The following is a 57671-nucleotide window of genomic DNA, read 5'->3' as shown; positions in this document are numbered from 1 at the left end:
CGTGCCGCGGACGGTCAGCTCCAGACCCGTATTCCTCGTCACGGCTCCGTTCAGGTTGAACAGCACGAAGCCCGTGCCGTAGCTGCCTCGAATGTTGTCCACGATCTGGTCCTTCGTCTGCTTGCGGTACCAGGTCGCGTCGATGCCCAGCCGGTCGTCCATGAACGCCAGCTCGGTGCCGAACTCGTACGACCTGGCGAACTCCGGCCGCAGGTTCCGGTTCGGGCCCCAGAAGCCGTAGCCGTACCCGCCGAACGCGGTCGTCTTGTACTCGAGCGACGGGCGGTAGGCGTACGGCCGCGCGTCCTTGCCGACCTCGGCGTAGGCCGCCCGGAGCTTGCCGGTCATAAAGCGGCCGATCTGGGGAATCGCGTCCGAGAAGATGAAGCTCGAGGACACGCCCGGATAGAAGAACGAGTTCCGCTCCCGCGGGATCGTAGACGTCCAGTCGTTGCGCCCGTCGAAGTTGATGTAGAGATACCGGTTGAAGTCCAGCGTGACCCGGCCGAACAGTCCGACCAGCCGGCGCTGCGAGATTCTGGTGGCGCTCGACCGGAGGTTCGTGTTGTTGACCGAGACGAAGTTCGGCTCCAGGAAGTCCAGCCCGACCGCGGCGTCGGTTTCCGTCTTGTAGTCGTTGATCTGGTTGCCCAGTAAGCCCGTGATCGAGAGGAAGCTGGTTATCTCGCGGCTGTGGATGTTCAGCAGCGTCTGCATGTTGTTGCTGCGGGTGACGTCGTTCGCCACGTCAATGATGCCGTTGTTCGCGTAGCCCCACGTGCTCTCGGGGTGGCGCAGGATCTCGGCCTCGTTGATGTACATGTCCGTGCCGATGTTCGTCTTGAGATTACCCCAGGAGAACGGCGCGATCGTGAGTCCGAGGTTCGCGATGATGCGGTTGTTCTTCGATCTGTTGAAGTTCTTGGAAACGTTGAAGTATGGGTTGTCCACCTCGGCGCCCTGCGATAGCGTCGTCAGCCGCCGCCGGTTCCCGGCGGGCGTGAGGTAATCCGAGGCGTTGTCGGTCTGCGGCCAGACCAGCAGACCGATCAGCGGACCGCCGGCTCCCTTGAACGACTGGTTGTTGTCGGCGTAGGTGTACGCCATCGTCAGGTCCGCGTTCAGCCAGTTGGTCACCTGTGCCTGCGATGCGCCGGTCAGGTTGATCCGGTCGAGCTTGTCGCCGGGTACCACGCCCTTGTCGTTGCTGGCCGACGTGAACAGCCGGTAGTTGATCTTGTTGTCCGCGGCCGCGCCGCTGAACGTCACGTTGTGCTTCTGCGACGTGGCGGTCTGGAAGAAGCCGTCGATGTTGTCGTAGAACTGCGTTCCGGCCGGATACGGCGCGCCCCAGTAGAGGAACGTCGTGCTCCCCAGCGACTCCTGCGGTCCGTACACCCGCTGGATCTCGGGGGCCGACCGGACCGTCGCGGTCCGGAAGCTGTTGCTGTAGTCCAGCCCGCCCCTGCCCGCCTTGCCGCGCTTGGTCGTGATGACGATGGCGCCGTTGGCCGCGTCGATGCCGTACAGCACGGCCGCTTCCGGTCCCTTCAGAACCACGAGGCTCTCGATATCCTCCGAGTTCAAGTCGGCGGCGCGGTTGGTGAAGTCGACTCCCCGGTTCTCGAACGAGTACGACGACCCTCCGAAGGAAGAAGCGAAGGCCGACGTATGAAGCGTCTTGTTATCCATCGGCAGGCCGTCGATGATGAACAGCGGCTGGTTGCTGCTGCTGATCGAGCTGACGCCGCGAATGGTGATGGACGAGGACGCGCCGGGAACTCCGGAGGTGTTCACCACCTCGACGCCGGCGACGCGGCCCTGGAGAGCGTTGACGAAGTTGTCCCGCTGCGTCTCCGCGATGGCAACTCCCGTGACTGACTGCTGCGCCGTTGCGATCGACCGCTTCTCGGCGGTCTGGCCGAGCGCGGTGACCACGACCTGGTCGAGCGTGGCCACAACCGGGCGGAGCGCGAAGTCCTGCGCCACCGTGGCGGCCGCCGCCGTCCCGACCGTTACCTGGATGCGCTCGGGAGCGTACCCGATTCTCCGGGCGCTCAGGAAATGCGACCCGGCCGGAACGCCGGTGATGGTGTAGCTGCCGTCCGCGCGGGTCATCGTGCCGAGCGCGGTGCCCTCGACTCGTACCTGCACCCCCGTGAGTGGAGCGGCCGAAGCCACGTCGCGGACACGTCCGCTGATCGTTCCGGTGGCCTGCGCGCCCGCGAGCGATGGCACGGCCAGGAACAGGATGGCAAGACAACTCAGAAACCGACGCAACGGCATGGTGCCTCCAAAAAGGATCGTCATGGTGACCCGTACACAAAGCGGCTGCCGCGCGTGGGGCACCCGCGTGAAACGTGGCTGGATCCAGGTTCTGTTCTGCCGGGCCAATCGTACGTCCGCGGCTGAACGCTGTCAATAATTGCGCGCCCGCCCCCCGCTTGTCCCATGCCGACGCCGTCCCGCGCGGCTATTCGCGAACGCTGGTGCCTTTTCTGATATACGCGCGCCTGCCGCCGCTCGCATCCGTAAACGCGCCGACGATGTCGCCGCTCGTGTTCGTTCCGAACGCGACGGTCGATTTCGCGTTTGGATAATCCACGCTGACGTAATCCCCGTCCTGCAACACAAAGCCGTGCGTGACCGAACCAGAGTCCACGAACATGCCGACGATCGTACCGGAAGTATTCATGTCCCATGCCTCGGTCACAACGCTGCCTGGTACGGCAAAATAGGTGAAGACGCCGTCAGCGATCAGATACGCCCGGCTCGTCGCCATGTCGAAACCAACGATCCGACGGCCGTCCGGAGTCGCGCCGTTGTGCATCGTGGCCGGCACCTCGACTACGGAAGTCCCGCCGGGCCGTATCGCGATCCCCCGCATGCTCTCATTGAAATCGTCGCCATGATAACATCCGAGGATCGTGCCGTCGGCCAGGATCCGCTGCGCGATGGTGTACTTCTGACCGGGGTGATTGACTTCGACGAACTCACCCGAAGGCGTCAGCCGGAAGCCGTGGTATGCAACGGGTTTCCCCATGAACTGCTGCGTCTCGCCTGCCTTGCGATAGGCGCCGACGATGGTACCGTCGGGGCCGATCCCATGGAGCTGCGTGAAAACCACGTCCGGGTAGTCAACGCTCGTGAACGCGCCCTGCCTGTAGATGAAACCGCGGACGCGTTCGCCTTCGTGATACCAGCCCACGACGTCGCCGGCGGAGTTGATCCCCGACGCAACCGAGGCGGTAGCTCCCGGGACCTCCAGCTCGGTGAAGACACTCGACTGCGCGCTGTCGATACCCTGGGTGTTTTGATTGCCTTGCTTACCTCCGTCTTTCACATCGGCGCATGCTGTGGCCGTGGCGACGGCGAAAAGCGTGATGGAGATAGATCGGCGACAGGCGAGAATCACGGCTGCACTCCGTTTCAAAAGGTCGCCGCCTGGCAAAAAAGCGTCGGCAGCAAACTGCAGTTACAGCAACTCACATACTTCGGCGCTGAGCCGCTGAAAGTGACGCGAATCGTGGTGCGGGCAGGCGCATTTCCCTCGTCGTAAGGTCAGCGAACCTCGCCTCCTGGCGAATACGGTCGAACCGCGAGTCCCATCCCACGTGCACGATGAACGTGGAACGCTCCTCGACTGCACGACGCAGCCACTTGAAGGCGCCGTCGGCATCACCCAATCCGGCATATACGGTGGCGATGTCGTAGGGCGAGACGTACTCCCTCTCAACCCGCTCGAGCAGGTCGTCGAGCGTGCGCCGCGCTTCCTCATCCCTCCCGGAGGCGGCAAGCGCATACCCGAGCGCCGCGAGCGTGAACGCGCTCTCGCTCAACCGCCTCGCCTCCCTGAAAGCCACGAGCGCGGAATCCGTCTTGCCCTGCCCGATGAGCGCCCAGCCAAGCACCACCTGCGCCCACTGGTCGGGCATCATCGCATTCGCCTCGGACGCGTACCGGGCCGCGTCATCGAAACGTGCATCGAAGAGGCTGTGCCAGCCGAGACAGGAAATGAGCATCGGGTTGACGGGGTCGAGAGCCACTGCTTGCCTGGTCTGCTCCATCGACTCCTGCTGCCTGCCCTGGCCCAAAAGGAAGTGCGCGTAATCGTGACGGATCTGGGCGTGACCCGGGGCCAGCTCGAGAGCGCGCCGGAAGCTTCGCTCGGCACCGTCCCAGTCCCAATCCTGCAGCATTTTTACCAGCGCGAGCTGCGCGTGCGCCTCGGCGACCAGTGAATCCTGCGCTAGCGCGGCCGTCGCCGCTCGCCGCATTCCGCCCAGGGCAACGCTCGGCGGGATCTCGCCGAAAAAGGCGAGGAAGTAATAGGCGCGTGACAGCCCGGCCTGCGCCATCGCGTGGGTCGGATCAAGCTGAACGGCGCGCTCGAAGGACTCGACCGCCTGCGGCAGCCGCCAGTGCGCCTGATAATACGCCCCCTTCAGATATGCTTCGTGCGCCGCAGGGTCGTACTCGCGGGCAGGCCCGGTCCGCACAGCACGCTTCTCTTCGGGTGCCGCGGCGGCGGCGATTGCGGCGACGAGATCGCGCTGCAACGCGAAGAGCTCGCGGACGTGCCGCGCATAGCTCCTTTCCCAGATCGGTGTCAGCGCCGGTGCCCGCATCAGTGAAGCCACGACCCGGACGGTGTCACCCTCGCGAACGAGGTTGCCCTGAAGCAGAACGTCTGCGCCAAGCTCCTGTGCGATCTGAGCCAGCGTCTTGGGGGCTCCCATGCCGCCCATGCCTCCGTTGCCGTTGCTCGCGTCCTTGCCGCCGCCACCGGCCGGAGTCGGATCCATGTATGACATGCCGCCGGCCGGCATTGCGGACATGCTCGCGGCCATCGGACCCGGCATGTTCTCTTGCATCGCGGCGTCGCCGGACATCCCCTTCCCCATCCCGGATGCATACCGCATCACCGACATGCGCGAGATCACGCGCACGCCGGCCACTCCTACCAGGTCGGTTATGAGGGCGTCGGTCAATCCTTCCGCCAGATACGCGTGCTCGGGATTGGCGGACGTGTTGACGAGCGGCAGGATCGCGATGGTCGTGAGCTTGTCCGCTGACCCGCGCGGGCGAAAAGCCCAGCCCGCGGCCAGCACGGCGAACAGCACCACCGCCGCGGCGGCGAACCGAGTTCCGCGCGACAGCGTGAAAGCCGGCCGAGCGGTCTCGTGCGCGCACGTCTCCAGCGCTTCTCTGAAGAGCGCCGCGCTCGCAAAGCGGTCCGCCGGAACCCGGTCGAGCCCGCGAAGCAGCGCGCGCTCGAGCGCTTCGGGAACCGCCGCGCGCACGGTTCGGATCCGCGGCGCCGAATTGCCCAGCCGTTTGGCGATAACAGTCTGCGCGGTGGGGCCGGTGAACGGCGGCTCGCCCGCGAGCATCTCGTACAGGACGGACGCTAGGCTGTACAGGTCTGACCGCGCGTCGAGCTCCGACTCCCCGCTGGACTGCTCGGGACTCATGTACGCCGGCGTGCCCAGCGTCATCCCCGTTGCGGTCATGCGCAGGTCGCCGGCGCTGCCGAGTGCGCGGGCGATCCCGAAGTCGGCGAGGATGGCGTGACCATCTTCCAGCAGGATGTTCTCTGGCTTTATGTCCCTGTGCAGAATTCCCTGGCGGTGGGCGTAATCCAGGGCGCTAGCCACCTCGCAGGCGATCCGCAGCGCATCCTCTACCGGCAGTTGCTTCTCGCGGCCGAGTCTTTCGCGGAGTGTCTCGCCCTCCACGAACGGCATGACGTAGTAGAGAGATCCTCCCGCCTCCCCGGAATCGTGCAGTGGGAGAATGTGCGGGTGTGTCAGCCGTGCAACGATCTCGATTTCCCGCTGAAAACGCTCCGCGCCAACGGTACGCGACAGCTCCGCGTCGAGGACCTTCACGGCAACCACCCGGTCGTGCTTGCGATCGCGGGCGAGGTACACGGCGGCCATGCCGCCACGGCCGATCAGCCGCTCGATCTGGTACCGGTCGGAAGGGAAATGCGGAAGCACTGGAGACGAATCGACCAAGCCGGCTCACTCCTGTTAGTTACACACTAGGTGCGGTTCACTGGTGACGCCAGAGCGCCAAAGGAGCTGTAAGCACAAACCTGACAAGAGAAGGGACGACTGGGCACGCAAAAAAGCCCGCCAGGTTTCGGCGGGCTTTTCAACTCGGGGGTGCCAGGCTCAGCCTCGGTACCTCGGCCGCTCCTACCTCAGCGTTACTCCGACGCAGCCTCGTCGTACGGAATGTCCGTCGGCGGCGGGCCGACAGCCGTGTAATCGTCGGTCTCCATCGGAATCACTGTCGAAGGCGTCTCCGGCCGGGGCGGCTGCTCTTCCGGGATGTTCGTCACCGCCAGCACGATGCGCCGGTGGATCGGATCGACTTCCATGATGCGGAGGTCGAGGTTCATCCCTTCATATACGATGTCGGCCGGGCTGCTGACCGGGTTGCCGAAGTTGAGCTGGCTCACCGGGACGAAGCCCTCGATGTCGTTGCCGATGTCCACCACCACGCCCTTGTCCATCAGGCGCACGACCCTGCCCGGCAGCTCCATCCCCACCGGATAGTTCTCGCCGATGCTGAGCCACGGATCCTCGGTCGCCTGCTTGAGGCCGAGCGAGATGCGCTTGTTGTCGCTGTCGATGTTCAGGATCACTACGTCCACGGCGTCGCCCTTCTTCACGACTTCCGACGGGTGCTGCACGCGCTTGGTCCAGGACATGTCGGAGATGTGGATCAGCCCGTCGATGCCCGGCTCGATCTCGACGAACGCGCCGAAGCTCGTGAGGTTGCGCACCTTGCCGTTGAGGCGTGTGCCGATCGGGTACCGGTACGGCAGCACCATCCACGGATCCTGCTCCGTCTGCTTCATGCCGAGCGAGATCTTCTCCTCGTTCGGATCCACCTTGAGCACGACCGCCTCGATCGCCTCGCCGATGGAGACGAGCTTCGACGGGTGGCGGACGTTGCGCGTCCAGCTCATCTCGCTGATGTGCACCAGACCTTCGATGCCCGGCTCCAGCTCGATGAACGCGCCGTAGTTCGTGATCGAGACGACCTTGCCCGCCACGCGCGTGCCGACCGGATACTTCTCGGCCACGTCCTTCCACGGGTAGCTCTGGAGCTGCTTGAGGCCGAGCGAGATGCGCTCGCGCTCCCAGTCGATGTCGAGAATCTTGACGTCGAGCTCCTGGCCGATCTGCACCATCTCCGACGGGTGCTGGATGCGGCCCCACGACATGTCGGTGATGTGGAGCAGTCCGTCCACACCGCCGAGGTCGATGAACGCGCCGAAGTCGGTGATGTTCTTGACGACTCCCTTGCGGACCTGATCCTTCGCCAGCTCCTTCATCAGCTTCTCGCGCTTGCCGGCCCGCTCGGACTCGAGGATGACGCGGCGCGACACGACGATGTTCCGCCGGCGCTTGTTGAGCTTGATGATCTTGAAGTCGAACGACTGGCCGAGCAGCTCGTCTATGTTGGGCACGCGGCGGAGCGCGATCTGCGAGCCGGGGAGGAACGCGTCCACTCCCATGAGATCCACGACCACGCCGCCCTTGATCTTCTTGATGAGGGTTCCGCGGGCCGGCTGATCCGTCTCGTACGCGACGCGGATCTTCTCCCAGACGCGCATGAAGTCGGCTTTCTTCTTGGAGAGCACGACGGACCCTTCCTGGTCCTCGAGGTGCTCGAGGAGCACTTCGACTTCGTCGCCGGGCTTGAGGTCGGGGATGTCCTTGAATTCTTCGAGCGGGACCGTGCCCTCGGATTTGAATCCGATGTCGAGCACGACCATGTTGTCGCGAATTTCGAGGACCTTCGACCGCACGATCTCGCCTTCCTCGATGGAGGCCATCGTGCCGGTGTACATCTCCAGCATCGCGTCGCGCTCTTCCTCGGTGTACTCATCCTCGTAGAGCTCGGGACGCAGGTTGGCAAGCGGGCGCAGCTGCGCCTTTTGCTGGTCGCGCTTCTCGCGCGCGGTCAGAGCGGGCTTGCCGGTTGGGGTTAGAACTTCGGTTTCAAGCTCGGCCATTAAATAGGGTTGTTCCAAACGGTTGAGGGTGGATGAAGGACAGCCTATAAACTTAGTCTATCTCGTTGGCATTCGTCAACTTGGGCGTACTTGGGGTACTGGTACGCTTTCCCCAAACTGTACCAGCACCGTTACGGAGGTGAGGGTGCGGACGCAGCCTACGGGTGGCTGGCCGCGGGGCGAGCCGGCCGCCGCGCCGAGTGAGAACTGACTGTATGTACAAAAAGAACAGGTTGGCGCGATCCGTCGATACACTTTAAGGTTCTGAACCAACAGCCGGGTCACCGCCGGCAGCCGACGTCCAGGGGCGGCGCGTGCGTAAAACGCGATCCGTTGACGCCGGCGGCAAATGGTCGTCATATCCTTGGTAACCACCATCGGCGTCGGGCCGATGGTGGTGCCGCTTCTGCGTGCGTCAGTGGCCGGCGAGCGTCCCCCGACGGGACGAGCGCGTGAAGGCGATCATGTTTGAACAGACACTCCGCAATGCGCGAATGCTCGTCGTCGACGACGAGCCGATGAACCTGCAGCTCCTGCGTCACATTCTAGAGCCTGCCGGTTACGTGCACCTCCGCCAGACTAGTGACGCGCGCGAAGTCGCCACGATCGCTGCCGAGTTTCACCCGGACATCGTGCTCACGGACCTGATGATGCCGCACGTGTCGGGATTGGAGGTCCTGCGAATCGTCCGCTCCTTGAACGGCAGTCCTCCGGTACCGGTGCTGATCCTGACATCCGACCATTCGCACACGACCATGCGTGAGGCGCTCGAAGCGGGCGCGAGCGACCTGCTGGCGAAGCCGTTCAGTCCGGCGGAGGTCCGGCTTCGCGTGCGCAACCTGCTCGAGATGCGCTTCCTCCATCTCGAGCTGCAACGCCAGAACGAGGTGCTGGATCAGCGCGTACGCGAGCGTACGCGAGCGCTCGACGCTGCGCGGCTCGAGACTCTGGAGCGCCTGGCGCACGCCTCCGAATATCGCGACGACAAGACCGGCGAACATGCGCGCCGCGTCGGCACGATGTCCGCGCTGCTCGGCGAGGTCCTAGGCGTTGGCGACGGCATGGTCGAGATCTTCCGACGCGCCGCACCGCTGCACGACATCGGAAAGATCGGTGTGCCGGACGCCATTCTGCTCAAGCCCAGCGGGCTGACCGCGGAAGAGATCGCCGTGATGCGCACCCACACGACGATAGGCGCGCGCATCTTGTCGGGCAGCGAGTTCCATTTGCTGCGGACAGCGGAGGAGATCGCGCTCAGCCACCACGAGCGATGGGACGGACAGGGATACCCGCGCGGCCTCGCCGGGTCCGCGATCCCGATCGTTGGCCGGATCGTCGCCGTCGCGGACACATACGATGCGCTTGTGCACGACCGTACATACAAGCGCGCGTGGTCTGTCGAAGAGGCATTTGAGGAGCTCGAGGCTCAGCGGGGCAGACAGTTTGATCCGGAGTTGGTCGATGCTTTCATAACGCTCGGTCCCGCTTTGGCGGCCGGCGGTACGCAGCTCGCGCGCCACTCACCTGCCGCTGCAAGCGTGCTGTGACGATTGCGCGTGTTGTCGCCATCGCCGCCATAGCGGCTATCGCCCAGGGGTGCGCTCTCGCGGCCGCCACGGGCGGTGCAGACGGTGGAGCCCTTGCGCCCACGCAAGCGCTGGACGCCGGCGACTTCGTCGGCGCGCGCACTCTCCTCCAGGCGAGGGCCAAGTGCACCGGCTCGACCCAAGGACGCGAGGCGCTGCTGCTCTTGACGTCGTTGGAGCTGGACCCGCGTAATCCGAGCAGATCGCCGGCCGCGGCCCTTGCGCACGCGCGCCTGTATCTGCGCCTGCCCGGGGAGCCGCCCGTACGTCGAGCGCTGGCGCGCGCGTTCTATGTGATCGGTCTCGAGATGAGCGGTGATGCGGCCGCGGCCGTGTCGCGTTCCTCAGTTTCGGGCCGGAGGAACGCGAGTGCGACGCCGGCCACCGGCGTGTCGGCGCGGGTTCGCGGAAAATGTCCCACGGTGGCCAGTGATCGCCTGCTTCCATTCGAGCCACTATCGTTGCCAGTGCAGACGGTTCACACTCGTCTCCGTGCCTCCGAGGAAGCACGCCGCGCTATCGAGAAGCAGCTGGCAGATCTCGCCGCGGAACTGGACCGCATTCTCGAGATCCTGCGTCAATGAAGATCCGCACGAAAATGGCGCTTGTCTTCGTCTCCCTCGCGGCGATACTCGCGCTCCCCGCGCTGTTCGCGGCCAGCCGGCTCTCTGTGCTGCGCGACATCGCGGTAGATCAGGGGGAGCGAAATGCGCAAGCTTCGCTCGCGCTCGGGCGTTTCCAGGCCGCACTATCTGAGCTCGATCGTGTAACGCGCAGCTACCTCGTCGCGCCCGACGCAGCGACGGGTGCGGCCGTCCGCGGCTCGCTTGGCGACATGGACGCGCAGATAGTCGCTCTCGCGTCCTACGGGTACGCCGATGCCGCGCGGCTGCCCCGCGCCCGGCTGGACTCGCTCCGTATATCCGCGTCCCAGCTGCAGAGACTGGTCCAGCAGGACCGGCTGGCGCAAGCGACGCGCGCGTTCGGCGCAATGCGAGCGCTGCTGGGGCGAACGCAGGGATCGCTCGGAGATCTCGCGTCCGAGATAGACCGCCGGCGCAACGTGGACCTAGCCAGTGCGCGAGAGGTGAGCGCCACGGCGGCCTCATCGACGATGCTTGGCGTGATCATCGCCGTCGTCGTGGCGCTGTTGATCGCAGCGTGGGCGTCGGAGTCGTTGGTCGGGCCGATAAACCGCCTGGCCACGGCGATGGCGGGAGTCGCGGATGGCGTGTTCGTCGTGCCCGATGGCCTCGCGCTGGAACAGCACGACGAGATCGGCGAACTGTCGCGCTCCTTCCACTGGATGACTCGCCGGCTGGCGGAGTTCCACAAAATGCGCGCGGAGTTCGTCGCGGTCGCGAGTCACGAATTGAAGTCACCGATCCACATCATCGGTGGATATGTCGAGCTCCTCTCAAACGAGATGAACGCGAACACCGGCAAGCGCCACCGCGACTTCGTCGAGCTTATAGGCGATCAGGTCCGGACCGCGACACGGCTGCTGAACCGCTTGCTGGACATCAGCCGCCTGGAAGCGCGCGGCTTCAACCTGTGCCCGGAAGAGGTTTCCCTGGAGTATCTGTTCGCGAGCGTCAATCAGTGGCTGGGACCTGTGGCGGGGCGGAAGCGGGTACACCTAGGCTGGGAAGTAGACCCGTCAGCGCCGGCGACGATCTCGGCCGATTTCGACCTGCTCCGCAGCGAGGTCCTGGGCAACCTCGTTTCTAACGCCATCAAGTTCACCCCGTCGGGCGGGTACGTCACCGTACGTGCGGCTCCGGCCGCGGCGGGAGTGCGCATAGAGGTGGCGGATACGGGCGTCGGTATTCCGTCACACCATTTGCCGTACGTGTTCGAGAAGTACTACCAGGTGGGGAGACGCGCACGGAGAGCGGGCAGCGGGCTCGGGCTGGCCATCGCCAAGCAAGCGGTCGAAGCACACGAAGGGACGCTCACTGTCGCGAGTATGCCCGGTGAAGGGACGGTCTTCTCGGTGATCCTGCCGCTTCGCGCTGCCGCCCCTGACACGGAGCGAGCCGACGATTCCCGCCGTCCCGTTCGCGCGGCACTGGTCCGGGCATCCTAGCGGTAGAGAATTCATTTCTGATTCATTGAGCCTGGCGCTCAAACTGTACCACTACCGTACTTGCGACTTCGGACTGAGGACTGGATCCGCAATCGCCGGTTAAGGCAGCTACTCGGAGGCTCCGGCGGCTCGGGCCAGGTCAATGATTTGACGGACCTGCTCGGCCTGGCTCATGTCGGTCGTGTCGAGGATCACGGCATCGGGGGCCGGGACGGTCTGAACTGCGTCCAGGACGTCGCGTTTTGCAAGTTTGGCGGTTTCCTCATCCAGTTCCGACTCGGTTCCCTCCCGGCCCAGGCGCTGCAGCAGCCGCCGGCGGGCACGCTCGCGGGCTTCAGCGAGCAGGAACACCTTTACGCGCGCAGTCGGCAGAACGACGGTGCCGATATCACGACCGTCCACCACCACGTCATGCAGATCCGCGAGGTGCCGCACCTGCGCGTTCACCCAGTCGCGTACGCCGGACATCTTCGCGACCGCTGAGACTTTTCCGGTGACGGCCTCGCCGCGGATCTCTTCCTCCGCGTTCTCGCCGCCGAGCAGCGGACAGAATGAAGCCTTGCGTGCCTCCATCTCGATGATGCGCGCCGCCTCCAGCACGCCGGGCTCGTCCCAGTCTCCCGAAGGGTTCGCCCGCAGCGCGGCCGCGGTCGCGGCGCGGTACAGCGAGCCGGAGTCCACATGATGAAAGCCGAGCGCCTCGGCCACCTGATATGCCGTCGATGTTTTGCCCGACGCGGCCGGCCCGTCGATGGTGATCGCGAACGGCTCCCTCACGCCACCACCTTTTTCAGGTCCGCCCAGAACCCCGGGTACGACACGGCGACGCAATCGCGGTCGTCGATCCGGATCTCGTTGCCGGGGGCGCAGCCGAGCACGCCGAACGACATCGCGATCCGGTGATCGCCGTGCGTGCGGACCGTTCCGCGGAGCGGCTTGTCGGAGCCGCGCACGGCGAAGCCGTCGTCGAACGCTTCGGCGTCGGCGCCGAGCGCCCGGAGGTTGTCCACGGTCGCCGCGATGCGGTCGCTCTCCTTCACGCGCAGCTCCGCGGCGCCGCGGACGACAGTCTCGCCCTCGGCGCGGGTCGCGACGCACGCCAGCAGCGGCAGCTCGTCGATCATCGCGGGGATCTCGCCCGGCTTCACGGAGGTCGCGCGCAGCGCGCCCGGGCCGGCGGTCACGGTGCCGGTCTCTTCGCCCGTCGCTTCCGTCTTGCCCGATACCCTGACCTTCGCCCCCATTCGCCGGATCGCGCGGATAAAGCCGGTTCGAGCGGAGTCGATGCACACGCCGGGCAAGATGACGCTGCCGCTCGCGGCCAGCGCCGCCAGCGCGACGAAGAACGCGGCTGAGGACGCATCGCCCGGAACGGTCAGCTCGAACGGATCGAGCGACGCGCCCGGAGTGAGCTTGGTTACGCCGTCGCGCGATCCCGTCACTTCGATACCCAGTGCGCGCAGCATACGCTCGGTGTGATCACGTGACGGCCGCGGCTCGCGCACGGAGACGGGCACGCCGGCGACGAGTCCCGCGAGGAGAATCGCGCTCTTGACCTGCGCGCTCGCGACTTCGCTGGTCCAGGCGACGTGCTGGAGATCTCCTCCCTGCACCGTCATCGGCAAGCCGTCACCCTTCGCGAAAGAGATCCGCGCGCCCATGGCCGTGAGGGGCTCGGCAATCCGCCGCATGGGACGGCGGCTGAGACTCTCGTCACCGGTGAACGTCGCGGAGAAAGGATGCCCGGCCACGACTCCCGCGAGCAAGCGCACGGTGGTGCCGCTGTTGCCGCAGTCGAGCGGCGACTCCGGCTCGCGCAGCGCCCGCACGCCCGTTCCGTGAATGCGGATCTCCGGCCCGAGCGGCGGCGCGTCGTTGCCGAGCGCGCGGAGCGCGTACGCGGTGGACGCGGTGTCTTCGGCGACGAGGATGTCGCGGATCACCGACTCGCCGTCCGCGAGCGCCGCGAGAATCAGGGCGCGATGCGAGATCGACTTGTCGCCCGGTACCCGCACGGTACCGGCGACGGTCAGCGGAGCCACGCCTCCAGCGTCGTCGCCAGATCCGTCTTCTCGTCGCGGTACTTCACGATGATCGGAGTCTGGAGCGAGAGCCCCTCCGCGCGCGGCCAGTCGCCCTTGATCGCGCGCGCTCCAGGGACGACGACGGCTCCCGGCGGGATCTCGAGCGGTTTTTCCGGCGTGCCGCGGTACACCTGCTCCCGAATGAGATCGTACACCGGCGTGCCGCGCGTGAGCACGACGCCGGCCGCGAGCACCGCCTTGGCGCGCACGACTGTGCCCTCGTACACGCCGCAGTTCCCGCCGACGATGACGTCGTCTTCGATCACCACGGGGGCGGCGTTGATCGGCTCGAGCACCCCGCCGATCTGCGCGCCCGCGCTGAGGTGCACGCGCGCGCCGACCTGCGCGCAGGATCCCACCAGCGCGTGCGAGTCGATCATCGTCCCTGCATCCACGTACGCGCCGACGTTCACGTACATCGGCGGCATGCACACCACGCCGGGCGCGACGTACGCGCCGCGGCGGATGGACGATCCGCCCGGAACGATCCGCACCTGGTCCTCGAGCGTGAGCTCGCGCAGCGGATACGTGCTCTTGTCGAAGAACTGCAGCTTGTTCCCCGGCCCGGCTCCGTCGGGCACCGACATCTCGACGAGATGCCCGAGACGGAAGCCGAGCAGGATGCCGCGCTTGACCCACTGCACGGCGTGCCAGGATCCGTCGCCCGCGCGCTCGGCGGCGCGCACCTCGCCCGCCTCGAGCGCCTGGAGCAGCGCCTCGAACCCGGACTGCGCGTCGGCCGGCAGCGGCTCGCCGGCCGGAATGGCCGCGAGCGCCTCGATCGTGTGCGACAGGTTCTCGCCCCACGCCTTGTTCCGCTTCATCCCAGCGCGCCCGCCTTCTCCAGGCTCTTCCGCACGGCGCTCTCATGCGCCTCAGCCAGGGGAACGAGCGGCAGCCGCAACACGTTCTCGATGCGTCCCTGCATCGCGAGCGCGGCCTTGACCGGAAGCGGATTGGATTCGACGAAAGCCGCCGCGGTCCAGTCCGCCAGGCGCGACTCGATGTCGCGCGCCTGCCGCATGTTGCCCGAGCGAACCGATTCCGTGAGCTGCGCTACGAGCTTCGGCGTGGCGTTCGACGTGACGGAAATGACGCCGTCTCCGCCGGCGGCCATGATCGCGACGGTGAGCGCGTCGTCGCCGGACAGGACGGAGAACCCGTCCGGCCGGTCGCGGATGATGCGGCCTATCTGCGCCATGTCGCCCGAGGCTTCCTTCACCGCCACGAGCCGCGCGTTCTCCGCGAGCTGGAGCGTCGTCGCCGCCTCCATGTTGCTCGCGGTCCGCCCGGGGACGTTGTACATCACGATCGGGAGATCCACCGCGTCCGCGATCGCCTGGAAGTGCGCGATGATCCCGCGTTGCGGCGGCTTGTTGTACATCGGCGATACGTGCAGCAGATGCGTCGCGCCCGCGGCCTGCATCTCGCGCGAGAACGTGATCGCCTTCTTCGTGTCGTTCGAGCCCGCGCCGGCGATCACGGGCACGCGCCCGGCGACCTGCTCGACCGTGATCTCCACTACCCGCCGGTGCTCGTCCGGCGAGAGCGTGGCCGCCTCGCCCGTCGAGCCGCACGGCACCAGGAAGTGGATGCCCTCGTCGATCTGCCAGTCTATCAGCGCGCGCAGCGCCTTCTCGTCCACCGCGCCGTCGCGGCTGAACGGCGTGACGAGCGCCGTGCCGGCCCCGAACAGTCGTCCGTGCTTCATGAGTCGCCGACTCCCGCGAGAAAATCGCGCATTGTGAACACGCCGCGCTTGCCGACGAGCCAGTCGGCCGCCGCGAGCGCGCCGGCCGCGAACACCGCGCGGTCGCGCACTGTGTGCGTGAGGGTGAGCTGCTCGGACTGTGAGTCGAGTATGAGCTCGTGCGTCCCCGGGACGGAGCCCGTGCGGATGCTGGTTATCGGCACCTTCCTGCCCAGCCCTTCGCGCGCGGCCTGCTCGATCACGATCGCCGTCCCCGACGGCGCGTCCTTCTTGGCGGTGTGGTGCGTCTCGACGATCTGGGCATCCCATCCCTCGATATCGGCAACGAGCGCGCCAGCCCTTCTCGCCAGGTCCAGGAATATCTGGATCCCGATGGAGAAGTTCGCGGACCAGAGCAGCGCGCCGCCGGCCTCCTTCACTTCGACGGTCACGGCATCCAGCGCGTCGTACCAGCCGGTGGTTCCGACCACCACCGGACATCCGGCCGCGACGCACGCCCTGATGTTGCGCGCCGCCGATTTCGGCTCGGTGAACTCGATCGCGACGTCGGCGCCTTTCAGCGATTCGCGCGTGATCCCGCTGCCGTCGGGATTCTCCTTTTCACCCAGGAGAGTCGTCACGGTCCACCCGCGATCCTTCGCCATCTCCGCGATGGTCTTCCCCATCTTCCCGTCGCCGATCACGGCGACCTTCCGCGCGCTCATTGCCCGTCCTCGAAGAACTCGGCGTGCAGCCCGCGCATTATGTCGCCTACGCGGCCGCTGTCCACGACCGCCGTGAGATTGATGGCGGTGGCGCTGAGCGAGATCATGTGCACGGTCGAGCCGGTGAAGCACGCGAGCGCGCGACCCATGGCGTCGGAGTGATCCGCGATCCCCGCGCCGACGATCGCGACTATCCCACGATCGTGCTCCACCGACACGTCGCCGAGCGCCGAAAGGTCCACGACGATCGAGTCGAGCCGGCTCACGTCGTCGAGCGTCATGGACACCGAGACTTCTGACGTCGCCACCACGTCTACCGAAGTCGTGTGTCGCTCGAACACCTCGAATACGCGGCGCAGAAAGCCGTGCGCCAGCAGCATTCGCGCCGCCCGCACGCGCACGAGCGTGATTCCCGCTCTGCCGGCGATCGCCGTCACCGCCCGCCGCGGCGCGTCGAAGGTGATCAGCGTGCCCGGCAGCTCCGGCCGGTTCGAGTTGAGCACGTACACGGGAATGCCGATGCGCACGGCGGGCGCGATCGTGCTCGGGTGCAGCACCTTCGCGCCGAATGACGCGAGCTCCGACGCTTCGTCGAACCGGATCCGCTCGATCGGCTGCGCGCCCTTCACCACGCGCGGGTCCCCCGTCATCATGCCGTCCACGTCCGTCCATATCTCGATCGCTTCCGCGTGCAGCGCGGCGCCGATCAGCGAAGCGCTGTAATCCGAGCCGCCGCGGCCGAGCGTGGTAGTGATCCCGTCTGCGGTGCGCCCGACGAAGCCGCCGAGCACGGGCACCTTCCCTTCCTTGAGAATCGGCAGCAGGATCGCGCGTGACTGCTCAGCGATCGCTTCGGTCTTCGGCACCGCCTGCATGAAGCTCGCGTCGGTGATCATCACGTCGCCCGCTTCCACGAGCTGCGCGGGAATCCCGCGCTCGCACAGAACCGCGGTCACGAGCTGCGAGGAGCACTGCTCGCCGATCGACGCGATCGCGTCGAAGCTCCGCGGCGTGACGTGCCCAAGAGTCTTCAGCGCCTCGGCGAGCGACGCCAGCTCGTCGAACAGCGCGCTCAGCTCCGCCGATATCTCGGTGGCCGCGGAGCTCGTGCCGAGCAGCTCCCCGCACACCGCGAGATGCCGATCGCGGAGATTCTCCACGCCGCGCAGCGCGCCGATGAGATGTCCCTTCGCGGACTGCTCGGCGACCGCGAGGAGACCGTTCGTCGCCCCGCCGAGCGCGGAGACGACGACGATCGGCTGCCTGTCGAGCCGGCCGCGCACGATCCCTACCGCGCGCTCGATCGCTTCGGCGTCGCCAACCGAGGTGCCGCCGAACTTGGCGACTATCACGCCGAAGGGATCGCGCCGGTGGAGAGCAGCAGCTCGGCGTTGAGTATGGAGCCGCCGGCCGCGCCCCGCACAGTGTTGTGTCCGACCGCCACTAGCCGCACATCCAGTATCGCGTCCGCGCGCACGCGCCCGACGACGACCGTCATCCCTTCGCCCGTGTTGACGTCGCGCCGCGGCTGCGGCCGGTCGGGCTCATTCCGCACCACCAGCGGCCGGTGCTTCGACCCCGGCAGCTCGCGCACCGCGGCCGAGCCGGTCCATTCGTCGAGCGCGCTCCGGACCGCTTTCAGGTCGGGCGACCCCTCGAGCCCGATCGACATGCAGATAGTGTGGCCGTGCTCGACCGGGACTCGGTTGGTGTGCGCACTGACCGTGAACGGAGCTTCCCGGATCGAGTCTCCGTCGAGCTTGCCGAGAATCTTGCCCAGCTCCCGCTCGACTTTCGCTTCTTCGTCGGCGATGAATGGGATCACGTTGCCGAGTATGTCGGACGACGGGACGCCGGGGTAGCCGGCGCCGGAGATCGCCTGCATCGTCGAGATGAAGATCTTGTTGATTCCGAAGCGCTGGTGCAGCGGCGCCAGCGCCATCGCAGCGACGGTCGCACTGCAGTTAGCGTTCGTGACGATGGCGCCGCTCCAGCCGCGCGCGCGGCGCTGGTGCTCGAGCAGGCGCAGATGATCCGCGTTGATCTCCGGTATGACCAGCGGCACGTCGGGGTCCATCCGGTGATTCTTGGAATTGCTCAGCACGGTCTTCCCCGCCTTGGCGAACATCTCCTCGATCGGGCCCGCCACCGACGAATCCATCGCGGAGAACGCGATCCGCGATTGGACGCCAGCCGGATCCGCCGGCAGCAGCGTCAGCTCGCCGATTTCCGGCGAGAGATCGCCGTCCTGCCATTTCACCACGTCGCGATACCGCTGGCCCGCCGACCGCTCCGATGCGACCAGCTCCGCGATCTCGAACCACGGGTGACCGGCGAGCAGGCGGATGAACGTCTGTCCGACCGCGCCCGTCGCGCCAAGGATGGCGACTTTCTGTTTCGTTCTGATCACTTGCGCGCCTTCTTGCTCGAGCGGGCAGGCCGCGCCGGCTCGTCTCCGCCCTCCTCCAACAGTGTGCGCACGAGCTTCTCGTAGGTGTCCACGCTCGCGCGCAGCTCGGCGACGTCGACGTATTCGTCCGGCGTGTGCGCGACGTGGATCGAGCCCGGCCCGAACAGCAGCGGCTTGCCCCAACGGCCGAGCAGCGGGATGTCGGTCGTGTATGCGACGGGCTCGATCTCGAATCCTTCGACCGTGTGGAAGTGCTGCGGCGGAATGTGCGAGCCCCACTCCAGCTCGGCCACGCCGCGGGCCCACTCCTCCAGCATCCGCTTGATCGGCTCGACGTCGCTGACTATGCGGAACATCACCTCCGCTTCGGCCTGGCCCGGGATGATGTTGCCTTCGGTGCCGCCGCGGATCACGCCGATGTTCACCGACGCCTCGCCCAGAACCGGATCGCTCGGCAGCTTCAGCTTTTTCACTTTCGGGAGCAGCTCCAGCATCGGGTCGATCGCCGACTGGCCGAGGTGCGGATACGCGGCGTGCGCTTCCTTGCCGCGCGTTCGGACGAACACGCGCAGCGAGCCCTTGGCCCCGCTGGCGAGCTTGCTCTCGGTCGGCTCGCCGTTGATGAGGAAGCTGCTGGTGGCCGGCAGGTTGTTCGCCGCGCGCGCGCCGTCGGATCCCTTCTCCTCTCCGACCACGAACAGCAGCTGCACGCGGTTCTCGCCCGAGGTGACGAGCCGGTCCGCCGCCGCCAGCATCGCGGCGGCGATTCCCTTGGCGTCTGCCGCACCTCGCCCGTACAGGCGTCCCTCCTCCAGTCTCGGCGTGAGGAACGGCGGCACAGTGTCGAGGTGGGTCGAGAGCGCGACACTGCCGGACTGGTCACCGTTGGCCGCCGAGCGCGTCGCCCAGACGTTGCCGCGGCCGGGCGACACCTCCTGGAAGCTCACGTTCCAGCCGCGCTTCACGAGCCAGCGAGTGACGAACTCGATGACTTCATGCTCCTGCCCGGACAGCGACTGGATCGATAACATCTCAGCCGCCAGCGCTACGACGTCTGTCATGTGGGGTAAGCTAACCGCGCACGATTGCTAGTGTTATCCGCGCTGGCCGGTCACGGCGGCGAGTCCTCTTCGGCGGCTACGCGAGCAAACTGCGCTCGCTAAGACGCCGCCTGCGAGGACCCGCCGCCGAGACCGGCCGCAGACATCTCCCCTGGACGTGCGCGAAGAGCGGAGCGGCAGGACGCGACGTCGCACGCGAGTCGGCCTCCTCGCGCTTACTGCGGATGGGAGGTTGGGGTTGGGGATGGTTGCCAGCACCGTCTTGGCGAGCGCGGTTTGCTCGCGTAGGTGCAGGCAACCATCCCCAACCCCAACCGACCGGCGGAATCGACGCGTCAGACGGGCGGGATCGCGTCGACCGTCGCGGACCGGACGGCTTCGGGCCCGCGTACGTGTTCGACGAAGATCTGCTGGACGAGGCGGTTGGCTTCCTTCACGTACTCGTCGTGATGCCGCTCGCCGAGCTCGCCGATTTCCGCCAGCGGCTCGATGTTCAGGGTGCGTCCGGCCTCACGGAAGGTCTTGAACGTGTCCTCGGCCTGCCGCGCCATGACGATGTCCCCCACCAGGCGCAGGAAATCGCTCTCCCGCGCCGCGTCGGCCAGGTCGCGCGCCATGCCGAGCGCCGCGCCCACCGCCTTCTTCCCTATGCCTGCCTCGGCGCCGAGCGTCTGCTGGTAGTCCTCGAGCATCCGGTGGTGCTCGCGCATGTGCGGGATGTGTCTGGTGCAGAGATCGCGGAACCGCGAGTCTTCGGCCTGGGATTCATGGTCCTCGAGTGCGCGCAGAAATGCCCCGTGCTGCATCACCGCGTTGTTGATCTGGCTCTTGAGAAAATCTGTGCCCCTGTCCATTGAAACCTCCTGTTGAATAGCCTTCGGTTTGACAGGAGATGGAGGTGCACATAACGCGCCATTGACGACTGCGGACTCAGGACCAACGGCCATTGCGGATCGGCGATTAATTGAGGATTACGGACCACAGCCAGTGCCGTTCCCCGAGTTCCGCTCATCCTCGGTCCTCAATTAATCGCCGATCCGCAATTGTAGTTAGTCCTGAGGCCGCAAAGTCCTAAGTCCTCAGTCCGCAATCACGAAGGCGAGCATCAGAGCCCTCGTCCCCTGCCGCTCGGAAGAATCAGCCGCCCCGCGCCCGGGAGAACGCGCACGCCGAGCGGAGTGGATCCGGCCAGCTCTCCGTCGGCCTGGACGGTACGCGCGGGGACCGTGGTGATCTCGATCTCGCGACCCGAGAGGTAGGACATGCACGGGTCGGGCGAGAAATCGCGCCGCATCATCTTCCAGGTGATTCGCGTGGCGTCGGCGTTGGTCGTCGGCGAGAAAATGCAGACGTTGAGCACGCCGTCGTCGTGCAGAATTCCGTCGCCGAGCGTGAGCAGGTGTCGGAACATCGTCCCGAAATTCGCGACGAGAATGGCGGACGCGCTCCGCTCGAACGGCACCCCATCGACGGTTCCGCTGACCTGGAACGCGTCGAAGCGAAGGAGCGAGCGCAGCCCGACGATCACGTACGACAGCACGCCAAGGCGGCGCTTGAGCCAACGCGGGGTCTCGGCGATCATCGTGGCGTCCACTCCGACGCCGGCCCCGATCCCGAAGAGCCGGCCGTCACCGAGCTGGCCCAGATCGATCCGCGCTTCGCGACCGGCCGCGAGAGCCCTTACGGCCGGGCGCACTCTGAGCGGTATGCCGAGCGACCGGGCGAGGAGGTTGCCGGTGCCGCCGGGTAGGATCCCGACCGGCGGCCCTTTGCCCGCGAGCGCGCCAATCACGTCCATCGCAGTGCCGTCTCCGCCTAATGTGAACACGGCGTCATAAGAGCCGGCTCGCTCCGCGGCGATCACGGCGGCGTGCCCCGCGTATTCTGTAGCTACGGAGTCCGCTTCAATCTTCGCGCGCGCCAGCTCGCGGGCAGCGGCGGCCTGCCTCCTCGCGCCGCCGTGTGAGGCGGGATTCGCAATGACGAGGGCACGCCGCATCAGCAGAAGTTACAAGCGCGGGTCCGCGGGGAGCCAAAAAAAGAGAGGGCCGCTTGGCCCGCTCTCTACGTCACGGTGATGCCATGCTACCGATAGGTCGGATCCAGCTCCGCGAGCTGGGCGCGGATGGATGTCCAGGCGTTCTGCACCTGCGATGTGGTTCGCGCCTGCGTGAGCGCTGCGTCCACGCGCCTCGCGCTCGCGACGAGCGATCTACCCGCGAGTACCACGCCCTCGACGTTGCCGGAGACGCGCACGAGCTGCTCATATAGCTCCGAATTGTCGGCGAACGCCGACAGCGCGAACAGCAGCTCGACGTCCCCCTCGGCGTACAGCCGGCGCGTATCCATCCGCCCCGCCGTGGAGATCATGAGATCCTGACGCTCGCGCGCGACCAGCGCCGTTGCGCCCCTGCGAAGCAGCGAAGCTTCCGCGGGCGAGAGGACCGCGAACGCGCTGCTCGCAGAAAGGCCGAGCATCTGCGCGGTCCGGCCGTCGAGATTTCCGGTCGCGATTATTCCCTTGTCCACCTGGTATTCGAACAGAGCGTTCCGCGTGGCATCGTCGAGCTGCCCGTTGATCGTGCCGCGGTAGTAGTTCTGCCGCGCCAGCGCCTGTTGCGCCGCCCGGATCATTTCGGAGCTCGTGTAGATGGTGAACGCGTCCGGGGAGCGCGCCGCTCCGCTGCGCGTGAGCACGAGTCCGGATTCGAGCTGCACGGCGAGCGGAGTGCCCGCGGGAAGACGAACGTCGGCACCGGACGAGAGCAGCCCACCGAGTGCGCCGAGAATCCCCGACGCAGCGTCGCCGCCGGCTCCGGCTATCGCGGCGCCGACTCCGGTGCGCCCGCCAACGAGAACGACTCGCGCGTTCGGATCGGACTCGATCTGACGCCGCTCAGCCGCGTCAGTGCTCGTCAGGCGGCCGCTGACCGCGACCGAGCTGCCGTTCGGAAGCGCAAGGCGGTCGAACCGGACGTCGATGGCGCCGGACTGCTGCCGCGTGGCGGCTTGCGCGGCGACCACTACTCCACGAATGCGACTACCTGCCGGGATGACGGTGAAGTTGTCCACGCGTACCGTGTCGGCAACCACCGTCTCGAACGTCTGGCCGGGTCGCGCGGTGGAAGACTCCAACGCGGTAGCGGTGCGGACAATCATCACGGTGCCCTCGGGCACCACTACCCGCGTCTGCGCGGACGCGTCCAACGCGGCTACCGCGGAAAAGCACAGGATACCAAGCGCGCGATAGCGCGAGATGTATTGGCTGATTTTCATCTTTTGACCTCTGTGGCAAGGATTACGTGCACAGGTGATCGTCTTGCACGGATCGTTCCGTTACCGGGGCGCTCTACAGCGCCCTTACGGCAGTGAATCCCCGCTGACCCTGATGAGGCGGCGGCTCCGCTGGTCGTAGCTCACCAGCACCACCTCGCGGGGCTCGAGACTGACGTCCAGGTCGAGCCGCAGCTCGGCGGGAATGGACTCCTCCCGGCGGCGACGACGCTCGTCGATCTCGCGCCGCGCCCGTGCGGGCGGCAGGTCTCCCGGGCGAGGGACGTCGTCTTCTCCAACCCGTCGATCGTCGTCGTCATCGTCGTCGTCGTCCGCGGCCGAAGTTGATTGCTGGTCGGCGGGAATCGTGTCGATGCGGGAGAGGCGAACCGCGAAAGCGGCCGGACCCGGCGGAACCGGCAGGTCCCGGGAAACGTACAGCGGGCGATCGTTGCGCAGGCCGCCACCGCGCACGACCTGCGAATGCAGCAGCGCGCCGTTCCGGCGAACCTCCAGGCGGTAGCGCGCGGTGGTCCCTTCGCAGACGACGCTCTGTCGCATCTGCGGGGCTAGCCTGGCGAGCTCCTCGTCGGTCTGCCGGCGGCATATCTCGATGCGCTCCGGCCGCGCGCCCAGCGAGATTCGCATGATCGCGTCATCGCCCCGGGCAACCTTCAGTGGAGCGATCGATCCCCAGGCGGTCGCGAGCAGGACGGCGGCGCTGAGCGTGGCCGCGGCGAGGAAGCGAAGCGCGGACTTCATGTTTCCTCGCCGATCGGCACGGGATCGCATTCGAGATCGATGGCCACTACCGGCTCCGCCACCTGCTCTCCGGCGAGGCGAAGCTGCTCCTGGAACCCGGTGATGGCAGCCCACGCCTTCGCGGGCTCGCTCGCGTTGGCGAACGCGAGCCTGACCCGTTGGCGGTCCACCCTGGCCTTCAGCTCCGCTTCCCGATCGTGATACACGCGCTCGTTCAGCCAGCGCGGCCCCTCGCGATTCCAGCAGTCGCGCGGCGGGCACGCGAGCGTAAGCACTCCGCCGCCTCCGCTTCGCACCAGCAGCTCGATGACCGACGTGTGCAGGCTGCCGGCGCAGTCCACTGGATACAGCACCACGCCGCGTGCGTCGGCCTCCTTTGCGAGATTCGGAGCGCCCCGCTCGCAGCAGATCACCACCAGCTCACCTTCCCGCCGCTCGGGCCGCGCGATGAAAGCGCGCGCGCGGGAGAGCTGGTCGCGGCCGGTGCGGCCCGGGGGGCCCACGCCCATGGGCGCGCAGGAGCCGGCGCAGATCCCGCAGCTCACGCAGAGATCGGGATCGACGCGAGCCACTTCCTCGGAGCGTCCGTCGCTGCGCGCGAACATGGTGATCGCCTCGTACGGGCAGTCGAGCGCGCACTGCCGGCACCCGACGCAGATATCTTCGTCCACCACCGACTTGGGCGGTGCCTGCTCGCCCCGCCGCTTGGCTACAAGAGGGATCAGCAGCACCGCGAAGAACGTGAGCGCAGCGCCCAGCAGCGCGGTGCCTCCGTCGAGCGACCGGGACAGCGGCAGCCAGAACGCGTAAAACCAGTCGGCCGGCACGGACGCCGGAATGCGCAACGGATTCGCCTCCGGCGCCATGGCCAGCGGCCGGACGACGGAAAGCGCGACGAGGGCGCCGATCAGCGTCCACATCACCGGCTTGGGCGGGAGCAGCTTCGGCCGCGCCAGCTTCGAGGTGTGCAACAGCAGCACCGCGAACATGCTGAGCGGGATTCCGACGTGGGCGAAGAGGTTGATGAAAAAGAAAACGCTCGGCAGCGGCCGCTCGCCGGTGAACGCGCGCGACATCGGCTCCGAGAGGACGGGGAGCGCGTCGAGCATCCGCGCACCCTCGAGCGCCAGCACCTCCCCGAACGAGTCCCAGACCAGGACATACCCCGTCCAGCCCGAGACGAGCACGAGCAGGAGGAGCACCACGCCGCTCATCCAGGCGCGCGCGCGCGGTCCCCAGCTCCGGCCCTGCGCGTACATGCGCGCCGCGTGCACGGCGACCGCGACGAGCGCCGCGTCGCTGGCGTAGCGATGCAGCGCGCGGATCCAGTTGCCGAGCCAGGGATCCGCGGTGATGCGCGCTACCGAGTCGTAGGGCGTGCCGACACGGTAGAAGAAGGTCAGCCACAGTCCGCTGACGAGCAGGACGAAGAGCAGCGCAACCGCGATCGTCCCGCTTTGATACAGCGGGTTGTACTTCCAGCCGTACAGGCGGTTGGAGGTCGCGTCGGCCAGCGTGAGGAAACGGAGAACAAAGCGCTCCGCGGGGCGGGATGGAGCGGCCATCAGTGATGCGAGCGGTTCATGCGGGCGGGTGAGGAGGGGCGTGTGTCAGGCAAATCCCTACACCATATATCAGAGCATTCACTGATGCGTCACCTCGTCGTACTTTGTGATTGTTCGCGACCTGATAATCCGCTCCCGGCTTCTCAATCCCGCAAACCTCATGACTGATCTCCGAAGCGACGATTCGCCGCCTGAGCCGATTCCACTCTGGCAACGACTATTCGACAACGTGTGGCTCCTGCTCGCGTTGGGTCTCGTCATCATGTTCGCGATTTTCACGGCGTGGGGCCTCTGGGAGATCGTGACGCTCCCACCCGCCGAACTCCCCTAAGGGCACACTCATGCACATCGATATCCATACCGGGCTCGATTCGCCCAAAGGTAACTGGTGGAAGCCGGCGCACCGGTCGGAAAAGACGTGGGTCGTCATCGCCTTCGCGTGGTGCATGGTGCTCTTCGCGATGATGCCGCTCTGGCACTGGAAGGGCGGACAGAATCCGTCGGGCATCCGGCGACGCGTCGAGCCGGCCGCGTTCTACAAGCGCACACTCGAGTTCACCAACCAGTACAAGGTGGGCGACGACCGCGGCATGCCGATCGTGGCTCCTCCGCCGGGAGCCGACATCTATCTGACCGCGATGGCCTTTCAGTGGACTCCGATTCTCAAGCTGCAGAAAGGCAAGGAGTACATCCTGCACCTGTCCTCACTCGACGTGAATCACGGGTTCTCGCTGTATCCGATCAACATCAACTTCCAGGTCGTGCCGGGCTACGACTACGGCCTGCGGGTCACCCCCAACGCGGCCGGTGACTTCCGGATCATCTGCAACGAGTTCTGCGGAATCGGCCACCACACAATGGTCGGGAGGGTGATCGTCGAGGATTCGTCGACGGCACCAGTCGCGGCCGCGGCCGGAGACCTCCAGTGAGCGCGCCGATCGTACCCGCATCCGCGATCGGACCGGCAACGGGCGTTCCGGCCGGCACGCGGTTCACCGTATGCCCATTTACCGGCCGCAGATTGGACGAGGTGGCGCTGAGCCTGACGCGATGGAACGCCGTGACGTCGATCGTCGCGCTGCTGGTGGGCGCCATCGCGGCGGTGCTCATCGTGCTCACGCGCTGGCAGGCCGTGCACCTTTTGCCCGCGGTCTGGTTCTACCGCATTCTGGGCGTGCACGGGATGAGCATGCTCATCTTCTTCATCATCTTCTTCGAGATGGCGGTGCTGCACTTCACGAGCACCGCGCTGCTGAACGCCAGGAACGTCGCGCCGAAGACGTCGTGGTTCGCGTACGGCCTGATGCTGCTCGGCGCGCTGATGGTGGAGTACCTGATGTGGGCCGGAAAGGCGGACGTCCTGTTCACCTCGTACGTGCCGTTGCGCGCGCACCCGCTCTTCTACCTCGGTGTCATTTTGTTCGCGGTCGGCGCGCTGATCGTCACCGGAGTCTTCTTCGCGAACCTCGCGATTGCCAAGCGCGAGCGCACTTACGAGGGGTCCATGCCCCTCGTGGTATACGGCGCGATGACCGCCGCGATCATCGCGGCGATCACGCTGGTTCACGGCGCGATGATCTACATCCCCACCTTCCTCTGGTCGCTGGGTCTGATGGAAGTGGACCCGCAGGTGTACCGGCTGCTCTGGTGGGCGCTGGGCCATTCCTCGCAGCAGATCAACGTCGCGGCCATGGTCGCCATCTGGTACATGCTCGGCGCGCTCACGGTGGGCGCGGTCGTGCTCAACGAGAAGATCAGCCGCTCGGCGTTCGTGCTGTACATCCTGTTCATCTCCTTGGCGTCGGCGCACCACCTGCTCGTGGATCCCGGAATGGGATCGGCATGGAAGATCGTGAACACCAGCTACTTCATGTACATGGCCGTCCTCGCGTCGTTGCTGCACGGCTTCACCGTTCCGGCAGGAATGGAGCTTGGCATGCGGCTGCGTGGCTACACCAACGGCATGTTCGATTGGCTGCGCAGGGCGCCGTGGGGCGATCCCGGCTTCAGCTCGCTGGTGCTGTCCATCGTAGTGTTCGGGTTCATAGGCGGCATCACCGGCGTCACGATCGGCACGGAGCAGATCAACATCATCGTGCACAACACGCTCCGCTCGCCCGGCCATTTCCACGCGACGGTCGTCAGCGGCACGGCCATGGCGTTCATGGGATTGACGTACTATCTGATCCCGCTCGTATTCCGGAAGAAAGTCGCGCTCTGGTCGCTCGCGAAGCTGCAGCCGTACATCTTCGCCGGCGGAATGGTCATCTTCACGATCTCGATGACCTTCGCGGGCACCTTTGGAGTGCCGCGGCGGCACTGGGACATCAGCTTCAGCCAGGCGCCGTTCGACGTGGCGTTCAGCCCCGCGGTGGACATGTTCCTCGCATTGGTCGCGCTCGGCGGGGTGACGGCCGCGACGGGAGCCTTCATCTTCATCGCGATCGCGGTGAAATCGGTGTTCTTCGGCGAGGCGCTCGGCGAGGTGGTTCCGCTCAGCAACATGCGCGGAGTGCCGCAGGGACTCACCCACCCGCCCAAGCATAGCGCGGACGTGGACGAGCGGTGGGAGAGGATGCACGGACCCGAAGCCGGCTGGATGGGCCCCGCGCCGGGGACGCTCGTGCTCGTGTTCGTATTCCTCGCCGCGTTCATGCTGTACTTCTTCGTGAACTGGAAGGTGCTCTCGTTCGTGTGGAGGATCGGCTGATACAGGTGCGGCGCGGAACGCCGGCGCTCGCCGCGCTCGCCCTGATCATTCTGATCACGGCGGCGTGGTGGGCGCTGGCCCTCTGGCCGCTGACGGCAGAGGCGCCGGAGTGGCTGGCACGGACGCGCTACGTGTGCTTTGGGGCGGGCGTCGGTGGACTGCCTGACGCCGGCGGCTGGGTGCTGCTCATCGGCCAGCCGCTCGGCATGCTGCTGCTGCTGCTGGCGGTTTGGGGCGGAGACACGCGCGCGGGAATCAGCAGGCTGCTGGAGCGCACGACCGGCCAGATAACGGTCGGAATAATCTCGGCCGTGCTGGTCGCCGCCGTGGGGAGCGTGGTACTGCGCGTGCGCGAGGTCAACGCGGAGCCGTTCGATCCGAACCCTGCCACCAGCCTGGCACAGCAGCTCACGCGGATCAACGACGTTCCACCCGCGCTCTCGCTGGTGAACCAATCCGGCGATACGGTCAGGCTGGATCGATACCACGGCAGGGCCGTGCTGGTGACGTTTGCCTTCGCGCATTGCGAGACGGTATGTCCGCTGGTCGTGAACGACGTGCTGTCGGCCCGCGATAAGATCGCGGCGACCGATCCGGTGCGGACCCCGGCGGTGATCGTGGTAACGCTGGATCCGTTCCGCGATACGCCGAGCCGGTTGCCGGCGATCGCGAAGCAGTGGGGGCTGACCGGCGACGCGCATGTGTTGAGCGGCTCGATCGAGGATGTCGAGCGCACGTTGAGCAAATGGAGGATCCCGCGTATTCGCAACGAGCGAACCGGCGACCTCTCCCACCCTACCATGGTCTACGCGATCGGGCCGAACGGCCGGATCACTTACGTGGTCACGGGCAGCTCGGATCAGATCGTAGCGGCGGTTCGCGCGCTCTGAGTCGCGCATTTTTGTGGAGGCACAAAAAGCCCGCCGGAAGGCGGGCTTTTTTTCGGTGTCACGGGGAAAGGATGCTCGGGGTGGGGATCGAACCCACATGAGGTTTTACCTCAAGGGATTTTAAGTCCCTCGCGTCTACCCGTTTCGCCACCCGAGCGATGAACTGCAGTGACTAGTGATTCGTGACTAGTGACTAGTAAATACAAAGGCTGGCTGTTCCAACAGAGCAGTCACTAGCCACTAGTCACTAGTCACTAGTCACTAGTCACTGCCTTTCACGGCCGCACGCCTAAGACGTGCACGGCATACCATACAGTATACGCCAGCAGGCCGGCCAGGGTTGCGTCGCCGCCGTTCGCCGTTGCGGCTCCGTCGGCGTCCACCAGCTCGGCGGCGAAGCCGTTGTCGAGCGGCGCGCGCCGCAGCCATTTGAGCGTGGCGCCGGCGCTTGGACCGACCAGGCGCGCGCAGTGCGTCGCGAGCGCGGCCGGCTGCTGCGCGTCGAGCGGACGCACCGTGCGCCGGTACACCGAGTCTTCGCGGCGAATGCCGTCGTAGAATGGCAGCCAGTACAGCGACGCGACCGGGTCGTCATCCGACGAGGACGCGCCGGAGAGGTCGATCGACGAGTGCAGCACGGCCGTTCCCGCATCTTCCGTCGTCGCGAACTTCCGTCGCAACGCGGCGCGAATGGCCTCCGGGTCCTCGACCTTCTCCGCGGTCTTCTCGTCCAGCGTGCGCTTGAACATCTCCATGGCCTGGGCGACCACGGCGTTGGCGTGCGCGCCGTACGGCTGGCTCACGGGCTCGCCGCCGGGCGTGACCTCGGTCGAATACAGCGGCCAGCGGTTGTCCCGCCGCGCCTCGATATCGTCGTGCGATTGGTAGAGTGTGTCGGCGACGGCGGGCTCTTCCACGATCAGGTCGTCGCCGGTCTGGGAGATGTACCGCTCCACCGCGATCGCGTAGGCCGACGCGCCCTCCAGCGAGAACCCGGCCTGGAACAGCGTCCCGTCGAGATAGTGCACGCCCGTCCCCGGCGCGTACCCGTGCAGCTCGCACATGCGCAGGATCAGCTCGCGCGCGAGATCCGCGTCGGCGAGCTGCACGGCGGGAATCGTCCACGTCAGCGCTTCCCAGTCGTTGACCGTGAGTCCGTGCGAGTTCCACGGCACGCGCGTGCGAACGAGATAGAAGTGCGCGTCGTCCAGCGCGCGACCCACGCCGTAAAAGTATGCGAGGAGCAGATTGCGGTTGATCAGCCGGTCGAGCGCGTCGTTGCCGATGGACTGCTCGAACGAGCGCAGGGTTTCGGAGGTGATGCGAAGCAGCTCCTTCCACCCGCGCCGGCGCATGACCGCGACGGTGGCCTCGGCGCCGTCGCGCTCGGGGCCGGCGCCGATGTAGAACGCGTCCTCCACGCGCTCGCCGGAGCCGATCTCGATCTCGCGCGTGAGCGACCAGCGCGGCGAATCACCGCCGCTCACTTCCACCTTGCATTCCCCGTCGCCGCCGACGGCCAGCGCGGCGTGCGCCGGAATCGCGGCACCGTCCAGCACGATCACCCCGCGGTCGCCGGCGGTGATGCGATGCGCGTCGTCGAAGGTGCGCGCTGAACGGACCCGCTGCTGCCGATGGCCGAGCGACCCCTCGAAGCCGAGCGTGACGGTGATCGCCGATTTGCTCCGGTTCACCATGCTGATCGCGTAGACGGCGCCGGCTACGTCCGCGTCGCGCCCGTACGGCGCGAAGATCGTCCCCCGCACCGCCAGCTCGCCGGCAATGCAACTGAACGTGGGGAGCCAGGTAGAGACGTGCTCCCACGCCATCCCCTCCGCGGCGAGCTCACGCGCGACTCCGCCGACGCTGATAGTCGGTTTCGCCAGCGGCGCGGATCCGCCATTGACGAAATCCGGCCCGCCGGCGAACTCGATCGCGCCGCGGGCGGCGCGGTGCAGCATCCCGACGGCGTGCAGCGACCCGTCGGCGGGGTGGATGCACGGCAGCGCCAGCCAGTGGTTGCCGGTGAGCTGCCACGGAATGCGGGGGATCTTCGTCATTGTGGCTGGGAATCTACGGGAAGCAGGCTACGAGAGAGGCTTACTGGATCTCACCAGACGCCAGTAATTCCTTGGCGTGCGCCTTCGCGACAGAGCTGCTTGGGTCCCCGCCGAGCATTCGAGCTATCTCCTCGACGCGCGGCGCGCCGGTCAGTACCGTGACATCGGCAGTCGTCACTCCGCGCTTCGCCGCCTTGGCCACGACGATGTGGTGGTGCGCGCGCGCCGCGAGCTGCGGCAGGTGCGAGATCGCGAACACCTGATGGTTGTCCGCAACCCGGCGCAACGTGTCCCCCACCTGCAGCCCGACCTTGCCGCCGATGCCCGCGTCCACCTCGTCGAACACCAGCGTCGGCGTGCGATCCACTTTCGCGAGGATCGTCTTGAGCGCAAGCATCACGCGCGACAGCTCCCCGCCGGAAGCGACGCGCGCGAGTGGCCGCGGCGGGTGGCCCTTGTTCAGCGTCACGTGGAACGCGACTTCCTCCGCGCCGTGCGGCCCGGGCTCCGCGAGCTTGGGCAGCATCACCGAGAACGCGCCGTCCGGCATTCCCAGCTCGGGCAGCCGCGCGTCCACCGCTTTCACCAGCTTGCTCGCCGCTGCCTGCCGCTGCTTCGACAGCTTCGCCGCCGCCGCGGCGAGCTTGCGCTCGAGCTCGACGGCGCGCCCACGCAGCTCGTTCAGGTCCAGCTCACCGCCTTCAACGAGATCCAGCTCCTCGCGCGCCTTGCGGCCCGTCTCGATCACGGCGGCTACCGAGTCGCCGTACTTCTTGAGCAGGCGGTACAGCAGGTCCCGGCGCTCCCGCACCGTGCCGAGCCGTTCCGGATCCAGCTCCACGCGCTCGGCGTACACGCCGGCCTCGCGCGTCAGCTCGGTGAGCGCGTAGTACGCGGCGTCCAGCTGCTCCTGCATGGCCTTGGTGGACGGATCGATCCGCCCGATACTCGCCAGGGCGCGCTGCGCCGACGCGAGCGCGGTGAGTGCCCCGCCCTCCTCGGCCTCGAGCGCCTCGCGCAATGACGCCGCGAGCGTGCGCAGCTCGACCGCGTTCTCGAGCACACGGGCTTCGTCCTCCAGCTTCTCCTGCTCGCCCTCGATGAGCTTCGCGCTCTCGATCTCGCCCGCGACGTGCCGCAGGTAATCGGCGCGCTTCTCGGCTTCGCTCCGCCGCGACACCAGCTCCTCCATCTCGCGCCGCACTTTGCCCAGCGAGCCGTGCAGCTCGCGCACTTCACTCACCGTGTCGCCGGCGCCGGCGAACGCGTCGAGGATCGCGCGCTGCGAGTCGCCGTCGAGCAGCGCCTGGGCCTCGTGCTGCCCGTGGAGATTCACCAGCATCCGCCCGACTTCAGCCAGCAGCGTGGCGCCGACCGGAGTCGCGTTGGCCCACGCGCGCCCGCGGCCGCTCGCGGCCATCTCGCGCTTGAGCACCAGGGTCCCGTCTTCGACGTCGATCCCGTGCCCGTCGGCCCAGGCGGCGACGTCGGCAGCGCCGGATATGTCGAAGATCCCTTCGATCACGGCGCGATCCGCGCCGGGCCGGATTACGTCGGTGCTGCCCCGCTCGCCAAGCAGAAATCCGAGCGCGCCAACGATGATGGATTTACCCGCGCCGGTCTCGCCGGAGAGAATGTTGAACCCGGGCGCAAGCGGCAGCGCGATCGATTCGATGATCGCGAAGTTGCGGATGCGTATCTCACTCAGCATTGCTGCAGTCGTCTTCCTTGAGCCCGCCCCAGCCCAGCTTTTGCCTGATGCGGCTGAAGAACGTGTCGGGTGGAAAGCGGACGAGCATCACGGGCGACTGCGAGCGCCGAATGATCAGGCGCTCTCCCCGTCTCACTTCCGTTCCGCCCTGCCCGTCGACGGTCAGCAGCAGCTCGTCGGGCCCGTCTTCTCCCTGCAGCACGATCTCCGCCTCGGGATGAACCACGAGCGGTCGTATGCCGAGAGTGTGCGCCGAGATCGGCGTGATCACGATGGACTCGAGTCGCGGCGCGACGATCGGTCCGCCCGCGGAGAGGCTATACGCGGTCGATCCCGTCGGCGTCGCGACGACGATGCCGTCGGCGGCGTACGTTCCCATGAACTCGCCGTCGATCGAGATGGAGAGGCGAACTACGCGCGCAAAGCCGCCCTTGTGCAGCACGAAGTCGTTCAGCGCGAGCCAGCGCTCCGATCCGGCGGAAGACCCCGAGCCGCTGTCCGTGGTCGCGGTGATTGTCATGCGCGATTCAGCCGTGTAATCGCCCGCCTGGAAGCGGCGCAGCGCGCTCTCCACATCCGGCGCGTTGCAGCTCGTGAGAAAGCCCAGCCGCCCGAGATTGACGCCAATGATGGGCACCGGGCGGCCGTCGAGCAGCTTGGCGCCGCGCAGCAGCGTGCCGTCCCCGCCGAGCGTGACGAGCGCGTCGATCTCGCTCGCGGAATCCAGCTCTTCATGCAGCCCAGGCCGCAGGAGAGGCTCGTACACCAGCTTGAATCCGAGCTCCGGCGCGAGGATCTCCAGCAGGCCGAGCATCGCCGGCAGCTTGTCGTAGCCTTCGTGCCCGACGACGCCGATCCGCATCAGCCGGCCATGGCCTCTGTCTCGCGCAGCGCCCGCACCCTGCTTGCGATCCCGCCGGCGTCGAGACCGACCGCCGCGAGCTGGAACGCGCGCGGAGCCTGCTCGATGAACCGGTCCGGCACGCCGTGCGTCGCCACGCGGACCGCCGGGTCGAGCTTCCCGACCACGCCGGCCATGTACGCGCCGAAGCCGTTCACCACGGTCCCTTCCTCCACGACCAGCAGCTGCCGGTGCTCGGCAAGGATGGCCGCGAGCGTCAGCTCGTCGTGCGGCTTGAGGTAGCGGCAGTTGACGACGGTGACGTCGAGTCCTTCCGCGGCGAGCGATTCCGCGGCCGCCACGGCCGGAAGCACCATCGTGCCCACGGCGAGGATCGCGAAGCCGTCGCCCCCGCGCTCTCCGCTCTGCCGCACGACTTCCCACGTGCCGTACGTAACCGGCGGAATCTCCGCCGCTGCACCGGGCTGGTCGGGCGCGGCGTCGCGCGGGTAGCGGAGCGAGAACGGTCCCTCGCCGTGCTCGATGCCCGCGCGCAGCAGCCCCAGCATTTCTTCCGCGTTCTTGGGCGCCGTCACCGTCGAGCCAGGGATCGCCAGCATGTAGGCAATGTCGTACAGCCCCATGTGCGTGGGACCATCCTCGCCAACCAGGCCGGCGCGATCCATTGCAAACACGACGGGCAGGTGCTGAATGGCGACGTCGTGCACGATGCTGTCGTACGCCCGCTGCAGGAACGTGGAATAGATGGCGCACACCGGGCGGATCCCCTGCGTTGCGAGCCCCGCCGCGAACGTGACGGCGTGGCCTTCAGCGATCCCGACGTCGAAGAACCTGTCAGGATGCTCCTTCGCGAACGCCATCGTGCCGGTGCCGCTCGGCATCGCGGCCGTTATCGCGACTACCCGGCGATCGGCCGCGGCTAGCTCGGTCAGCCCGCGCCCGAAGATCGCTGTGTACCCGGGATTTGCGGTGGAGACAGCGCGCTGTTTGCCAGTCGCCGGGTCGTGTCCCGGCGGGAGTGCGTGCCATTTCTCGCCGTGCTCGCCGGCGGGAAATCCCTTCCCCTTCTGGGTGATCACGTGCACCAGCCGCGGGCCCGTCATCTCCCGCACCGCGGCGAACGTGTCGACGAGCGTGTCGATGTTGTGCCCGTCGATCGGCCCGAAGTAGCGGAAGCCCAGCTCCTCGAACAGAACGCCGGGCGTGAGCAGCGACTTCATGCTCTCTTCCCACTTTCGCACCACCGTTCCGACGGACGACAGCGGGCCCGGAGCGTGGTCGATCGCGGAGCCGATCGCCGACCGCACGCGGTTGTACAGCGGGTTCCGCTGGACCGACGTGAGATACCTGGACATCGCGCCGACGTTCGGCGCGATCGACATCTCGTTGTCGTTCAGCACGACGATGAAGTCGCGGCCCGCTCCGCCGGCGTTGTTGAGGCCCTCGTACGACAAGCCGGACGTGAGCGCGCCGTCGCCGAGTATCGACACGACCTTGAACGATTCGCCGTTGAGATCGCGCGCTACGGCCATTCCGAGCCCGGCCGAGATCGCGGTCGCGGCGTGCCCGGCGCCGAACGCGTCGTACTCGCTCTCACTCCGCTTGAGGAAGCCGGAGATGCCGTTCTCCTGCCGCAGCGATTCCATCGCCGCGTTCCGGCCGGTGAGCAGCTTGTGCGGGTAACCCTGGTGCCCGACGTCCCACAGGACCTGGTCGCGCGGCGTGTCGAAGACCGCGTGGATCGCGATGGTGAGCTCGACCACTCCGAGCCCGGCACCGATGTGGCCGCCGGTGCGCGAGCACAGCTCGATCATCCGCTCGCGGATGTCGGACGCGAGCGCGCGCAGCTCGTCGCGCGACAGCGCCTTGAGATCGGCGGGCGAGTGGATTCGATCGAGAATGGGCATGTTGGAAGTCACGACTCTCTCAGTATGACGAATTTCGCGAGCCGTTGTAGGCGGGCGCTCTCGAGCCCCGACGCGGCCAAGCCCTCGCATGCGTCGGTGATCAGCGCGGACGCGCGCTGCAGGGCGCCGTCGACCCCCAGCAGTGCCGGGTACGTCTGCTTGCCCAGCGCCGCGTCCCTGCCCGCGGTCTTGCCCAACCGGTCGCTGGTCGAGGTCACGTCGAGCACGTCGTCCGCGATCTGGAAGGCCAGACCGATCGCGTGGCCGAAGCTGGCCAGTGCGGCGAGCTGCTTCTCGCCGGCGCCCGCCGCGAGTCCGCCGATCTTCACCGACGCGGCGATCAGCGCGCCCGTCTTGTCCCGGTGGATGCGCTCCAGCCCGGCCAGCCCGAAATCCGCGCCGTGCGACTCGAGGTCGAGCAGCTGCCCGCCGATCATCCCCCCGCCGCCGGCGGCGCGCATGAGCTCCGTCACGACCGCCGAAGTCACGGCCGGATCGAGCTCGAGCCGCGCCGCGCCGGCCAGCGCCGCGCGCACGGCCAGCGGCACCATCGCGACTCCGGCGACCGTCGCCGTGCGCACGTCCCACTTGCGGTGAACCGTCGGCCGGCCGCGCCGCAGGTCGTCGTCATCCATGCACGGCAGGTCGTCGTGCACGAGCGAGTATGCGTGCACGACCTCCACGGCGGCCGCCAGCGGCGCGGCGTCGCCGCGCCCGCCCGCCGCGCGATAGGCGGCGATCAGCAGCACTCCGCGAATGCGCTTGCCGGAGCCGAGCATCGCGTACCGGACCGCGTCGCCAAGGCGACCCCAGTCGGGCGGGAGCAGCTTCGCCGCGCAATCCTCCAGCGCGATCGTGGCTTCGTGCCGCTCTCCGGCGAATTCTTCCTCGAAGCTCGCCAGCGTCGAATCGATCGAGGGCGCGGCCGGCTGCGACGCGATCACGCTAACGTCCGCTCCGCCGCGCGCAGCGTGTTCTTGAGCAGCATCGCGATGGTCATGGGGCCGACACCGCCCGGCACCGGCGTGATGAGTGACGCGACCTCGCGCACTTCGTCGAACGCGACGTCGCCCGCGAGCCTGTAACCCGAGGCGCTGGCAGGATCCTCCACGCGGCTGATCCCGACGTCGATGACGACCGCGCCCGGCTTCACCATGTCGCGCTTGATGAGGCGCGTCTTGCCCGCCGCGGCGATCAGGATGTCCGCGCGACGCGTGTGCGCCGCCATGTCAGTGGTCGCGCTGTGGCAGACGGTGACGGTGCAATTCGCCTGCGGCGTGTTCTGCAGCATCAGCGCGACCATCGGCTTGCCGACGATGTTGCTCCGGCCGACGATAACGCACTCCTTCCCCGCGGTCTTCACCCCCGCGCGCTGCAGCATCACCTGGATTCCCGCGGGCGTGCACGGCACGAACCCGTCGGTATCCCCGATCAGCATCTTGCCGACGTTCACCGGATGGAAGCCGTCCACGTCCTTCTCGGGCTTGATCCGCCGGATGACGGAGTCAGCCGCTATGTGCTTCGGCAGCGGCATCTGCACCAGGATGCCGTGGATCGCCGGATCGGCGTTGAGCGCGTCCACCCGGGCGTCGAGCTGCGCCTGCGACGTGTCAGCGGGAAGCCGGATCGTGACCGAGTGCATTCCCGCCTCCGCGCACGCCTTCCCCTTCGACTTCACGTATACGGCGCTCGCGGGGTCGTCGCCTACGAGCACGACGGCGAGACCCGGGCGCACGCCCCGCGCGACGAGCCTGGCGGTGCCGGCGGCTACCTCGTCGCGCAGCTCCCGCGCAATCGCTTTTCCGTCGAGCAGCTCAGCGGGCAAAGTCGACGGCTCTCGTCTCGCGGATCAGCACGACCTTGATCTGTCCCGGGTACTGCAGCTCGGCCTCGATCCGCCGCGCGATCTCCTCCGACAGCGACACCATGCGCACGTCGTCGATGTGGTCGGGGGTGACGACCACGCGAATCTCGCGCCCCGCCTGAATGGCGAACACCTTCTCCACGCCCTTGTAGCTCGACGCGATCTTCTCCAGTCCCTCGAGCCGCTTCACGTAGGTCTCGAACGCTTCGCGCCGCGCGCCCGGGCGCGAGCCCGAGATCGCGTCCGCCGCCTGCACGAGCACCGAGATCTCGCTCTCGTGCGGCACGTCGTCGTGATGCGCGGCGATGCAGTTGACCACCAGCGGGTGCTCGTCGTACCGCGTCGCGACCTCGACGCCGAGCTGGACGTGGGTGCCCTCGTGCTCGTGCGTGAGCACCTTGCCGATGTCGTGCAGCAGCGCGCCGCGCTTGGCCATCGCGACGTCGAGCCCGAGCTCGGCCGCCATGATCCCCGCGAGCCACGCGACTTCCTTCGAGTGGTTGAGGATGTTCTGGCCGTAGCTCGTGCGCCAGCGCATCCGCCCGATGAGCTTGATCAGCTCCGGGTGCAGCCCGTGCACGCCGCTGTCGTACGCGGCGCGCTCCCCCGTCTCGACGATGCCGGCGCTCACCTCGTCGCGCGCTTTCGCCACTACCTCCTCGATACGCCCGGGATGGATCCGGCCGTCGGCCACGAGCTTCTCGAGCGCGAGCCGCGCCACCTCGCGCCGCACCGGGTCGAAGCAGGACACGACCACGGTGTCGGGAGTGTCGTCGATGATGACGTCCACGCCGGTCGCCAGCTCGAAGGCCCGGATGTTCCGCCCTTCGCGGCCGATGATCCGCCCCTTCATCTCGTCGTTCGGGAGGGCGACAGCCGATGCCGTGGTTTCCGACGTATGCTCGGCGGCAATGCGCTGGATGGCGAGCGCCACGATCTTCTTGGCCTCGCGGTCGGCGCTCTTGCGGGCGGTCTCGCGGATCTCGCGGACGCGGCTTGCCGCGTCGGCCTGCGCCTCTTCCTCGATCCGGCGGATCAGCTCGTTCTTGGCTTCGTCCGCGGACATGCCGGCGAGCTGCTCCAACCGGCGGCGCTCCTCGGCCACGATCTGCTCGACTTCCTGGCGGCGCGACTCGATGGTCTGTTCGCGCTCGACTATGCTCTCGTTGCGGCGCGTGACCTCGCGCTCGCGCTGCTCGACGAGCTCGAACTTGCGCTCGAGGACGGTGCCACGCTCCTGAACGCGCTTCTCCTCGCGCTCGATCTCCTCGCGGCGCTTCCTGGCCTCACCCTCCCATTCCTCGCGGAGGGCTATCACCTCTTCCTTCCCCGCCACGACCGCGCTCTTTCTGAGCGTCTCGGCCTCGCGGGCGGCCTCGGCTGCGATCCGCTGCGCGGCCTCTTCGGCCGTGTCCTTCGCCGCGCGCTGCCTGGCTAACTCGCTAGCCGCGCCCTTGCGTCGTCCAACAAAGAAAAACGCCGCGGCGGAGACAGCTGCCAGAACCAGCCCGCCCGCGGCGATCAACGCCGTGTTGTATTCCATGCTGATCTATACCTCCATCGCGCCGGATGGTCGTCGCGCTTTGCGGCAAAGTTAATCCCGCCTCTTGGAGGGAGGGAGCCACGGGCGAATCTCGTCGCTGAGCTTCTGCATGGCCCCTACGGTCGCGTAGGAGGCCTCGCGGGCCTGAAACAGCTCGTCCGTGATCTGGAGGGCGGCCAGAATGGCCGCCTTGTGCTGCTCCACGTTGGTGGACTGGAGAACGCTCTTGATGGTCTTGTCCACGTGCTCTGCGACCGCCCGCGTGTGCTCGGGGGTCGCATCGCTGCGGATGGAGTACTCGTCGCCCTGGATCTCGACCTTGACCACGTTTTTCTTGGCGGTCACTGCACGGCCTCGCTCTGCTCGCGGAGGAAGCGCACGCGCTCCAGCATCCCCTTGACCCGCTCGGTCGCGGCCTTGAGCCGCCGCGTCAGATCCTTGTTCTCGCGCTCGAGGGCAGCCAGCCGCTCGGGGGTCGGCTTGCTCGACGACGCCGCGGTGTCGATCTCCTTCAACCGCACCTCGGCCTGGAGCGCGCGCCGGCGGAAGCCGCTGAGCTCCTCTCCCAGGTGGCGGACGAGCGACTCGAGCTCCTTGAACACGGCTTTTTCAGGACGTGCGCTGTCTGACACCTAGCTCTCCCTCAAGCGCCTGTAGGAGCTTGGTCCGGCGGGCATCGATCTCCTTGTCGCGTAGTGTGCGCTCCGGGTGACGGAACGTCAATCGCCACGCGAGACTGCGCTGCCCGTGCTCCACACCCTGGCCGCGGAACTCGTCGAACAGCTCGAGCTTCTCCAATAGATCGCCCGCGTGCGCGCGGATCGCGTCGGCCAGCCGGGCCGCGGGAAGGTCGTCGGGGACAACCAGGGCGAGATCGACCTGCACCGCGGGAGTGACCGGCAACGGGCGAGTCACTGTGCGACGCGCGTCGTGCACGGCGGCGCTGCCCAGGTCCAGCTCGACCCCGAACGCAGGCGTCGCCCAGGCTGGCGCGTCCAACGCGACCTCGGTCACGAAGCCGAGCTCCTCGCCCTTGGCGATAACCGCGAGACGGGACGAATCATCGCTCATACTGAACTTTAAGTCATCTAGCCCAAATGCCGCAAGGGCAATGACTTCTGCAATCCATTTCGCGTCCCACAGATCGCACGCCGGCGGCTTGCTCTCGGTGAAATGGCTGGGCCGTCGCTCGCCCATTATCAGCGCGCCGGCGTGCCGACTCTCTACCGGCCGGGGGTCGTCCCCGCGCGCGAAGACGGTGCCGATCTCGAACAGCCGGACGTCGCCCTGCATGTGTCCCAGGTTGTGCTCGGCGCGGCGCGCGAGCGTCTCGAGGATCGAGCTTCGGAGATACGCTTCGTTCTCCGCCAGCGGGTTGAGCACGCGGATGTCGGTGCCGCGGCCTTCCGCCACGAACGGCATGGGCCGCGCCTCCAACAGACCCTCGGCGACCAGCGCGTCGCGAACCCGCCGCTCGACCAGCCAGAGCGGGGCGTCGGGCGATTCGCCCGGGCGGAACGGTCTCAGCTCGGTCGAGATCCGGTCGTACCCGTGCAGCCGCGCGATCTCCTCGATCAGGTCGACCTCCGCGGTCACGTCGGACCGCCAGCTCGGAACCTCCGTACAGATCAGCTCCGTCCCGGTCTCGACGAGCGTGAAGCCGACCGAAGACAGGTAGCCGGCCATCGACGCGGCGGGGATCGGATCGCCGATGAGAGCGGACGCGCGCGCGGGACGGACGGACACGCGCTCGCGCCCCCGGGGCGCGGGATGAACATCGACGCCGGGGTGCTCCACGCGTCCGCTCGTCAGGCTCGCGATGAGCGCCGCCGCCTTTGCCGCCAGGACCGGCACCGACTCGGGATCGACGTGGCGCTCGAACCGGTAGCTGGCGTCGGTCGAGATGCCGAGCGCGCGGCGGGCGGCGCGCACGCGGCGCGGATCGAAGATGGCGACTTCCAGCAGGACGTCCGTCGTCGCTTCGCTGACCTCGCTTCCCTTTCCGCCGATCACGCCGGCAATCGCCTCCGCCCGGTCGGCGCCGGCGATCACGGTCGTCGCGTCGGTCAGCGTTCGCTCGACGCCGTCCAGGGTCACGAGCTTCTCCCCCGCCCTGGCCCGGCGGACGGTGACGCGCTTGCCGAGCCTGGCGAGGTCGAAGGCATGCATCGGCTGGCCGTACCCGTGCAGCATGTAGTTCGTGGCGTCGACCACGTTGTTGATCGGCCGCGCGCCGATCGCCGTGAGCCGGCGCGCGAGCCACTCCGGACTCGGCGCCACGCGCACTCCGCGGATGACCACGGCGGCGTACCGCGTGCAGCCCTCGAGGTCTTCGATGCCGACGGTGACGCCGTCGGTGGCGGCTGTGCCGGATTCCGTTCGCGGCAATGGCGGCTCGCCCGCGACGCCCGCCCACGGCTCGCCGGCGAACTCCCGCAGCGGGACTCCGGTCGCGGCCGCGAGCTCGCGCGCGATGCCGCGATGCGACAGCAGGTCGGGCCGGTTGGGCATGACGTCGACCACGAACAGCGTGTCGCCCGCACCCACGGTCTCGACGAACGAGGCGCCGGGGCTCGCGTCCGTCTCGAGCGCGAGAATTCCCTCATCGAGTAGCTGTTGGCTATTGGCTGTTGGCTGTTGGCTGAGCAGCAACTCCCGCGCGGAGCAGAGCATTCCGTTCGACACCACGCCGCGAATCTTGCGCTTCTCGATTTTGAGACCGCCAGGCAGAGTGGCGCCTACGGGGGCAAACGGATACGCGATGCCCGCCGTTACGTTCGGCGCGCCGCAGACCACGTCGAGCAGCTCGCCGCGCCCCGCGTCCACCTTGGTGATCCAGAGATGATCGGACTCCGGGTGGCGCGCCGCTTCGACCACGCGGCCGATGACGATGTCGCCGAGATCCTGGCGCACCGGGCGCATCTCCTCGACGGTCGCGCATCGCGCCGTGAGAATGTCGCGGATTTCGCGCGGCGCGAGCTCAGCGGGGACGAAGTCGCGCAGCCACTCGTGCGACGCGTTCATCGCGCGAATTGCCGGAGGAAGCGCACGTCGGAGTCGTACAGCGCGCGGATGTCAGGGATGCCGTATCGCGCCATCGCCATCCGCCCCGGGCCCATGCCGAACGCCCACCCCGTGTACTGCTCCGGGTCCACGCCCGAAGCGGACAGCACTTCGGGATGCACCATGCCGGCGCCGAGGATCTCCAGCCAGCCGCTGCCCTTGCACGTAGCGCAGCCGGAGCCCTGGCAGGCGGCGCACTGGACGTCCATCTCCGCGGACGGCTCCGTGAACGGGAAGAAGCTGGGGCGGAAGCGGGTCCTGGTCTCTCCGAGCAGCTGCTGCGCGAAGTGCGTGAGCGTCGCCTTGAGATCCACGAAGCTCACGCCTTCGTCGACCGCGAGGCCTTCTATCTGGGCGAACATCGGCGCGTGCGACGCGTCGAAGAAGTCGCGCCGATAGACGTTTCCCGGAACGATGATCCTGACCGGGGCGCCGTATGTCTGGAGCGTGCGGATCTGCACGGGCGACGTATGCGTGCGCAGGAGCATGTCGTCACCCACGTACAGGGTGTCGTGCATGTCCATCGCGGGATGGTCGGGCGGGAAGTTGAGCGCGGTGAAGTTGTACCACTCGGTCTCGGCCTCGGGGCCGAGCGCGACGGTGAAGCCCAGCTCGCGGAATATCTGCTCGACCTCCTCGATGATGAGCGTGACCGGGTGCTTGGCGCCGCGCCAGCGCTGTCTGGAGGGCATCGTCACGTCGACCAGCGCCGAGCGGCGGCGCGCCGCCGTGACCAGCTCCGTGTCCCGCTCTCCCAGCCGGCCTTCCAGGAGAAGCTTGGTCTTGTTCAGCGCCGCGCCGGCGGCGCGCTTCTCCTCGGGGGAGAGCTTCGGCAGCTCGCCTAGGAGCGCGGTCAGGCGACCGCTCTTGCGTCCGAGCAATGCGGTGCGCGCGGCCTCGAGCTCATCGCGCGTAGTGGCCGCGGCGATTCGCTCCAGTCCTTCACGTTCGAGCTGCTCTGCTGCTTTGACGAGGTCCAAAAGAGCTCTTGGCTGTTGGCTATTGGCTGTTGGCTATTGGCTGTTGGCTACCGCAAAACAAAACGGCTCCGCAAATCTATCGCGGAGCCGCAGCACCTCACCACACCGGCGCCGCGGCGCCGACCGGTCACGCCGCCTTGATGGCGGTGCGCACCTTGTCGGCGATGGCGGCGAACGCTTCCGGCTCGCGCACCGCGAGATCCGCGAGCACTTTCCGGTCGATCTCGATCCCGGCCTTCTTCAGCCCGTTGATGAACACGCTGTAGCTCATCTCGTGCTGGTGGGCGGCGGCGTTGATGCGGGTGATCCAGAGGCGGCGGAAATCGCGCTTCTTGTTCTTCCGATCGCGGTACGCGTACCGCCAGCCGCGCTCGACGTTCTCCTTCGCGGCCTTCCACAGCTTGCTGCGCGCGCCGAATCCTCCGCGCGCGGCTTTCATTACCTGCTTTTTGCGCTTCAGTCGCGCGACGTTCGATTTGACTCTGGGCATTGCTGACTCCGGGTCTGTTTTTTCTAAAAGCGCTGTTGGCTGTTGGCTATTGGCTGTTGGCTAAAAACCAACGGCACAGCCTACGACTGCAGCAGCCGCTTGAGGTTCTTCGCTTCACCGAGCGTGCCCACCGTGGTGGACTGGCGCAGGCGGCGTTTCCGCTTGGACGTCTTCTTCGTGAGGATGTGGCTCTTGAACGCCTTGTTCCGCTTCACCTTGCCGGTTCCGGTCAGGCTGAAGCGTTTCCGCGCTCCTCTGTGCGACTTCATCTTGGGCATTTAACGCTCTTGGCTATTGGCTATTGGCTGTTGGCTGTTGGCTCCTGCGGTGCTGTCAGCCAAAAGCCAACAGCCAACAGCCAACAGCTTCAGTTCTTATTTCGGCGCCAGAATCATGATCATCAACTTCGCTTCGAACTTCGGCTCGCTCTCCACCTTCGCGACGTCCGCCAGGCTCTGAGCTACGCGATCCAGCACCTGCCGCCCCAGCTCGGGATGCGCGATCTGCCGGCCGCGGAACATCAACGTCACCTTCACCTTGTTGCCTTCACCCAGAAACTTCCGCGCGTGCCGCGTCTTCGTCGCGAAATCGTGCTCGCTGATGCCGGGGCGGAACTTCACCTCTTTCAGCTGAATCACGTGCTGCTTCTTCTTGGCCTGCCGCGCCATCTTCGCCTGCTCGAACTTGAACTTGCCGTAGTCCATGATCCGGGCGACGGGCGGGCGGGCCGTCGGAGCGACTTCGACCAGATCCAGCCCCTGCTCTTCCGCCTGGGCCAACGCGGCATCGACCTCCATGATTCCCAGCTGCGCGCCGTCGGCGGCGATCACACGAATGGGGCTGATGCGGATCTGTTTGTTGACGCGAACTCGTTTTGTCGTGTCCTGTATTGTCATTTACCTCACAGCATTAAACAAAAAACGCGGACCCATTAAGGAGTCCGCGGAGACGACGCTCCGCGTGAACGGGACGCCGCCATGGCCGGAACTCCTGCAGCACACCTCGAGACAGCCGAGGGCCGGAGGGTGGGACGAGCTGCCAGGCTCGGCCACTTATAACGTTATATGCAGGGAAGTTAGCCGCCAGCGCTCTGCCGGTCAACATAGTCCGGGATAAAAGGGACGGGCCGGCAACAGTCTGGCCGGCGACGGCCGGCCAACCTCAGCTCACCGTTTCGTCCAGTCGTTGTTCGACCGGTCGAGGTCGGGCAGCACGTTCCGCGGATCGACCGCTACGCGGCGCACCGGTTTCTTTGCCGGCACGCGATAGGTGAACTGGCGGCCGAGGTTCCACATCTGTACCGGCAGGCGCACCGTCTCAGTCGAGCCGTCGTCGAAGGTGATGAGGAGCTCGGCGGGCATTGTCATCGTGCCGCGATTCGTCATGTGGACATTTGCCCGACCGCTCGTGTCGGTAGAGACGGAGTCCACCGCCTGATCGAGCCGCGCCGTGGTGAACACCCAGTCACGCCAGAACCAGTCGAGCTCTACTCCCGACGCGTCGCGCATGAGGCGGAAGAAGTCCGCCGGGGTCGGGTGCTTGTATGCCCACGCCTTGATGTACTCGCGGAAGGCGAAGTCGAAGCGGTCGCGGCCGAGCACCTCCTCGCGTAGTGTCCTGAGCATAAGCGCCGGCTTCTGGTAGCCCACCCACATAAGGTCGCGCACCTCCGTGGGATTCGTGCTGAGGGGCTGATCGTCCCCCGCGCGTGAGTGCTCGACGGCCATCCGCAGCGGATTGACCTGAATCGTGTCGCCGTAAGGCGTGCCGGCGAAGTACTCGGCGGCGTTCTGGAGGTCGACGAACGTGTTGAACCCCTCGTCCATCCACGGATAGAGCCGCTCGTTGGAGCCGACGATCATCGGGAACCACTCGTGCCCGAACTCGTGTGCCAGCGCCCACTGCTGCGTTTCGCGCGTGCTGTTGTTGGCGACGAAGGTGAGCATGGGATACTCCATGCCGGCAATCGGCCCCTCGACCGCGGTGGCATGCGAGTATGGATAGCGGTACCACTGCTCGCTGAAGTGCCTGATCGCGCCGCGCGCCATCGCGTGAGCTTCCGGCCATTTGTCGGCGGACGAACGGTACAGCGTCTGGATGAGGATGCCGTCGAGGTTGCTGGCGTCCCACTGCCAGTTCGGGGCGGCGGCCCAGGCGAAGTCGCGCACGTTGTCGGCCGTGAAGTGCCAGGTGTACGGCCCGTTGCCGGGCCGCGTGCGCCCCGGCCTGCCCGCTTCGTCGCGCGTGATGACGGCGACGGCGGTGTCCGATTTCCGCGCGCTCGCGAGCCGCGCGAGCTGGTTCCGCGTGAGCACCTGCTCAGGATTCCTCAGCTCACCCGTCGCGGCGACGATGTAGCTGGCAGGGAGCGTGAGCGTAACGTCGAAGCTGCCGTACTCGAGATAGAATTCGCCGGCGCCGATGTACGGCTCGTGATTCCAGCCGCGGACATCGTCGTAGACCGCCATGCGCGGATACCACTGCGCAATCTCGTACAGCGCGCCGTCGCGTCCCATGCGGCCAACGCCCTGCTCGGGGACGGTGAAGTGCCAGGCCACCTCCATTTCGAGCGACTGTCCCGATTCCAGTGGCCTGCCGAGGTCGACGCGGAGCGTGGTGCCATAGTTCGTGCGCTTCGCCTCGACGCCGCCGATCGTCAGCGACTGGATCGTCGGTCTGCCGACGAAGCTCCCACAGGAGAAGTCGAACGCGACCTCGCCGAAGACGAGCGGTGGCTGGTTCAGCGTGCTTCCGATGCTGTTCGGTGCACAGGCGTTCTGCTCGACGAAGAGCCAGAGATACGACAGCGCGGTCGGCGAATTGTTGACGTAGTGGATCGTCTCGCGGCCCTGCAGCAGGTGGCTCGCAGTGTCGAGTGACGCGGCAATGCGGTAGTCCACGCGCTGCTGCCAGTAACGCAGCCCCGGACGGCCAGCGCCCGTGCGCTGCTCGTTCGGCGCCGGCAGCGGCAGCGGCCTGAATGGCGAGCTGTCGGCCACGGTCAGCTCGCGCGACTGGGCGCCGAGCGGGTTCGCGACGAGCGGGCTCGCGACGAGCGGGCTCGCGACGAGCAACGTGGCGAGGAAAGGACGAAGACCTGCGCGGTAGCTCGGCATGGCGGTAACATAAGCTGGTCCCGGGCCGGAGCGGCCGAAAGTGTTCGCCCGCGCTGCTGGCCGCGAGCCGGTCGTTCGCCCACCTTATCTTCGTGATCAGAGCACCAACCGCGGAGTGACTCCCATGAGCATCACCGTCGTATCAGCCGCCTTCGCGCCGAATGCGGAGATTCCGGCCAGGTTCACCTGCGAGGGCGAGGACATCTCGCTGCCGCTCGCCTGGAGCGGTGCACCGGCGAAGACCAAGAGCTTCGCGCTCATTTCCGACGATCCGGACGCGCCCGATCCCAAAGCCCCGAAGATGACGTACGTGCACTGGGTGCTCTACGACATCCCGGTCTCCGTCACCAGCCTCGGCGAAGGTGCGTCCACGCATCTGCCAGCCGGCGTGCGCGAAGGACTCAACGACTGGAAGCGCACCGGTTGGGGCGGGCCGTGCCCGCCAATTGGACGGCATCGCTACTTCTTCAAGCTCTATGCGCTCGACACCGCGCTCGGCGACCTTGGCTCACCGACCAAGGCGGCGCTGGAGAAGGCAATGGAGGGACACATCCTCGCGCAGGGAGAGCTCGTCGGGACGTATCAGAAGAGGAAGTAGCTGCCGGGTTCCCGGCGAGTCGCGCGCGACTGCCGGCGGCTAGCGGGGCACGGGTTCGAACTTCGCCGTGAAGTGCCTGAGCACCCGCGGCTGCTCCACGATCCGCACTCCGCGAATGTCCTGCGCGATGCTGTTCACGTGCAGCAGCACCTCGGCCACGTAGTCCATGTGGCTCTGCGCATAGACTCGGCGCGGAAAGGCGAGCCGCACCAGCTCCATGTCGGCGGGGCGCTCGCTGCCGTCCGGCTGCTGCCCGAACATCACGGAGCCGATCTCGCATCCGCGGATGCCCCCTTCGACGTACAGCGCGATGCAGAGCGCCACCCCCGGGTACTGGCTCTGCGGGATGTGCGGGAGCCAGCCCCTGGCATCGAGGTAGAGCGCATGGCCGCCCGCCGGACGCACGACGGGAATCCCGGCTGCGACCATCTTTTCGGCGAGGTACTCGACCGAGCGGATTCGGTAGCGCAGGTAGTCGGGATCGAGCGCCTCGTGCAGCCCGACCGCGATGGCCTCGAGGTCGTAGCCGGCGAGCCCGCCGTAGGTGGGGAATCCCTCGGTGAGGATGAGCGAGTCGCGACAGGTGACGGCGAGGGCGTCGTCGTTCATCGCGAGGAATCCGCCGATGTTCGCCATCCCGTCCTTCTTCGCGCTCATCGTGCAGCCGTCGGCGAGCGAGAACATCTCCTGGGCGATCGCCAGCGGAGTCCTGTCGGCGTACCCCGGCTCGCGGGTCTTGATGAACCACGCGTTTTCGGCAAAGCGACAGGCATCGATGAAGAAGGGCACGCCATGCGCGCGGCAGAGCGCCGACGTACGGCGGATGTTCTCCATGCTCACCGGCTGGCCGCCCTGGGAGTTGTTGGTCACCGTCATCATCACCAGCGGCACGTTGCCCGCGTTCTCCGCCAGGACCCGCTCGAGCGCGGCGACGTCCATGTTCCCCTTGAAGGGGTGCACTGTCTGCGGCTCGCGCGCTTCCGCCACCGGCAGATTGAGGGCCACCGCGCCCCTGTGCTCGACGTTCGCCCGCGTGGTGTCGAAGTGCGTGTTGTTGGGGACGATCGACCCGGGCTTGAGCAGCGCGCCCGAGAGAATGTGCTCGGCGGCGCGTCCCTGGTGCGTGGGGATCACGTGCCGGAATGCGGTGATCTCCTGCACCGACCTGACAAAGGCGTGAAAGGAGCGCCCGCCGGCGTACGACTCGTCGCCCCGCATCATGCCGGCCCATTGGTACACCGACATCGCACCCGTTCCCGAGTCGGTGAGGAGGTCGATGAGCACGTCCTCGGCGTCGAGCTGAAAGACGTTGTAGTGCGCCGCGCGGATCGCCGCAGCGCGCTCAGCGTCGGTGGTCTGGCGGGTCGGCTCGACCACCTTGATGCGGAACGGCTCGACGATGGTCTTGAACTTCACCGGCGCTCCCGCGGGAGGAGGAGCGAAAGCGGCGGGGACGTGTGTCGGTTCAGCGAACGTACATCCACAAGCCGTACAGGCCGATCAGCGCTCCTCCGACCGCGATCGCCGTCCCGGCGCCTCCGCCGATGAGGAGCCCGGTGAGCAGTGCCGCGCCGCCGACGATCATGAGGGCCGCGCTCTCCCGCGAGGGTGTCTCCAACTGGGCGCCGTTTGCGACCGAGGTCGCTGCCGATGGCGCCGTAATGCCGGCGCGCGCCGCCTGTATCGTGGGTCCGGCAGGAGCACGGTCCGTCCGCGCCTGCGCGGACAATCCGGGAGCCGCGACCGAGATGAGCAATACCGAACCGAACAGTGCCAGCAACCGTTTCATTTGACGTTCTCCACGAGACTGTAAGTCTTTCCGTCGTGCGCGATGCGCCCCCATGACTTCACCGCGTCGTGCTCGAATATCAACAGCCACTTCTCCGCCAGCGCCTGCGCGAACAACCGCCGCTTGGTCTCCAGCGTCACGAGCGGCTCCACGTCGTATCCCATTATCCACGGGAGCGGCAGGTGCGCCGCCGTCGGGGCGATGTCTCCCAGAAAACAAGCGCGATCCGCTCCCGACGTCACGACAACGCTCTGGTGAAACGGGGTATGGCCCGGCGTCAGGATCACACCGACTCCCGCCATCACCTCGGTCTCTCCCTGCAACAACCGCAACTTTCCGGCCCGGTCGATCGGAACATAGTTACGCTCGAAGTAGCTCGCCGCGGTCCGCTCGTTCGTGTGCGTCGCGTAGTCGTACTCGCCGCGCTGCACGAAGTACTCCGCGTTCGGAAAAGTGATCGAGAGCTCGCCCGCCGCGTCGAGATACGTATTTCCACCCGCATGGTCGAAGTGCAGGTGCGTGTTGATGACCACGCTTATCGCGTCCGGCGTGTGGCCGGCCGCCCTGATCCCGTCCTCCAGCGCGGTTCTCGACTGCTCCCCGTCGTTCTCGATGCCGTAGATGTCGACAAACTTCGCCGTCTCCTTGTTGCCCGCGCCCGTGTCGATGAGCAGCAAGCCGTCCGGGTGCTCGACCAGCAGGCAGCGCATCCCGAGCTGGATCCGGTTGCGCTCGTCCGCCGGAATCCTCTTCTCCCACAGCGGCTTCGGCACGACGCCGAACATCGCGCCGCCGTCGAGCCGCTGCCCGCCGGCCTGAATGGCGTGACATTTCAGATCGCCGATCTGAACGGGTTGGACCAGCGGCTCGGGCCGGCTCACGCCGTCAGGTCGTTGCTGGCCGGCGCCGGCAGCGCGGACTTGCGCCGCGGCTTCCGCGGAGCGCGCGCGCCGGCGAACCGCTGCAGATCGGCCCACGTGTGCAGCCCCGCGTCGTTCGCGTGCTGCAGCATCTTCACCAGGCATTCCGCCGTAGCGAGAGCGTCGCCGCCAGCGCGGTGGCGCGAATGGATGGTCACGCCGTAGTACCGGGCCAGATGATCCAGCGAGCGCCGGGGGAGCTGCGGCAGAAGCCGCTTCGCGAGCTTCACGGTGCACAGCTGCCGCCCCTGAATCCTGTTCCCGGTCGCGCGCAGGATCTCCGTGGACACGAACCGCCAGTCGAACTTCGCGTTGTGCGCCGTGAACACGTGGCCCGCGAGCGCGGACATGAGTCGCGGCGCCACCTGCTCGAACGTCGGCGCGTCCTTCACCATGTCCCAGGTGATGTGGGTGAGCGCGGTGACGAAGTGCGGGATCGGCCGCCGCGGATTCACCAGCGTCTCGAACGTGTCCACGATGACGCCGTCGCGGACGACGACGGCCGCCACTTCGGTGATCCGGTCGCCGAACATCGCGCTGGTCCCGGTGGTCTCCACGTCCACCACCACGTAGGACAGCGAGTCGAGCCGGTCGAGCGCCGGCTCGCTGAACCTTCCATTGGGCCGCGACGCGAGCGCGCTGAAAGCGGACGCGATCCGCCATTTTCCGTCGAGTCCCTTCTCGAAATCAGTGCGGCCCGCGAACATCGCCGCGGCCAGATGCTCGGCCACCGTGCGTGGCGGGCCGGGCAGGTTGCACACGTGCGCGATCAGGTCCACGGCGTCGGCCGGTCCCGCCGAGAGATACTCCAGCGCGCGCGTCGTCAGCAGCGTGTCCCCCGGCGCGGAATGGATCCCGCCGCTCAGTCCCAGGGGTCGTCCCTCGTCACGGGGCAGGTCATGCAGCGCGGACCGCCGCCACCGCGCACCAGCTCGCCGCCGGGGAAAGTGATGACCGCCCGCTCGTCCCCGCCGATCTCCACCGCGTCGTCCAGAAAATCCTTCGCCGACACGATCCTGAAGCCGACCTTCTCCATCTCGTGCAGCGTCGCCTCGTTTCTGGTGTACGACGTCACGAGTCCCGGCCGCAACGCGCCGAAGTTGCACCCCGACGCCCACTGCTCCCTCTCCTGGATCATCCGGCGGCTCCCGCCGCACAGCACCGGCTCCAGCCGCAGCCCGCAGCCCTCGAGCGCAGCGAAGATCGTCGGCATCTCGGTCATCTGCGACTTGCCCTTCTTCCAGTGCAGGATCGGGAGCCGCTCCGGCCCGATGAAGTGCGGCGGGTACACGACGCACAGCTCGCGGTCCACCTGCGTGAAGATCATGTCGAGGTGGATCGCGATGTCCTCCCGCGGCATCACGACGACGATGACGTCGGTGATGCCGGTCTGGGCGAACAGCAGCTCGGCGAGATTCTCGATGGCCGCCGGGCTGGAGCGCTCGCTGAATCCGATGAGCACCAGATCGTGTCTCAGCGGATGCACGTCCCCGCCCTCCAGCGTGTAGTTGATCCGGCGCTCGCTGGAGCCGTCGTACAGGATCCCCTTGTTGGCGAGCCGCGGGTGCGCGGAGAAGATCGCCTTCATGATCAGCTCCTCGCTCCAGCGCACGCCGTAGCGCATCGAGCCGATCATCACGTGCTCGCCGAGTCCCATGGCGACGTCGCGCGTGAAGAAGAGATTCGGCAGCGGCGGCATGAGGTAGCCGGACTCGTTGAGCTTGCGCGCGAGCGGGCCGGGCGGCTCTTCCTTCCCTTCGATGAGAGTCCGCACGAGCTGCTCCGGCGGCAACTCGTAGATCTCGCGCGTCAGAGGCTCGGACGGAATGATGTCCATGGACTCCCGCCACAGCCTCTCGCGGACGGCGTCGTCGGCCACGACGTCGGCCAGTAGATCCGTGACCTGGTGCACCTCGGCGAACCGCTCGAGGATCGCGACGAACCGGCGGTGCTCCTCGCCCGCGGTCCGCACGTCGATCATGTCGTCGTACAGGTAGGTCGCGCGGGTCGTGGGAGTCACGGCCAGGAGCTCGGGCCCCGGCGTGTGGACCAGGACCGAGCGAAGCGCTCCGATTTCGGACGTCACGTGTACCGGCATCAACCCGAAGATAAGCCATAAACCCGCTTCCGGCCTACACCTACTGGTACCAGGACCGCCCAGGAAATAGGTTTGTGAATGATTTCACAAGCTCCATGAAACGAATCGCAGAATCTACTGTTCGGCGGCTTTCTCTCTATCTCGGCTTCCTCGAAGACATTTATCGCCGGGGGAGCACGACCGTATCCAGCGAGCAGCTGGCGAAGCTCGGCGGCACCACGTCGGCGCAGGTCAGGAAGGACCTTTCCCTGTTCGGCTCATTCGGGAAGCGCGGGCTGGGGTACTCGGTGAGCGAGCTGCTCGAGCGGCTGCGGCAGATCATGGGGCTGGAGCGCCGCTGGCGCGTGTGCATCGTCGGCGCGGGCAAGATCGGCGCGGCGCTCGCGCAGTACGAGGGGTTCACGCAGCGCGGGTTCGACGTGGTGGCGGTGTACGATTCGAATCAGGCGCGCGTCGGGGAGACGCTCGGCGATCTTCAGGTGCGCGACGTCGCCTTCTTCGAGCGGGACGCGGAGTCCGAGAAGTTCGACATCGCGGTGCTCGCGCTCCCGGCGCGCGGGGCGCAGAAGATGGCCGAGCGCGTCGCGCGCGCCGGCATCGGCGCGATCCTCAACTTCGTACCCGGGCAGATCTCGGGGCCGCCGAAGGTGGTCATGCGCACGGTGGACATGGCCATGGAGCTGGAAGCACTCTCGTTCGCGTTGACGAACCGGGATTGATTTTTGGGGTGCGGGTGGACGCGAGGCTCCATGCCGCGCTCCGGCCGCTACGCGAGCAAACTGCGCTCGCTAAGACGCGGCCTTCGGCGGCACGGAGCCTCGCGTCCCCGCCGGCCATCGGGAATTTGCCAAGCGAACGACGGGCTTCAGCTCGTGGCGCGGAGAGTCGCGTACAGGCGGGCGAACTCCGCGGGTGAGAGTGTCTCGGGGCGGGCCCGCGGATCCCAGCCGCCCGCGGTGAGAATCTCACGCGCGCGGTCGGAGTCCACGCCTTCCAGGGCGCGCACGATGGTGCCGAGTTGCTTGCGGCGCATTCCGAAAAAGGATTGGACGAAGGCCTGGAAGCCGGGCGCGGTCTCGGGTGGGACGAGCGGCGTCGCCCTGGGCCGCAGACGCACTACGGCCGAATGAACCTTGGGCGCGGGAGTGAACGCGCTCGGCGGGACGTGCAGCAGCAGCTCGGGCTCGGTCAGCGCCTGAATCGTCACCGACAGCGCGCCGTACTCCTCGTCGTCGGCGTTCGCGGCCATGCGCTCGGCGACTTCCTGCTGCACCAGGAAAACGGCGCGCAGCGGCATCGGCGCCTTCAGCGCGTGGAAGATGATCGGCGTGGTGATGTAGTACGGGACGTTCCCCACCAGTACGTAAGGACCACCCGCCAGCTCGGCGATGTCTGCTTCGAGCACGTCGGCCTCGACGACTTCGACGCCGGGATCGCCGGCGAACTCTTCGCGGAGGTTCGCGGCGAGGGCGCGATCGAGCTCGATCAGGACGAGCCGGCGCGCGCGCCCGGCCAGGTGCCGCGTGAGCGCGCCGCGGCCAGGCCCGATCTCGACGACGGTTTCATCCCCGCGCAGCTCGAGCGCGTCGGCGATCGCGGCAAGCACCTTCTGGTCGTGGAGAAAGTGCTGGCCGAGTCGCTTGAGGACCGGAGGGTTCGGACCTCTGCCGCGCGGCCCCGGCGTGCGCACGAAGCTACGCGCGGAGGATGACCAGCGTCTGATCGTCGCGGAGCGGCGTGCGTCCGGTGAAGCGGCGGAGCGATTCGAAGATCTTCTCCACGATCGTCTCCACGGGCTCCTTCCGGTTCTTCCTGACGGCGTCGAGCACGCGCTGCTCGCCGAGCTTCTCGCCCTTGGCGTTGCGCGCGTCGCTGATCCCGTCGGTGAACAGCAACAGGAGGCTCTCCCTCGGATGCCACGGGACCGACTTCGCGTGCGGCGGCTCGTCCACCATTCCCAGCGGAGGGTCGAGGGCGGGAAGTCTCTCGTACTTGCCATCGGGCGCGAAGAGGAACGCGTGCGGATGTCCGGTGTTCGCGTAGTTCAGCACGCTCCGCTTCCGATTGACCACCCCGTAAAACAGCGACACGAACATCTCCGTCGTCGTCAGCTCGTCGCGCACGGAACCGAGCAGCGCGCCCAGCATCGCGCCCGGATCGGAGTGGATCTGCGCGTGAATCGAAGCCGCGCTCATCGTGAGCGCCATGATCAATGCGGCGCGGTAGCCGTGGCTCGAGACGTCGCCGATCATCACGCCCGTGGACGCGTTGCCGAGGCGGAAGAGGTGGTAGAAGTCTCCCCCCACCGATTCGGCGGGCACGACGCGCGCGGCGATCTCGGCGTCGGCCGATAGGCTCGCCGGCCGCGGGAGCAGCTTCATCTGCAGGTCGTGCGCGAGCAGCATCTCCTGCTGCAGCCGCTGCTGGTCCATGGACGCCCGCACGAGGCGCGAGTTCTGGATGGCGATTCCGATCTGGGTCGCGATCGCGGCGACCAGCTTCTGGTCGCCGGCGCTGAACGGCTGGCCGGTCTCGCGCTCGGACAATATCACGACGCCGAGCGGCAGGCTGCCCGTCGAGCTGGTCCAGATGATGGGGGCCGCGAGCATCGTGTCGCGGGAGTAGATGGCCTCGTGCTCCGACGTGCTCTCGCTCGCGTCGGCGATCGCCAGGTGGCGCGTGCGGAAAACGCGCGCCGCGACGCTCCCCATGTCGTTGATCGGGATGGAGGTGAGCTGCGCCTGCTCGGTTCCGATCGCCGCGACGGCGTACAGCATGGTTGTCGGCCGGTCGTACAGAAGGATCGCGCCGCGGCGCGCGCCCACCGTCTGGGACAGCTCGGTCAGAATCGTCGTCGCCGCTTCCTCGAGCGCCACCGTGCGGCCGAGGATCTCGCTGATCGTGTACAGGAGGCTGATCTCCTCGTACCGGCCGGCCAGCTCGGCGGCCGTGTGCTCCATCTCCAGCCCGGTGCGCATCATCTGGTTCACGACCGGGAGCAGCAGCCGCGCGTTCCGCTCCAGCGGGCGGCTGCCGCCCTCGCACGGACCCATGGTCATCCACGCGCGCTTGAGGCCGGCGAGCCGCGCGGTGATTATCTCGCCGCCGTTCGTCGGTACCGGGCCCTGCTCAGTCTCGGGGAGTGTGTCCGGAGCGAGTACGGTGCCCGCTGATATCGCGGTAGCGAGCGTAGCCGGGTCCTTCTCGTCGCCCATCCAGACGGCGACTGGACATTGGGTCGCGTCGTAGAACGCGGTGAGCACCGCCCGAAGGTCTTTCATCCACGCTGCACCGTCAGGCGTACGGTGTTTCCCCCGTCGACGAACTGCTCGACGCGATCGACCAGACACTGCATCAGGTAAAGGCCGCGCCCGTCCTCCCGCAGAATGTTCTCGGGAGTGGTGCAGTTGAGCGTGCTCGAGGACAGATCGAAGCCCGCGCCTTCGTCGATGACGTCGACCACGAGCTTGTCGCCGGCCTTGCTGACCGAGGCGCGGATGCGGACGCACTTCGAGCTGTCCTCAAGATTCCCGCGGAGGATGGCGTTGGACAGGGCTTCGGTGAGGGCAACGGGCACGTTGAGCGCGCACTTCTCGGGCTCGATCTTCAGCTGGCGACATTCCTGCTGGACCAGCTCGACCACCCGTTCGATCTCGTGCACGTCGCTGGGAATCTCGATCTCCAGCGCAACGCGCATTTTGGGCATCAGAAGCTCTCTAGCGCGCGCTCCCTGCTGTCGGATATCTGGAAGAGCGTGTCGAGCTTGGTGAGCTCGAACAGCGTCTTGAGGTCGTCGTTCAGGTCCGCGAGCCGCAGCTCGCCACCCTGCTCGCGGATCTTCTTGGACAGAGACACGAGCACGCCGAGCCCGGAGCTGTCTATGTAGCCCGTCTGGCTGAAGTCTATGAGGAAGCGCTTCTCCCCCTTCTCGAGCTCGTCGAGCACCTTCTGCTTCAGCTCCTGGCGATTGCCCACGATGAGCTGGCCCTCGACATCGACGACGACGATCTCGCCCTGCTTGCGAATGGTGAAGCTCATTTTAGTGACTGGTGACTGGTGACTAGTGACTAGTGACTGCGTTAAGTAATAACCGGTGGCTCCTGCCCTTGAACAGTGCAACGACTGCGGAATGGCAACTTCGCAAGCTCGCGAGGCGCCGTTTGTAGTGACTAGTCACTAGTCACTAGTCACTAGTCACCAGTAACGCCGCCACCGCCGCAACATTAATAATGTCCCGCGGCTGCGCCCCGCGGGAGAGATCGGCGACGGGTTTCGCCAGTCCCTGCACGATCGGCCCGATCGCCTCAGCGCCCGCGAGTCGCTCGACCAGCTTGTAAGCTATGTTGCCGGCGTCGAGCGATGGAAAAACCAGCACGTTCGCCGTCCCGCCGAAAATGTTTCCCGGCGCCTTCCGGGCGGCGACGGCCGGCACCAGCGCCGCATCGGCCTGCAATTCTCCGTCCACCAGGAGCGACGGCTCCAGCTCGCGGATGAGACGCACGGCCTCGATCACGGTCCGTACCGAGTCGGACACCGCGCTGCCGTGGGTGCTGAACGACAGCAGCGCGACGCGCGGCTCGTCCCCGACGATGAGCACCCGGTCGCGGGCGGCGCAAATGGCGATCTCGGCGAGCTGCGCGGCGGTTGGGTGCGGCACGACCGCGCAGTCGGTAAACGTGAGCACGTCGCTGCCCGTGCCCCACGCCGGACCGCGCACCATGTAGCAGGCGCTCGAGATCGTGGTGCTGCCGGGCGCCTTCCCGACGAGCACCAGAGCCGCCCGGAGCACGTCGGCGGTGGCGTACACCGCGCCCGCGACGCACGCATCCGCCCGTCCGTCGCGCACCATTCCCACCGCGTACTGCAGCGGCGGAGTTGCATCCGGCCGCACGACCTCCACGCCGAGCCCTTCGATCGTCGCGTGCGTCTCCGGGTGCGCCGGATCGAGCACGAGCACGGGCACGACGATCTTCTGCTCGCGCAGCACGCGCACCGCCTCGACGATCCGCACGTCCGCGGACTCGGGGAAGACAACGCGCCTTGGCGTGGCGGCCGCGCGGCGGCGGAGATCGTCGGTGAAGATCAATGGGTCCCGGGATTGCTCAGGGAAATCCAAGATCAAGGGACCTTGGATTCCCCTGCCGCACGGAACCGTGTTTGGAGAGCCTCCGCCACGACGGGGTGTACCAGTCCTTCGACATTCCCGCCGAGCCTCGCGACCTCTCGGACGATGCTGGAGCTGATGTACGTGGTGTCGAGCGAGGGCACCATGAACACCGTCTCCAGGCCGGGCGAGAGATGCCGGTTCATCAGCGCCATCTGGAACTCGTACTCGAAGTCGCTGACCGCGCGCAGCCCGCGGATGATCAGCGACGCCTCGACCTCGCGGGCGAAATCCACGAGCAGGCCGGTGAAGTCGCGCACGTCGATCCGGGGTTCATCGCCGACGGCGGCCCGGATCAGCCGCTTCCGCTCCTGCAGATCGAATAGCGGCTGCTTGGCCGAGTTGTTCGCGACGGCGACCACGAGCCGGTCCACGAACTCCAGGCTGCGCACGACGAGGTCCTCGTGCCCGCGCGTTATGGGATCGAACGCGCCCGCGTAGATCGCAACTTTGGCCATGCACGTCTCCGTGGGGGATTCGGGGAGTGTCGGTGCGCGCTCGTCTGCGCCTACGCTCGCAAACTGCGCTCGCTAAGACGGCGCTGCCGAGCGCGCACCGACACTCCCCGAATCCCCCTCACAGGTCGTCCTGCTGAAAAAACGAAATCGCGGTCGTTCCGTACCTTC

52 protein-coding genes and 1 tRNA gene (1 of these 53 running past the window's edge) are annotated in these 57671 nt (G+C 67.0%); 9 read left to right on the top strand and 44 right to left on the bottom strand.

All coding sequences use genetic code 11. The features are described from left to right. The 4 genes from WEA80_09475 to WEA80_09460 form a co-directional block, all read right to left on the bottom strand. A protein-coding gene (locus WEA80_09475) for a SusC/RagA family TonB-linked outer membrane protein (GenBank protein ID MEX1186806.1) crosses the window boundary here: on the bottom strand, nucleotides 1-2286 show its 5' portion. The gene continues 810 nt to the left of window position 1, outside the view; only the first 2286 of its 3096 coding nucleotides appear in the window; its start codon is at nucleotides 2284-2286; its stop codon lies beyond the left edge, outside the window. A gap of 187 nt (nucleotides 2287-2473) precedes the next feature. Beyond that, on the bottom strand, nucleotides 2474-3451 hold the full coding sequence (locus tag WEA80_09470; GenBank protein ID MEX1186805.1) for a hypothetical protein: 978 nt from the start codon (nucleotides 3449-3451) through the stop codon (nucleotides 2474-2476). A 34-nt stretch (nucleotides 3452-3485) separates the two neighbouring features. Further along, a complete protein-coding gene (locus tag WEA80_09465) occupies nucleotides 3486-6002 on the bottom strand; it encodes a protein kinase (protein MEX1186804.1) in 2517 nt (838 codons plus the stop codon). A 212-nt stretch (nucleotides 6003-6214) separates the two neighbouring features. Further along, nucleotides 6215-8035, bottom strand: coding sequence for a 30S ribosomal protein S1 (locus WEA80_09460; protein ID MEX1186803.1), 1821 nt, complete (start codon nucleotides 8033-8035; stop codon nucleotides 6215-6217). 464 nt (nucleotides 8036-8499) lie between these two features. On the opposite strand from WEA80_09460, the gene WEA80_09455 reads away from it, so the two are divergent. The 3 genes from WEA80_09455 to WEA80_09445 are packed head-to-tail and all read left to right on the top strand — an operon-like array spanning nucleotide 8500 to nucleotide 11710. Then, nucleotides 8500-9582 (top strand): HD domain-containing phosphohydrolase, encoded by a 1083-nt coding sequence (locus tag WEA80_09455; GenBank protein MEX1186802.1) that lies wholly within the window; start codon nucleotides 8500-8502, stop codon nucleotides 9580-9582. Next, nucleotides 9579-10205 carry a hypothetical protein gene (locus tag WEA80_09450; GenBank protein ID MEX1186801.1) on the top strand — a complete coding sequence of 209 codons (627 nt, stop codon included), beginning with the start codon at nucleotides 9579-9581 and terminating at the stop codon, nucleotides 10203-10205. Before WEA80_09455 ends, WEA80_09450 begins: the two co-directional genes overlap by 4 nt. Further along, nucleotides 10202-11710 (top strand): HAMP domain-containing sensor histidine kinase, encoded by a 1509-nt coding sequence (locus WEA80_09445; GenBank protein MEX1186800.1) that lies wholly within the window; start codon nucleotides 10202-10204, stop codon nucleotides 11708-11710. Before WEA80_09450 ends, WEA80_09445 begins: the two co-directional genes overlap by 4 nt. Before the next feature lie 108 nt (nucleotides 11711-11818). Here WEA80_09445 and cmk read toward each other — a convergent pair whose 3' ends face one another. From cmk to WEA80_09380, 13 genes are all read right to left on the bottom strand, one after another. Further along, on the bottom strand, nucleotides 11819-12487 hold the full coding sequence (cmk, locus tag WEA80_09440) for a (d)CMP kinase (GenBank protein MEX1186799.1): 669 nt from the start codon (nucleotides 12485-12487) through the stop codon (nucleotides 11819-11821). Further along, a complete protein-coding gene (gene aroA, locus WEA80_09435; protein ID MEX1186798.1) occupies nucleotides 12484-13752 on the bottom strand; it encodes a 3-phosphoshikimate 1-carboxyvinyltransferase in 1269 nt (422 codons plus the stop codon). Before aroA ends, cmk begins: the two co-directional genes overlap by 4 nt. Further along, nucleotides 13740-14618, bottom strand: a complete 879-nt coding sequence (locus tag WEA80_09430; GenBank protein ID MEX1186797.1) for a 2,3,4,5-tetrahydropyridine-2,6-dicarboxylate N-succinyltransferase — start codon at nucleotides 14616-14618, stop codon at nucleotides 13740-13742. Before WEA80_09430 ends, aroA begins: the two co-directional genes overlap by 13 nt. Then, the gene (dapA, locus tag WEA80_09425; protein ID MEX1186796.1) at nucleotides 14615-15505 is read right to left on the bottom strand and encodes a 4-hydroxy-tetrahydrodipicolinate synthase; all 891 of its coding nucleotides are present in this window, start codon (nucleotides 15503-15505) and stop codon (nucleotides 14615-14617) included. The genes WEA80_09430 and dapA overlap by 4 nt, the downstream gene beginning before the upstream one ends. Further along, complete coding sequence (locus tag WEA80_09420) at nucleotides 15502-16209, bottom strand: dihydrodipicolinate reductase C-terminal domain-containing protein (protein ID MEX1186795.1); 708 nt, start codon at nucleotides 16207-16209, stop codon at nucleotides 15502-15504. Before WEA80_09420 ends, dapA begins: the two co-directional genes overlap by 4 nt. Continuing rightward, entirely contained in the window at nucleotides 16206-17561 is a 1356-nt protein-coding gene (gene lysC, locus WEA80_09415; protein MEX1186794.1) for a lysine-sensitive aspartokinase 3, read from the bottom strand. Before lysC ends, WEA80_09420 begins: the two co-directional genes overlap by 4 nt. Continuing rightward, on the bottom strand, nucleotides 17558-18619 hold the full coding sequence (gene asd / locus WEA80_09410; GenBank protein ID MEX1186793.1) for an aspartate-semialdehyde dehydrogenase: 1062 nt from the start codon (nucleotides 18617-18619) through the stop codon (nucleotides 17558-17560). The genes lysC and asd overlap by 4 nt, the downstream gene beginning before the upstream one ends. Continuing rightward, nucleotides 18616-19680: a M20/M25/M40 family metallo-hydrolase gene (locus tag WEA80_09405; protein MEX1186792.1), complete on the bottom strand. Its 1065-nt coding sequence runs from the start codon at nucleotides 19678-19680 to the stop codon at nucleotides 18616-18618. Before WEA80_09405 ends, asd begins: the two co-directional genes overlap by 4 nt. 335 nt (nucleotides 19681-20015) lie before the next feature. Continuing rightward, a complete protein-coding gene (locus tag WEA80_09400; GenBank protein ID MEX1186791.1) occupies nucleotides 20016-20534 on the bottom strand; it encodes a hypothetical protein in 519 nt (172 codons plus the stop codon). A gap of 251 nt (nucleotides 20535-20785) precedes the next feature. Next, nucleotides 20786-21679, bottom strand: coding sequence for a diacylglycerol kinase family protein (locus WEA80_09395; GenBank protein ID MEX1186790.1), 894 nt, complete (start codon nucleotides 21677-21679; stop codon nucleotides 20786-20788). 86 nt (nucleotides 21680-21765) lie between these two features. Continuing rightward, entirely contained in the window at nucleotides 21766-22956 is a 1191-nt protein-coding gene (locus WEA80_09390) for a peptidoglycan-binding protein (protein MEX1186789.1), read from the bottom strand. A gap of 84 nt (nucleotides 22957-23040) precedes the next feature. Beyond that, nucleotides 23041-23715, bottom strand: a complete 675-nt coding sequence (locus WEA80_09385; protein ID MEX1186788.1) for a hypothetical protein — start codon at nucleotides 23713-23715, stop codon at nucleotides 23041-23043. Further along, on the bottom strand, nucleotides 23712-25280 hold the full coding sequence (locus WEA80_09380) for a cytochrome b N-terminal domain-containing protein (protein ID MEX1186787.1): 1569 nt from the start codon (nucleotides 25278-25280) through the stop codon (nucleotides 23712-23714). Before WEA80_09380 ends, WEA80_09385 begins: the two co-directional genes overlap by 4 nt. A 160-nt stretch (nucleotides 25281-25440) precedes the next feature. Between WEA80_09380 and WEA80_09375 the strand changes: the two genes are divergently transcribed. Genes WEA80_09375 through WEA80_09360 form a run of 4 tightly spaced genes read left to right on the top strand, consistent with a single transcriptional unit; the run spans nucleotide 25441 to nucleotide 28880 of the window. After that, nucleotides 25441-25611 (top strand): hypothetical protein, encoded by a 171-nt coding sequence (locus WEA80_09375; protein MEX1186786.1) that lies wholly within the window; start codon nucleotides 25441-25443, stop codon nucleotides 25609-25611. Nucleotides 25612-25621: 10 nt separating this feature from the next. Continuing rightward, nucleotides 25622-26209, top strand: a complete 588-nt coding sequence (locus tag WEA80_09370; GenBank protein MEX1186785.1) for a hypothetical protein — start codon at nucleotides 25622-25624, stop codon at nucleotides 26207-26209. Then, nucleotides 26206-27990 carry a cbb3-type cytochrome c oxidase subunit I gene (locus WEA80_09365; GenBank protein MEX1186784.1) on the top strand — a complete coding sequence of 595 codons (1785 nt, stop codon included), beginning with the start codon at nucleotides 26206-26208 and terminating at the stop codon, nucleotides 27988-27990. Before WEA80_09370 ends, WEA80_09365 begins: the two co-directional genes overlap by 4 nt. Before the next feature lie 5 nt (nucleotides 27991-27995). Next, entirely contained in the window at nucleotides 27996-28880 is an 885-nt protein-coding gene (locus WEA80_09360; GenBank protein MEX1186783.1) for an SCO family protein, read from the top strand. 72 nt (nucleotides 28881-28952) lie between these two features. Here the strand turns inward: WEA80_09360 and WEA80_09355 are convergent. The 16 genes from WEA80_09355 to WEA80_09280 form a co-directional block, all read right to left on the bottom strand. Next, nucleotides 28953-29037 (bottom strand) — tRNA-Leu (locus WEA80_09355). A gap of 118 nt (nucleotides 29038-29155) precedes the next feature. Continuing rightward, entirely contained in the window at nucleotides 29156-30940 is a 1785-nt protein-coding gene (locus tag WEA80_09350) for a hypothetical protein (protein ID MEX1186782.1), read from the bottom strand. 40 nt (nucleotides 30941-30980) lie between these two features. Continuing rightward, nucleotides 30981-32651: a DNA repair protein RecN gene (gene recN / locus WEA80_09345; protein ID MEX1186781.1), complete on the bottom strand. Its 1671-nt coding sequence runs from the start codon at nucleotides 32649-32651 to the stop codon at nucleotides 30981-30983. Beyond that, complete coding sequence (locus WEA80_09340; GenBank protein ID MEX1186780.1) at nucleotides 32641-33513, bottom strand: NAD(+)/NADH kinase; 873 nt, start codon at nucleotides 33511-33513, stop codon at nucleotides 32641-32643. The genes recN and WEA80_09340 overlap by 11 nt, the downstream gene beginning before the upstream one ends. Beyond that, nucleotides 33513-35432, bottom strand: coding sequence for a 1-deoxy-D-xylulose-5-phosphate synthase (gene dxs, locus WEA80_09335; protein MEX1186779.1), 1920 nt, complete (start codon nucleotides 35430-35432; stop codon nucleotides 33513-33515). Before dxs ends, WEA80_09340 begins: the two co-directional genes overlap by 1 nt. Next, a complete protein-coding gene (locus WEA80_09330; GenBank protein MEX1186778.1) occupies nucleotides 35429-36364 on the bottom strand; it encodes a polyprenyl synthetase family protein in 936 nt (311 codons plus the stop codon). Before WEA80_09330 ends, dxs begins: the two co-directional genes overlap by 4 nt. After that, a complete protein-coding gene (folD, locus tag WEA80_09325) occupies nucleotides 36361-37245 on the bottom strand; it encodes a bifunctional methylenetetrahydrofolate dehydrogenase/methenyltetrahydrofolate cyclohydrolase FolD (protein MEX1186777.1) in 885 nt (294 codons plus the stop codon). Before folD ends, WEA80_09330 begins: the two co-directional genes overlap by 4 nt. Continuing rightward, nucleotides 37235-38827: a ribonuclease Y gene (gene rny / locus WEA80_09320; protein MEX1186776.1), complete on the bottom strand. Its 1593-nt coding sequence runs from the start codon at nucleotides 38825-38827 to the stop codon at nucleotides 37235-37237. Before rny ends, folD begins: the two co-directional genes overlap by 11 nt. A gap of 51 nt (nucleotides 38828-38878) precedes the next feature. Continuing rightward, complete coding sequence (locus WEA80_09315; GenBank protein MEX1186775.1) at nucleotides 38879-39172, bottom strand: cell division protein ZapA; 294 nt, start codon at nucleotides 39170-39172, stop codon at nucleotides 38879-38881. After that, nucleotides 39169-39459: a hypothetical protein gene (locus WEA80_09310; GenBank protein MEX1186774.1), complete on the bottom strand. Its 291-nt coding sequence runs from the start codon at nucleotides 39457-39459 to the stop codon at nucleotides 39169-39171. The genes WEA80_09315 and WEA80_09310 overlap by 4 nt, the downstream gene beginning before the upstream one ends. After that, nucleotides 39437-41851, bottom strand: a complete 2415-nt coding sequence (pheT, locus tag WEA80_09305) for a phenylalanine--tRNA ligase subunit beta (GenBank protein ID MEX1186773.1) — start codon at nucleotides 41849-41851, stop codon at nucleotides 39437-39439. The genes WEA80_09310 and pheT overlap by 23 nt, the downstream gene beginning before the upstream one ends. Next, on the bottom strand, nucleotides 41848-42870 hold the full coding sequence (pheS, locus tag WEA80_09300) for a phenylalanine--tRNA ligase subunit alpha (GenBank protein MEX1186772.1): 1023 nt from the start codon (nucleotides 42868-42870) through the stop codon (nucleotides 41848-41850). The genes pheT and pheS overlap by 4 nt, the downstream gene beginning before the upstream one ends. Before the next feature lie 127 nt (nucleotides 42871-42997). Then, nucleotides 42998-43360 (bottom strand): 50S ribosomal protein L20, encoded by a 363-nt coding sequence (gene rplT / locus WEA80_09295; protein ID MEX1186771.1) that lies wholly within the window; start codon nucleotides 43358-43360, stop codon nucleotides 42998-43000. An 80-nt stretch (nucleotides 43361-43440) separates the two neighbouring features. Then, entirely contained in the window at nucleotides 43441-43638 is a 198-nt protein-coding gene (rpmI, locus tag WEA80_09290) for a 50S ribosomal protein L35 (GenBank protein ID MEX1186770.1), read from the bottom strand. A 96-nt stretch (nucleotides 43639-43734) separates the two neighbouring features. Next, nucleotides 43735-44256: a translation initiation factor IF-3 gene (gene infC / locus WEA80_09285; protein ID MEX1186769.1), complete on the bottom strand. Its 522-nt coding sequence runs from the start codon at nucleotides 44254-44256 to the stop codon at nucleotides 43735-43737. 270 nt (nucleotides 44257-44526) lie between these two features. Continuing rightward, entirely contained in the window at nucleotides 44527-46476 is a 1950-nt protein-coding gene (locus tag WEA80_09280) for a M1 family metallopeptidase (GenBank protein ID MEX1186768.1), read from the bottom strand. 124 nt (nucleotides 46477-46600) lie between these two features. Here WEA80_09280 and WEA80_09275 point away from each other — a divergent pair, with 124 nt between their 5' ends. Beyond that, complete coding sequence (locus WEA80_09275) at nucleotides 46601-47074, top strand: YbhB/YbcL family Raf kinase inhibitor-like protein (GenBank protein ID MEX1186767.1); 474 nt, start codon at nucleotides 46601-46603, stop codon at nucleotides 47072-47074. Between the two features lie 39 nt (nucleotides 47075-47113). On the opposite strand, the gene WEA80_09270 is transcribed toward WEA80_09275, so the two are convergent. The 5 genes from WEA80_09270 to WEA80_09250 all read right to left on the bottom strand — a co-directional run bounded on the left by WEA80_09270 (nucleotide 47114) and on the right by WEA80_09250 (nucleotide 51869). Then, on the bottom strand, nucleotides 47114-48490 hold the full coding sequence (locus WEA80_09270) for a tryptophanase (GenBank protein MEX1186766.1): 1377 nt from the start codon (nucleotides 48488-48490) through the stop codon (nucleotides 47114-47116). 49 nt (nucleotides 48491-48539) lie between these two features. After that, nucleotides 48540-48863, bottom strand: coding sequence for a hypothetical protein (locus WEA80_09265; GenBank protein MEX1186765.1), 324 nt, complete (start codon nucleotides 48861-48863; stop codon nucleotides 48540-48542). Beyond that, nucleotides 48860-49744 (bottom strand): MBL fold metallo-hydrolase, encoded by an 885-nt coding sequence (locus tag WEA80_09260; protein ID MEX1186764.1) that lies wholly within the window; start codon nucleotides 49742-49744, stop codon nucleotides 48860-48862. Before WEA80_09260 ends, WEA80_09265 begins: the two co-directional genes overlap by 4 nt. Beyond that, on the bottom strand, nucleotides 49741-50562 hold the full coding sequence (locus WEA80_09255; protein MEX1186763.1) for a 3'-5' exonuclease: 822 nt from the start codon (nucleotides 50560-50562) through the stop codon (nucleotides 49741-49743). The genes WEA80_09260 and WEA80_09255 overlap by 4 nt, the downstream gene beginning before the upstream one ends. An 83-nt stretch (nucleotides 50563-50645) precedes the next feature. Beyond that, on the bottom strand, nucleotides 50646-51869 hold the full coding sequence (locus WEA80_09250) for an arginine deiminase family protein (GenBank protein MEX1186762.1): 1224 nt from the start codon (nucleotides 51867-51869) through the stop codon (nucleotides 50646-50648). A gap of 107 nt (nucleotides 51870-51976) precedes the next feature. Here WEA80_09250 and WEA80_09245 point away from each other — a divergent pair, with 107 nt between their 5' ends. Continuing rightward, entirely contained in the window at nucleotides 51977-52600 is a 624-nt protein-coding gene (locus WEA80_09245; protein ID MEX1186761.1) for a redox-sensing transcriptional repressor Rex, read from the top strand. Nucleotides 52601-52746: 146 nt separating this feature from the next. Here the strand turns inward: WEA80_09245 and rsmA are convergent, their stop codons facing one another. The 6 genes from rsmA to coaD form a co-directional block, all read right to left on the bottom strand. Next, nucleotides 52747-53571, bottom strand: coding sequence for a 16S rRNA (adenine(1518)-N(6)/adenine(1519)-N(6))-dimethyltransferase RsmA (gene rsmA / locus WEA80_09240; GenBank protein ID MEX1186760.1), 825 nt, complete (start codon nucleotides 53569-53571; stop codon nucleotides 52747-52749). Between the two features lie 4 nt (nucleotides 53572-53575). After that, a complete protein-coding gene (locus tag WEA80_09235) occupies nucleotides 53576-55162 on the bottom strand; it encodes a GAF domain-containing SpoIIE family protein phosphatase (GenBank protein ID MEX1186759.1) in 1587 nt (528 codons plus the stop codon). After that, nucleotides 55159-55587 (bottom strand): ATP-binding protein, encoded by a 429-nt coding sequence (locus tag WEA80_09230; protein ID MEX1186758.1) that lies wholly within the window; start codon nucleotides 55585-55587, stop codon nucleotides 55159-55161. Before WEA80_09230 ends, WEA80_09235 begins: the two co-directional genes overlap by 4 nt. Continuing rightward, nucleotides 55587-55919 carry an STAS domain-containing protein gene (locus WEA80_09225; GenBank protein MEX1186757.1) on the bottom strand — a complete coding sequence of 111 codons (333 nt, stop codon included), beginning with the start codon at nucleotides 55917-55919 and terminating at the stop codon, nucleotides 55587-55589. The genes WEA80_09230 and WEA80_09225 overlap by 1 nt, the downstream gene beginning before the upstream one ends. Nucleotides 55920-56064: 145 nt before the next feature. Further along, entirely contained in the window at nucleotides 56065-56967 is a 903-nt protein-coding gene (locus tag WEA80_09220; GenBank protein ID MEX1186756.1) for a phosphate acyltransferase, read from the bottom strand. 32 nt (nucleotides 56968-56999) lie between these two features. Continuing rightward, nucleotides 57000-57503 (bottom strand): pantetheine-phosphate adenylyltransferase, encoded by a 504-nt coding sequence (coaD, locus tag WEA80_09215; protein ID MEX1186755.1) that lies wholly within the window; start codon nucleotides 57501-57503, stop codon nucleotides 57000-57002. Nucleotides 57504-57671 lie beyond the last annotated feature (168 nt).

Source organism: Gemmatimonadaceae bacterium (assembly GCA_040882285.1).
GTDB lineage: Bacteria > Gemmatimonadota > Gemmatimonadetes > Gemmatimonadales > Gemmatimonadaceae > JACDCY01.
This window is presented reverse-complemented; position numbering and strand designations above follow the sequence as displayed.

What these genes read in the sequence shown, in the direction of transcription:
- WEA80_09460 (MEX1186803.1), bottom strand. Translation starts at nt 8,035, where the DNA reads ATGGCCGAGCTTGAAACCGAAGTTCTAACCCCAACCGGCAAGCCCGCT.
- WEA80_09455 (MEX1186802.1), top strand. Translation starts at nt 8,500, where the DNA reads ATGTTTGAACAGACACTCCGCAATGCGCGAATGCTCGTCGTCGACGAC.
- WEA80_09445 (MEX1186800.1), top strand. Translation starts at nt 10,202, where the DNA reads ATGAAGATCCGCACGAAAATGGCGCTTGTCTTCGTCTCCCTCGCGGCG.
- WEA80_09430 (MEX1186797.1), bottom strand. Translation starts at nt 14,618, where the DNA reads ATGAAGCGGAACAAGGCGTGGGGCGAGAACCTGTCGCACACGATCGAG.
- dapA (MEX1186796.1), bottom strand. Translation starts at nt 15,505, where the DNA reads ATGAAGCACGGACGACTGTTCGGGGCCGGCACGGCGCTCGTCACGCCG.
- WEA80_09420 (MEX1186795.1), bottom strand. Translation starts at nt 16,209, where the DNA reads ATGAGCGCGCGGAAGGTCGCCGTGATCGGCGACGGGAAGATGGGGAAG.
- WEA80_09405 (MEX1186792.1), bottom strand. Translation starts at nt 19,680, where the DNA reads ATGACAGACGTCGTAGCGCTGGCGGCTGAGATGTTATCGATCCAGTCG.
- WEA80_09400 (MEX1186791.1), bottom strand. Translation starts at nt 20,534, where the DNA reads ATGGACAGGGGCACAGATTTTCTCAAGAGCCAGATCAACAACGCGGTG.
- WEA80_09395 (MEX1186790.1), bottom strand. Translation starts at nt 21,679, where the DNA reads ATGCGGCGTGCCCTCGTCATTGCGAATCCCGCCTCACACGGCGGCGCG.
- WEA80_09390 (MEX1186789.1), bottom strand. Translation starts at nt 22,956, where the DNA reads ATGAAAATCAGCCAATACATCTCGCGCTATCGCGCGCTTGGTATCCTG.
- WEA80_09385 (MEX1186788.1), bottom strand. Translation starts at nt 23,715, where the DNA reads ATGAAGTCCGCGCTTCGCTTCCTCGCCGCGGCCACGCTCAGCGCCGCC.
- WEA80_09380 (MEX1186787.1), bottom strand. Translation starts at nt 25,280, where the DNA reads ATGGCCGCTCCATCCCGCCCCGCGGAGCGCTTTGTTCTCCGTTTCCTC.
- WEA80_09375 (MEX1186786.1), top strand. Translation starts at nt 25,441, where the DNA reads ATGACTGATCTCCGAAGCGACGATTCGCCGCCTGAGCCGATTCCACTC.
- WEA80_09370 (MEX1186785.1), top strand. Translation starts at nt 25,622, where the DNA reads ATGCACATCGATATCCATACCGGGCTCGATTCGCCCAAAGGTAACTGG.
- WEA80_09350 (MEX1186782.1), bottom strand. Translation starts at nt 30,940, where the DNA reads ATGACGAAGATCCCCCGCATTCCGTGGCAGCTCACCGGCAACCACTGG.
- recN (MEX1186781.1), bottom strand. Translation starts at nt 32,651, where the DNA reads ATGCTGAGTGAGATACGCATCCGCAACTTCGCGATCATCGAATCGATC.
- WEA80_09340 (MEX1186780.1), bottom strand. Translation starts at nt 33,513, where the DNA reads ATGCGGATCGGCGTCGTCGGGCACGAAGGCTACGACAAGCTGCCGGCG.
- rny (MEX1186776.1), bottom strand. Translation starts at nt 38,827, where the DNA reads ATGGAATACAACACGGCGTTGATCGCCGCGGGCGGGCTGGTTCTGGCA.
- pheT (MEX1186773.1), bottom strand. Translation starts at nt 41,851, where the DNA reads ATGAACGCGTCGCACGAGTGGCTGCGCGACTTCGTCCCCGCTGAGCTC.
- rplT (MEX1186771.1), bottom strand. Translation starts at nt 43,360, where the DNA reads ATGCCCAGAGTCAAATCGAACGTCGCGCGACTGAAGCGCAAAAAGCAG.
- rpmI (MEX1186770.1), bottom strand. Translation starts at nt 43,638, where the DNA reads ATGCCCAAGATGAAGTCGCACAGAGGAGCGCGGAAACGCTTCAGCCTG.
- infC (MEX1186769.1), bottom strand. Translation starts at nt 44,256, where the DNA reads ATGACAATACAGGACACGACAAAACGAGTTCGCGTCAACAAACAGATC.
- WEA80_09280 (MEX1186768.1), bottom strand. Translation starts at nt 46,476, where the DNA reads ATGCCGAGCTACCGCGCAGGTCTTCGTCCTTTCCTCGCCACGTTGCTC.
- WEA80_09275 (MEX1186767.1), top strand. Translation starts at nt 46,601, where the DNA reads ATGAGCATCACCGTCGTATCAGCCGCCTTCGCGCCGAATGCGGAGATT.
- WEA80_09265 (MEX1186765.1), bottom strand. Translation starts at nt 48,863, where the DNA reads ATGAAACGGTTGCTGGCACTGTTCGGTTCGGTATTGCTCATCTCGGTC.
- WEA80_09245 (MEX1186761.1), top strand. Translation starts at nt 51,977, where the DNA reads ATGAAACGAATCGCAGAATCTACTGTTCGGCGGCTTTCTCTCTATCTC.
- WEA80_09235 (MEX1186759.1), bottom strand. Translation starts at nt 55,162, where the DNA reads ATGAAAGACCTTCGGGCGGTGCTCACCGCGTTCTACGACGCGACCCAA.
- WEA80_09230 (MEX1186758.1), bottom strand. Translation starts at nt 55,587, where the DNA reads ATGCCCAAAATGCGCGTTGCGCTGGAGATCGAGATTCCCAGCGACGTG.
- WEA80_09225 (MEX1186757.1), bottom strand. Translation starts at nt 55,919, where the DNA reads ATGAGCTTCACCATTCGCAAGCAGGGCGAGATCGTCGTCGTCGATGTC.
- coaD (MEX1186755.1), bottom strand. Translation starts at nt 57,503, where the DNA reads ATGGCCAAAGTTGCGATCTACGCGGGCGCGTTCGATCCCATAACGCGC.